The organism is Haloarcula mannanilytica, assembly GCF_005406125.1.
Taxonomy (GTDB): Archaea; Halobacteriota; Halobacteria; order Halobacteriales; family Haloarculaceae; genus Haloarcula; species Haloarcula mannanilytica.
In genome coordinates this window covers 1-57,671 of record NZ_BIXZ01000008.1, presented here as the reverse complement: position 1 = coordinate 57,671, position 57,671 = coordinate 1, and the positions used below count along the sequence as shown (strand labels likewise).

The following is a 57,671-nucleotide window of genomic DNA, read 5'->3' as shown; positions in this document are numbered from 1 at the left end:
GAGGCGTGCTGGAGTGGGTTCGAGGAGACGCGGTCGGCGTGGGTCCGGATGACCCGCTCGGCGACCTCTTCGAAGCGGTCGTCGGCGCTGAAATGCGACAGCGACAGGAGGAGGTCGACCGCGACGCCGGTACTGGATGGGGTCGACTGGTCTGTGAGTTCCTGCGGGCGGGCGACCAGCGACTCGCCGCCGGTCGGCGTGAAAAACAGCGTGCCCTCGTCGTCGTCCCAGAACGCCTCCGTGATTGCGTCCGCGAGGTCCATCGCGAACGCCAGGTGGTCCACGTCGCCGGTCGCCTCGAACAGCGTCAGCGCGCCGCGGCCGAGGAACGCGTAGTCCTCCAGATACCCGTCGATGGCCACGTCGCCGTCCTTGTACCGGCGGTTGAGGCGGTTCACGTCGGCGTCCCACAGGTGCTCCCGGACGAACGAGAGGGCGTCGGCAGCCACGTCGGCGTAGGCGTCGTCGAGGACGATAGCGCCCTCGGCCAGCGCCCGAATCATCAGGCCGTTCCACCCAGCGAGAATCTTCTCGTCGCGGGCCGGTCGCGGACGCTCTGTGCGGGCCTCGAACGTCTCGTTCAGGGCGCGTTGAAGCCGCTCGGTGATTTCGTCCTCGCTCTGGCCGTACTCCTCGGCCAGCACCGCCACCGGCTTCCGAACCGCGAGGACCGTTCCGCCCTCGAAGTTGCCCCGCTCCGTGACGCCGAAGTAGTCACAGAAGACCTCCGCGTCAGTCTCGTCGTCGACGGCGTCGTGGACCTGCTCGGGCGTCCAGACGTAGAACAGCCCCTCTTCGGTCTCGCCGTCGGGGTTGTCTCGCGGGCTTTCCCCGCTCGACTGTTCCGAGTCGCGTAGCGACTCGCTATCTGGCGCGCTCTCCGCGTCCAGCGTACTGAAGAAGCCGCCGTCAGGGTGTTGTAGCTCGCGCTGGACGAACTCGAAAGTCTCCCGGACGACCGACGCGTAGCGCTCCGAGCCGATGGCCTGGTAGCCGGCGAGGAAGGCGCGAGGGATCTCGGCGTTGTCGTACAGCATCTTCTCGAAGTGCGGGACGGCCCACTGCTGGTCCGTCGCGTAGCGGTGGAAGCCCCCGCCGACGTGGTCGTACAGTCCCCGGTCGGCCATCACGTCCAGGGTTTCCTCGACGACGTTCAGGTAGTCTTCCTGCCCACCATCAGAATAGGCTCGCAGGAGCGCGTGCAGCCGCCCGTTCTGGGGGAACTTCGGCCCGCCGGAGCCCCAGCCGCCGTCCTGTCGGTCGGCCCCGCGGTGGGCGATGGTCGCCGCGGTCTGGATGATATCCTCTGCGGGGTCCTCGGGGTCGGCCGGTGTTGCTTCGAGGTCGCTCTCGATGGCTTCGGTCCACTGCCGGGCGCGGTTCTCCATTTCTTCGCGCTGTTCGGGGTCCGACCACGAATCCGCAAGCCGCTCCAGCAGGTCGCCAAAGCCCGGCTGGCCGCGTTTTTCCTCGGGCGGGAAGTACGTCCCGACGTAGAACGGCTCCCCCTCCGGCGTGAGCCAGGCCGACAGCGGCCAGCCACCGCCGCCGGTTACCTGCTGGCAGATGCTCATGTACACCGAATCGAGGTCCGGGCGCTCCTCGCGGTCGACCTTTATCGGGATGAAGTTCTCGTTGAGCTGCTCGGCGATGGCCTCATCCTCGAAGCTCTCCTCTTCCATGACGTGACACCAGTGACAGGCCGCATAGCCGATTGAGAGGAAGATAGGGACATCACGCTCCTTTGCGGCCTCCAGGGCTGTCTCGTCCCATGGCTGCCAGTTGACGGGGTTGTCCGCGTGCTGGCGGAGATACGGGCTCTCCGCCTCGTCGAGTCGGTTGCGGGATGTCGGGTCCGTGGCGTCGCTCATACCCGTGGCTGGGAGCGCCGCGGTGAAAAGGAGTCCGACGGCGGCAGTACGGAACTACACCTCAGCCAGCCGAATTCCGCGGGCGATGACGTAGATGAGGACGACGCCCGCCCCGACAGCGAGAACAAATTCACCGATCAGGGTCAGTACTACACCGAGGGCTGAACTATCCGAGCCGAAGAACGCGAAGCCGTACGGAAGGAAAGCCCCACCGACGAACACGCCGATGAGCTTGGCCAGCGGAATGACCTCCGACATAATCTGATTCGGTTCCAGTTCTCCTGTTGCGGGGTCGACAAAGGGGCGGTCAGCGGGCATCCACCTGTGGGTCACGAGAGGCAGTGAAGTAGTTCCCGGTCCGTACAGGACCCACCTCCGACGGGCAGAAACCGGCGAAAAGACAATACTTAGGTGAGAGCCAATCCGGCCTTCGAGTATGACAGAGACAGTGCTGCTCGTGGGTGGCGGCGGCCGGGAACACGCGATTGCGCGTTCGCTCGCGGACTCGCCTGCGGACCTCTATGCCTGTGCGGGGAACCGGAACCCGGGCATCGTCGCCCTCGCCGACGGCTTCGAGGCACTCGACACGACCAACCCAAAGGCCGTGACGACGTACGCTCGGGAGGTCGACGCGACGCTTGCCGTCATCGGCCCGGAGGCGGCACTCGCCGCCGGGGTCGCCGACGCGCTTGACGACGCCGGTATCTACACCTTCGGACCACAGGAGCAGGAGGCCCGTATCGAGACGGACAAGGCGTTCCAGCGGCGGTTCATGCGGGAACACGACATCCCGGGCTGCCCGGACTTCGAGACGTTCGAGGACATGGACGCCGCCTGCGAGTACATCGACGAGTACGACGGCGACCTCGCGGTCAAGCCCGCCGGCCTCACCGGCGGCAAGGGCGTCCGTGTCATCGGCGACCAGTGTACCGCCGAGGAAGCCAAGGAGTACCTCCGGAGCTCCGACTACGACCGCGTCGTGCTCGAAGAGCGCCTGGTCGGCGAGGAGTTCACAGTGCAGGCGTTCGTCGCCAACGGCCAACTGCGCGTCACGCCGGCGGTACAGGACCACAAGCGCGCTTACGAGGGCGACGAAGGACCGAACACCGGCGGGATGGGGAGCTACTCCGATTCCAGCCTCCACCTGCCGTTCATGGACGAGGACGACTACATGGACGCCGTCGACGTACTCCGTGCGACGGTCGATGCGCTTGAGGGCTACAAGGGCGTCCTCTACGGCCAGTTCATGCTCACCGAGACCGGCCCGCGCGTGGTGGAGTTCAACGCTCGCTTTGGCGACCCCGAGGCGATGAACACGCTGCCGGTGCTGAACACCGATTTCCTCGACGTGTTGACCGCTGCCCGCGACGACGAACCCCTGCCACAGCTCTCCTTTCGCCCAATGGCGACCGTCTGCAAGTACGCCGTCCCGGACGGCTACCCGACCGACCCCGACGCCGGGGCGAAGGTGACCATCGACGACGACGTGCTCGCGGAAGTCGTTGCGGAGCACCGCGAGCAGTCCGACGACGCGGAGACGGCTCCGGAGGCGCTGCTGTTCTACGCCAGCGTCGACGACCGCGAGGACGGCATCTACACGACCACCTCTCGGTCCTACGCCGTCGTCGGCCTGGCCGAGACAATCGGGGGCGCGGAGGCCATTGCCGAGGAGGCGCTCCAGCGGGCCGGCACGGAAGGCCTTCGGGTCCGCCACGACATCGGGAAGGCCGACCTCGTCCAGCAGCGCATCGACCACATGAACGACATCCGCGGCGGCGCGGACTGAGCATCCGTGCTGTCGGCACCAGCAGGCAGAACGCACAGAGCTACAGGTGGTGAGTCTCGGTGGCGTTGACCACTGTCGACGTTCGGTCGTCGCTCAGCGTTCTTGGCGCAATCTTGCAGTGGCTGGCCGTCCCGCTGGTGATTCCCGCCGCAGTCGCCGTCATCTACGGTGAGTGGCTGCTTCCGTATCTAGGCACGATAGCGATTACGCTCGGTGTCGGCACGGCGCTCGCTCGCCTCCCGCGCGACCGCATCGGCGACCGTGAGGCGTTCCTGACGGTGTCGCTGGCCTGGCTCGCTATCGCCGTCATCGGCGCAATACCGCTGTACGTCGAGGGGACCGGCGTATTCGCCAGCCCGGTCAACGCCCTGTTCGAGGGGATGAGCGGCATCACGACCACCGGCGCAACAGTCATCAGGGACTTCGATGTGCACTCGCAGGCGCTGCTGATGTGGCGGCAGGTTCTCCAGTGGCTCGGCGGGCTGGGGGTGCTTCTGCTCGCGACGGCTGTGCTCTCGCGGCTCTCGGTCGCCGGCGCACAGCTCATGGAGACCGAGACGCGGACGGAGAACGTCACGAAGCTCACCCCCGGCATCGAGGAGACGGCGCGCATCCTCGGCTCGCTGTATCTGGGACTGACAGCCGCCGCAGCGGTCATTCTGTTCGCGCTGGGAGCGAGCGGCCTCGCGCCGGAAATGACGCTTTTCGACGCGATTGCTCACGCCTTCACCGCCATCGCGACGGCCGGCTTCTCCCCGCGGGCCGAGAGCATCGGCGCGTTCTCGCCGGCCGTCCAGTGGGCGGTGACGCTGTTCATGATTGTCGGGGCGACGAACTTCGTCCTGCTGTATGCCCTCGTTCGGGGTGACACCGACCGCCTCCGGGACAGCGAGGAGTTCCACTTCTACCTGGGGATTCTCGGCGTCGGCTCGCTGCTGGTCGGTGCCCTGCTCTTGCTCGACCAGGGGGTAGCCGGCGGTGTCGGGGAAACGATCCGACACGCCGTGTTCCAGACCGCTGCAATCGTCACGACCACCGGCTACGCCTCGACGGATTTCAACACCTGGTCGGCCGGCGCGAAGAACGTCCTCTTCGTGATGATGTTCATCGGCGGCATGGCCGGGAGCACGACCTGTTCGGTGAAGACGCTACGCTGGCTCATCGTCACCAAGTCGTTCTGGCGGGACCTGAACGTCTCGGCCCACCGTCAGAGCGTCCGGCCAGTCCGGCTCAGCGGCGAGGCCATCAAGGAGAACACTGTCCGGGACGTGTACGCCTACACGCTGGTCGCGCTGGTGTTCTTTATTTTCGGTACGCTCTTGCTCGTCATCGACGGGGAGCTTTCCGGGACGCCGATAACTGAATTCGAAGCGCTCAGCGCCGCCGCGTCGATGTTTTTCAATATCGGCCCGGCGTTCGGTCGGGCCGGCCCCTATGGGACCTACGAGGGATTCGCCCGGTCGAGCAAGGTGCTGATGGTCTTGCTGATGTGGATCGGCCGTATCGAAATCGTCCCAGTGATGGTGATGCTGACGCCGACGTTCTGGACGCGGTGACCGAAGGTGAGCCGACGGGTTTGATTACCGCGGCCCCGTACACGACGGACGTGAGTGGTCCACGACACGACCGTTTGACCCAGCATCCGACGCCCGGCCCGCACAACTCGCTGTTCCCGTGGCCGGACGGCAAACACCTCCTCCGGGTGATGGTCAACTACGTCGTCATCCTCATCTGTCGGGTCTCGCCGAGCCTCCGGCTGAAGAACTGGCTGCTGTCCCGCCTGGGCGTTACCGTCGGCGACGGCGTCGCCTGGGGCCTGGAGTCGACGCCGGACGTGTTCTGGCCGGAACTCATCACCGTCGAGGACCACGCCATCATCGGCTACGACGCGACGCTGCTGTGTCACGAGTTCTTGCAGGAAGAGTACCGAACCGGCGAGGTCGTCGTCGGCGAACGGGCGATGATTGGGGCGGGCGCGATTGTCCTCCCCGGCGTCGAAATCGGCGCGGGCGCACAGGTCGCGGCGAACTCGCTCGTGACCGAGGATGTCCCACCCGAAACGACCGTCGCCGGCGTCCCGGCCGAACCGCTCGGTTCCGACGAACCGGCGGTCGACCAAACGTAACGCGGTCCCGGCTCTCAGTCCCGCATGCGGACGATACCGGCATTGAACACACGCTTGTTCGGAATGATGTACTCCTCGCCGTCACTTTCGATGCGCGTCACGAGGATATCCACCTCCTGAACGATGCCGCTCTGGTCGCCGATGACGATCTCGTCGCCGATACTGTATGGCTCTGTCAGGAGCAGGTAGATACCCGCTGCACCGGCCTGCAGGATGTCTTTCAGTGCCAGCCCGCAGACGAACACCAGCCCGAAGGCATACGCCGCCAGGAGAATGAGCAGGGCGAGCGTCTCGACGCCGAGTTGGCCGAGCGCGATGAGCACGGCCAGATAGAAGATGCTGTACTTGACGAGTTCGGGTAGCACCGTCGCTTCGGGCATCTTGACGCTGCGCAGTCGCTCCGAGACGACGAGCTTGGCCTTATCGCCTGCGATGAGGCCGATAATGACCGCAAAGAGGGCAATAAACAGGTCCGGCAGGAACGACGTGAAGCGGGCCCAGTACAGCTCCGGGTCGGTCAGCTGGGCGATGTTGAGGACGGCAGTGACCGTCGTGATGTAGATGAACAGCGCCGCCAGGTTCGAGACGATACCGACGGTCGATGTGCCCAGTCCCCGTGCCGTCCGCTCGAATGGCGTCCCCTCTACCGCTTCCGGAACGCCGAGTTCGCGCATGAACCGCCGGGAGGAGCGCCAGACGAGGTAGCCGAGGATGATACCTGCACCGAGTACCACAAGCGAGAAGACGAACGTTCCCTGTGGTGAGAACACCTGCCTGATTATCGTCGCCCAGTCGAAGCCAAGCTGCATCCTCAGTACTCCTCGGGATCGATTTCGAGGACCAGTTCCCCGCCCTTGAACGCCCGTACGAGCCCGTCGCTCTCCGAGAGAACGATAGCTGTCGCCATGGTGTCACGGGTGACCGCGCCGGCCGCCATGTGGCGAGCGCCAAGCCCCTTCGGGATATCGACCCCCTCCGCGGAGGGTTCGAGGTACCGGTACGCGGAGACGATCTTGCCGGCGTCCGAGATGACAAAGGCACCGTCGAGCCGCGAGAACTCCTTGAGCATCACGTTGACGATGGGGTCGCCGACGTGGACGTGGGACTTCTCGAAGGGGTTGTACGACAGCGGTCGGGACTTGTTCATCACCTTGCCGGCATCGCCGACGACGAACAGCGCCCCGACGGGCTTGCCCTTCTGGCCTTTCTTCCCCAGTTCGATAGCGACCTCGAAGACATCGCGGACGACACTGGCGTCCGCCCTGGAGTTGACGAACATGTCGTACACGCCGGAGGGTGAGAAGTCGTTGGTCTGGACCCGCACGAGCGTGTTCTCAGCGCCGTCGAACATCTGGGTCACACAGAGCACCTCGTCGCCCTCGTCGACGATGCCCTGTTCCAGCGCGCCTTCGATACCGAAGCGAAGCCGCCCTTCGAGGTCGGTAAAATCGATCGGCAGTTCGACGAACGGGTCCGCATCGAGTGCGTTCTCCGGGCCGACGACGACGATCTCTTCGTCGACTTCGTCGAACTCCTCGAAGAAGGATGCGTTCGGGGAGAACAGGAACACGGAGTCGACATCTGCGACCAGGTCACCGAGCAGGTCGCGCAACTCGTTCATTATCAGAACGATGCTGCCAGGCGGAAAAAAGGTTGCGGGCGGTCAGCCACGCGTCCGACGGGCGTTTACGGTTCGGCTCACTTCGAAGGCAGTTCAAGCAGACGGTCGAAGGCGCCGCTCTCGGCGTGGCAGTGACAGTAGGTCCCGAGCGTGGTGTACTCCGTGAGGCCGTCGTGGTCGCCGTCGATACCGTCGCCGCGAACCACGTCGAAGGCGAACGACGCGTCGCTGCCGAGGTCCGCGGCGGAGTAGTGGAACTCGTGGCCGCGGAGGCTGTCACCGGCTGCCGCCGTCACGGTATCCCCGCGGGCGTCCAGTTCGACGTGGTCGAGCGCCTGATACCGGTCCTGCATCTCGATGTCCGCCGGAAGGACCCCGGCCATCTCGTAGGTGTCGCCGTCGGTCGAGGTCAGCGACTCCGACAGCGCCATCAGACCGCCACACTCGCCGTAGACGGGGACGCCGTCAGCGGCACGGTCAGCTATCCCGTCGAGCGTCCCGCCGGCTTCCAGCGCCTCACCGTGAAGTTCCGGATAGCCGCCGGGGAGATAGATCGCGTCGGCGTCGGGAACCGGGTCGCCGGCGACCGGCGAGAACGGTTCGAGGGTCGCTTCCGACCGGAGCCGTTCGAGCACGGAGGGGTAGGTGAAACAGAACGCGCTGTCCTCTGCGACAGCGACCCGGCGGTCGGTCGGCGAGCCGTCGCTGTCGGTTTCTTCGGGTGGGGCCTCGGGCGGTGTCCGTGCCACGTCGACCAGCCGCTCGACCGCGATGGTCTCCGCGGCCGTCGACAGCGCCGCCCGGTCGAGGCCTGCTTCCGAACCCATGTGCAACCCGAGATGTCGGTCCGGTATCTCCAGATCGGACAGCGGCGGAAGCCGTCCGAAGTAGGTGAGGTCATCGGGCAGCGCGTCTTCGATGCCGTCGGCGTGTCGACCGCCGTGGGCGCGCTGGGCGAGGATGCCGGCCACGTCGATGTCGACGCCGACCTGATCGGCGTACTGTTTGAAGCCAAGCGCCGTCGCGGCGACGCTCTCCATGCCGGCCTTCGCGTCCACGACCAGGACGACCGGGAGGTCCAGTCCCTCGGCGACGGCTGCCGTCGATGTCTTGCTCCCGTCGTACAGCCCCATCACACCCTCCACGACGCAGATGTCACCCTCGCCGCGCCAGTAGGTCCGTCGCATGCCGTCCTCGCCGGCCAGCCAGGGGTCGAGCGTCCGCGAGGGCGTCTCGACGAGCGCCTCGTGGTGGCTCGGGTCGATGAAATCAGGGCCGGCTTTGGCGGGCTGGGGCCGATAGCCGGCGTCTTCGAGCGCGGTGAGCGTGGCAAGTGTCGCAACGGTCTTGCCGACGCCGGAGCTCGTGCCCGCGAGGACGACCCCCTTCATCGGCCCGGCTCCTCCTCTGGTGTCGCCGTCCCCGTGGCCGGGTCACCGATCAGATCGTCGTAGATCGCCGCGAAGCGGTCCCGAATCTCCGCCATCGGGATGCCGGCGCGGTCAGCGAGCGCCAGCGCGCCGCCCATGCCCACGCCTTCCTTGGCCTCACCGGCGACGAACCGCTCCATGGCGACGTGGACGCTCCGGTCGAAGCCGGGGTCTGTCACCGTGAGATCGAGGTCGAGGCGGTCCGCCGACTCCCGCACGTCGGCGCTCTCGTCGTCGGCCACGTAGCTCGTCGTCGCCAGTCCGAGCGGTCCCGCGTAGCCGCCATGCCGGACCAGCGCAGCGACGGCGATACACTGGCTCCCGCCGGCCAGCGTCACGGCGGTGTCGCTCTCGACAGCCCCCGCCGTGAGTCCGGCGAGTGTTGCCAGGACGGGGTCGCCCATCCGCCGGACCGCTCGCTTGGGCTCGTCTGCGGCCTCGCCCGGCTCCAGCGAACTGGCCTGGAGCCCCTCAGCGACCAGTGTTTCCTTCTGTTCTGTCGGGTTCTCGGGAAGCGACGAGGAGACCATGCCGCTCTCGCCGAGTGCCCGAAGGACGCCGAGTGCCGTCGTCGTCCCGCCCGGAATGGACTCGCCTAGGTAGAGTTCGTCGGCCGGGAGCGTCTGGCCGAACTGTCGAGCGGCCGCAAAGGCTCCGTGAGCGGTCGGCACTGGGTCCTGCTCCGCGATGTCTTTGCCCGGCCGTGCGCCGACAGACACTGTTGGCGCGCCGGTCTTTTCCGCCAGTCCGCCGTCGATAACCGTAACGTCTAGTCCCAGCACCTCACGAACGGCCCGCGTCACCAACGCCGGTGTCGGACAGCCGCTCGGACTGACAGGAACGACATCGGTCCGGACCGGACTGCCGTAGGTCACCAGTTCCGCGTCCGCCGCGGGCGTTACCGACAGCAACTCGGAATCAGCTCCGGCGGCGCTGATCCCCGCCCGCCCGGCGGTTTCTGTGGTCCCTGCGACGAGTGCGAAGCGCGTTCCGCCACCGGATGCAGTCATTGTAGTTGTATTAGCACAACTCCACTTTAATACAGTGGTGGTGCGGGCGGCGCATGATTTATATCACGGGCTCCCGGTTCCCCGAACATGGACGATTTCGACGAACTCCTCTCGTCGCTGACGCCGCGCGAGGACAACGAGGCGATCGCTTCCTACCAGAACACGACGGCCGTGGCCTGTCCCTCCTGTGCGGAACCGTTCGACGATATGGTCGTCTGCAAGCAGGAGTTTACCTCCCTCAACCTCGACTTCGAGATGGACCTCTGTACGACGATCAACGACGGTAACGTCGTCCTGTTCACCCACAAATAGCTGTTCGCGGCCACTGACAGGACCTGCAATTCAGTTTTTCGAGGCCGTTTCGATCCCATTACAGCGGTCTGTCTGCGTGCGCTCCGGTGATATCAACTATGATAATCTCCCCGCTGGTTTTTTATACAACCGTAGCTGTTGATTCTGATAGGCACCGTACTGGTGCCGCACCACCCCACCCCCCACCCCCCACATTCCGTACCTTTCCACTTCCTGTTGAGCGTCGGTTCCCCCCTCCGACGCTCGTTTCTATTGTAACTCCACAGCGACCGCCACATTTTGTGCGTGAACTGCAGTCGCTACCGGCGAACCAATGGAAGGGGCGGGAGTCGAACCACGCGGAGCCCTTTGCGGGGTGACTACCGACCGAGATCTGGCATGCCAGTCGGTAGCGCTCTACCACTGAGCCACCCTTCCAAGCTATCTTCTGTACGGTCCTGACAACCAAGTAAGTGATGATTCCGGGTGTTTCCGTGGCTCAGCGCTCACCGACGCTTCGTTTGTGATTCAGATACCTGAGAACCACCTGCAGTCAGGTGGTCACTGCTGTCCCGACTGAGACGAATCATATCGGATTCACAACAACTTATTTGACGTTGCACGGCAACACCTGCACCCGTGAGCTACACGAAAGTCAACTACACCGACGTGGACCCAGTCGCCGACGCGATGCATTTCCTCCGGGATCCGCTGAACTGCGAGGGGTTGGGCGTCACCGTACTCGACTGTGATGCCGGCTGGACCGGCAAACCGCACGATCACGCCGAGGAGGGCCACGAAGAGGTGTACGTCCTCGTTGAGGGCGCGGCAACTATCGAAGTCGACGGTGAGGAGGTAACGTTGGATGCGGGCGATGCGATCAGACTCCCGCCCGAAGCAGAGCGAACGATTCACAACGGCGACACCGAAAGCACGTTCGTCCTCGTCGGCGCACCGTGAAACGCGCAGAAACAGCGACGGAAGCCGACAGTCGGGTCGTCAGTACGACCGGACTTTCGGCTCGTAGGTCTCCTCGTCGCCTTCGAGGATGACCGGTTTGTAGTACAGCTCCGGCTGGCCCTCGTTCCAGGCCAGCATCGTGTGCTTGATCCACTCGTCGTCCTTGCGCTCCTGGTGTTCGGCACGCCAGTGAGCGCCGCGGAACTCCTCGCGGGCGAGCGCGCCGAGCGTGATGGCCTCGGCCACGTCGAGGATGTTGCGGGTCTCGATGGTGTGAATGAGGTCCGTGTTGTAAGTCCGGGATGGGTCTTCGACGGCGACGTTCTCGTACTCCTTGCGGGCCGTCCGGAGGTCCCGAAGGGCCTTTTCTAGGCCCCCCTCCGTCCGGAACACGTTGACGTTCTCGGTCATCGTCTCCTGAACGTCCGCACGGACTTCGGCGTGGTTGATGCCGTCGGACTCGATGAGGGTCTCGATGCGCTGGCGCTCCTGTTCGACGGTGTTTTCGAGGACCGACTGCGGTTCGACTGCCGCCCCGTCGGCGGCAACGTCGTCGCTGCTGGCGTCGATTGCGCCGGGTTCGACCGGCGGTTCGACGTTGCCGGGCTCGCTCTTTGCGGAGGGGCCGGTCTGGATTTCGGCGGTCTTCATGTCCTTGCCGGCGGCGTGGTGGCCGGCGCGAGCGCCGAACACGAGCAGTTCCGGCAGGGCGTTCCCGCCGAGTCGGTTCGCGCCGTGCAGCGAGACACACGCGGTCTCGCCGGCGGCATAGAGGCCGTCGATACACGTCTCACCGTTCTCGTCGCACTCGATGCCGCCCATGGCGTAGTGCTGGCCGGGCTTGACCGGCATCGGCTCGTCGAGACCGTCGACGCCCTCGAAGTCCTCCGCAAGGTGGAGGATGTTCTCAAGGCGGTCGAGGATGCGCTCCTCGCCGAGGTGGCGCATATCGAGGTCGACGTACTCGTCCTCGACGCCGCGGCCCTCGTTGACTTCAGTTAGTTCGGCACGGGCGACCACGTCACGGGAAGCCAGTTCCCCCTCGTTGTTGGCGTAACCGTGTTCGAACATGAACCGCTCTTCGTCGTCGTTGTAGAGGATGCCACCCTCGCCCCGGACCCCCTCGGAAATGAGGACGCCCGTCGAGGGGAGCGTTGTCGGGTGGAACTGGATCATCTCCATGTCCTCCATCGGGACGCCGGCGCGGTAGGCCATCGCGCAGCCGTCGCCGGTGTTGGCGACAGCGTTCGTGGTGTGGTCGAAGGCCTGGCCGAGGCCGCCGGTCGCGAGAATCACGCCGTTGTTGGCGCGGAAGCCCTGAATCTCGCCGGACTTGATGTCGTAGGCGACACAGCCGTGACAGACGCGGTCCTCGGGGTCGTCGTGGTCGGTGACCGCCAGCTGGGTCACGTACCACTCGTCGTACACCTCGATACCGCGCTTGACCGCCTGCTCGTACATCGTGTGCAGCAGGTGGTGGCCGGTTTCGGCACCGGCGTAGGTCGTTCGCGGGTACGAGAGGCCGCCAAACGGGCGCTGAGAGACGCGGCCGTCGTCCTCGCGGGAGAAGGGCATTCCCCAGTGTTCGAGCTGGATGACCTCTTCCGGGGCGTCCTTGGCGAAGGTGTCGATAGCAGGGGCGTCCCCGAGGTAGTCGGACCCCTTCATCGTGTCGTAGGCGTGGAGGTCCCAGGAGTCTCCCTCCTGAAGTGCGGCGTTGATTCCCCCCTCCGCGGCACCTGTGTGGCTCCGAACCGGATGGAGCTTGGTCACGAGGGCGACATCCGCACCCTCTTCGTCCGCTGCAATCGCAGCTCTGAGGCCAGCGCCACCCGCGCCGACCACGATGACATCGTGTTCGTACATTGTGAAAGGGTCTCTTGGCGTAGTTTCGGCTTAGGATTAGCCAAACTTAAGCCTCCCTGTTGCGATACTACGTGTCACGTCAGTGGGGGCGGTTCCGTTCCGACTGCCGGCTCGGAGTGTCAGAGAGACAGAACTATTGACCCGTCCGATGGAGTTATATCATTTGGCGTGAATATATGTAAATCGACTGCTGATACCAGACGCTACACGTGGTATCTGTACACGACGCTGTCATGCTCCGACCCCGATGTCAGACCAGTATCTCACGTCGACAGACGATTTCGAGGCGATATTGGCCGATGCGCCGGCAGTACTGACAGTAACCGATCCCGACCTTGAGACACAGTTCGTCAGCCCGGCTATCGAACGCGTGTTGGGGTATGACGCGGATTCAATCGTGGGAACGAACTGGCTCGATTTCGTTCACCCGGAGGACAAAGACCGCGTCGTCTCCGCACTGACCCTCGGAACCGGGGATTCGGACACCGAAACGGAGCGGGCGGACGGCGGGACCGAGTATCGGTTTCGCAACGCCGAGGGGGACTGGGTGTGGCTCGAAACCATCGCTTCACCGACCGCTGAGATCGACCGTGACTACAGAGTGTTCACGTCCCGCGATGTCAGCGATCGGCCACGGTTCGAAGCCCGCTTTCACCAGTTCGTCACGCATACCTCCGACGTTCTGACCGTCTTCGACATGGAGGGCAACGTCGACTACATCAGTCCATCCGTCGAACGGGTGCTGGGCTACGACCAGGAAACGATGCAGGACGCCGATCTCTTCGAATACGTCCATCCCGACGACCTCTCGAACGCCCTCGATGAGTTCGGCCGGATGATCGAGGAACCGGGGTACGTCGCCGTCATCGAACACCGGTACCGCCACGCCGACGGCGACTGGATCTGGGCCGAATCCCGCGGCCAACAGGTCGAAAACGGTCCGCTGGAGGACCATGTCGTCGTGACGACCCGCGACATTTCCGAGCGGAAACAGCGCGAGCAGGAGCTACAGCGACAGAACCAGCGCCTCGAACGCTTCTCGGATGCTATCAGTCACGACCTCCGGAACCCGCTGGACGTGCTTGACGGCTCGCTCGAACTCGCACGCGAAACCGGCGCAGAGGAGCATTTCGAGCGGGCCGAGCGCAGCATCGACCGGATGTATACGCTCATCGACGACCTCCTTGTGCTCGCCAAACAGGGGGTCGACCCCGAAGAAGTCGAAACGGTCGACCTCGACAGCCTCTCACAGCAGGCGTGGTCGATGGTCGACACACAGGACGCGACACTGGACACCAAAGTCGACGAAACTGTCACGGCAGACGAGGGCGCGATGCTGGAACTACTTGAGAACCTCTTTCGGAACAGTGTGGAACATGGTTCCACGGGCAGTCGGACGGAGTCCGACGACAGCGTGGAACACGGCGGCGACGACGTGACCGTCACGGTCGGAACCGAACCGTGGGGCTTCTACGTCGAGGACGACGGCGCGGGGTTCGTCGACGGGACCGAGAACCTGTTCGAACCCGGCTACTCGACGGCCGAGGAGGGGACCGGCTTCGGACTGTGTATCGTCGAACAGATCGCCGACTCGCATGACTGGGATATCATCGCGACCGACAGCGAACACGGCGGTGCGCGGTTCGAGTTTGTCTGTCGCGATAACTGAGCGGTGGCCACCCACTCGCTTCGCGTCTGCGGTCACCGCCCCAAACCAATTTTACCCGGTCCGCTGTAGCTGTACGGAACATGAAACTCTGTATCTTCGGGGCTGGCGGTATCGGTGGCTATCTCGGCGCACGATTGGCCGATGCGGGCCACGAGGTCCATCTCATGGCTCGGGGCGAGCATCTGGCTGCGCTGCAGTCCGACGGCCTCCGTGTCGAGAGCATCCACGGGGACACGGACGGTGACCTCCCGGCAACCGACGACCCGGCCGAGGTGGGACCCTGCGACGCCGTACTCCTCTGTGTAAAGTCGACCGATACGCGGACGGCCGCCGCGGACATGGCCCCGCTGCTCGATGACGAGACTGCCGTCGTCTCCTTCCAGAACGGCGTCGATAACGAGGCGTGGCTGGCCGAGATATTAGACGAGTCCCATGTGGTCGGCGGCGTGGCCTACATCTTCTCGACTATCAAGGAACCCGGGGTTATCGAACACACCGGTGGGCCGGCCCGGTTCATCTACGGCGAACTCGACGGCGAGCGAACCGACCGCATTCAGGCGCTAGACGATGCCCTCTCGGCCTGTGAGGGCGTCGATGCGGTGCTTGCCGACAACATCCGCGTCGAACTCTGGCGGAAGTTCGCCTTCATCTGTGCGCAGGCGGGGATGACCGCGACAACCAGGCGGCCCGTCGGCGATATTCGGGAGACTGAACCGTCCTGGGAGATGTACCGGCGGCTCATCGAGGAAGTGTGTGCCGTTGCCCGAGCGGAGGGCGTCGACCTGCCCGACGATACCGTCTCGGAGTGGCTGGACTTCGCTCAGGACCTCGACCCGGGGATGTACTCCTCACTGCACTACGACCTGACCCACGACAAGCCGATGGAACTCGACGCACTCAACGGCTCAGTGGTCCGTCACGCCGATGACGTTGGCGTTGACGTTCCGATGAACGAAGCCGTGACCGCGATTCTGTCGCCGTCGGCGGCCAGACGGGAGTAACAGGCGCGCCTGACCACGACAGTGCAGAGTGGGGAACGGACGCATCACGTCGTCATCGTTGTCGGACTGTGCAACGTTACATTATATCGGCCGACTGGAACCGAATGTAGCCGAACCCGAGTGATAGAACGAGCCAGGCCCCAAGAATGGCGAACCCGGCCCACTTCGGAGGATAGAATGACGCCGATACTGGGTAGGACATTATTTCGTCGAACGTGGGGATTATCGCCCGTGCCGCGTAGCCGACAGCCGCAGTCGGGTTGAGAGCGTGGACGACAATCAGCCACGGAGGTGCACCGGAATCTGGGGGCGTGTAGCCGACAGTGATGACCTGCAGAATAGCCGTTACAACGTCCCATCCGAGCTGAAAGAGGATGTAAAGTCCCCCCGCACCAATAACCGCTGTGTACTGAGACTTCATTATCGACGAGAAGCCGATACCAATTGCGACATAGACCGCACCGTAGAAGACCGTCAAGATGGTGTAGAGCACGAATTTGACGGCCGCAAATGATTCGTAGGTGAACAGTGCGAAGACAGCGACGACAAAATAGCCGCTGAGGATAGCGATAGTCAAAACGGCACACCGGCCGATGAACTTCCCGAGAATAACATCACGGCGCGAGTTCGGCAGGCCGAGCAGGAGCTTGATGCTCCCGCTGTCACGCTCACCGGCGATAGCGGCATAGGAGATGCCTAACCCCAGCAGTGGGACAAAGAAACTCATCGGCTGGCCCATACTGTTGAGCAGCGCCAGCGTGCTGGTCGGGACATCGCTCGCCGAAGCCGTCAGCGGGACGTGCTGAATCGCCGCCCAGAATCCGGCAACGAGGACGAACAACAGGGTGGTAGCGAGGAACGTTCCTGAGCGGATTGCGTCGTTGAAATCTTTCCTGATGACCGCAGGGAGGGACATTTGTAGAATAGTTGTCCAAAGTAGCCAATAAATCTTGATAGCTCCTGAATGCACTGTGGGCCTATGTCCCTGTGGTGACTATCTCAGGTTACTCTGGGTCACTTATGTGAACAATTCTACAAAACCTGCATCATTTGCCGCCTATATATTCTCCCCAGACGCGTTGGTTTGGTGCGGTTGAATCAGCAGACGCCTCTACACAGGGTAATTTCGCAGGTGGCGACAGACGCGGCGTACCTGACGACTAGCGGCTTTCTGCAGAAGGGATGCTACCTGAATTCACCAGAACTTCAGGTTGTTCTTGACCGCTTCCCGCTTCAGCTCCTGGATGTGCTCGGTCAGCGGGATGTCCTTCGGACACACTTCAGTACAGGAGAACTGGGTCTGGCAGCGCCAGACACCGTGTTCCTGCTCGATGATGCGAAGCCGTTCCTGCTTTCGGTTCTCGCCCTCGCGTTCGTCCATCGCAAACCGGTAGGCCTTATTGATGGCGGCCGGGCCGAGGTACTCGTTGTCGCCGGCGGCGATGTTACACGAGGACATACACGCGCCACACCAGATACACCGCGTGGACATCTTGACCTTCTCGCGGTTCTCCCGGGTCTGGCGCTGCTCTTCGAGCTTGTCGTCCGGGGTCTCGTCGGCGTCGAAGTACGGCTCGACGGCCTCCATCTGGTCGTAGAAGTGCTCCATGTCCACGACGAGGTCCTTGACCACTTCCTGGTGGGGCAGTGGTTCAATGCGGACCGGGTCATCGAGTTCGGACATCTGGGTCTTACAGCCCAGGCGCTGCTTGCCGTTGACAAACAGCGCGTCAGAGCCACAGACAGCCTGCCGACAGGAGTGTCGGAAGGTAAGCGAGGAGTCGTAGTGGTCCCGCGCGTAGATGAGGGCGTCGAGGACGGTCATCCCCTTGTGGAACGGCACGCGGAAGTCATCGAAGCGTGGTTCCTGCTTCCCCTCGACCTCGGGGTCGTAGCGGAACACTTTCAGCGTGATCGTGTTCTCGTCGTCCAGCGACGCTTCTTCGGTCTCGCGCTGTGCCTCCTCGATGGCTTGCCGTTCGTCTCGCTGTGCGCGCCGACGCTCGCCCGGGGATTCGACCTCGGGTTCTGTCTCTTCGTCGGCTTCGGTCTCGGTCTCCTGTTGTTCGATTTGCGTACTCATAGTTTCAGACGAGGGTCGTCATAGCCAGCGACACGCGGGTCCCCTGCACGACGAGCAGGAGGCCGGCGATGCCGAGCAGGTATTTGACTGCGTTCTTCCGGGAGCCGGTAAGTCCCTGGTTGACCAGTGCGTTGTACACGCCGTTGACGCCGTGGAACGTCGCGGTGACGAGGAACAGCCACATCGTCGCGAAGTAGCTGACCTGGCTCATCCGGGCCTGCGTGCCCAGGAACGTGAGGTCAGCGGCGTGGTTCACGAAGTGCAACAGCATGAAGTGGAAGGCCAGGACGCCGATGAGGAACACCGCTGTCAGCCGCTGGAACAGCCAGCGACGCCCGCCACGGTCAAAGGAGGAGTAGTGCTGTGCCATCAGGCTAGTTTCCCTCCGAGGAACGTCGGCACGCTGGCGACGACGATTGCGCCGGTCAGCAGCAGCGACGCGTAGAAACTCTTGTCCTGCGATTCAAGCCCCACTCCGAGGTCAACCATCAGCAGTCGGATGCCGTTGAGGATGTGGAAGACAGCGACAGCCAGCAGCCCGACTTCGAGGAACCGGACGATCAGCAGCGATTCGAGGCCGCTGATAGTGCTGGTGTAGAGGTCGCTGCCTGCCTGCGCGCTCGCCGGGTCGACGCCGACCGAAGTGCTCAGCACGGCAATGTGGGTGAACAGGTAGCCCACGAGCACCCAGCCGGTGAACTTGTGGAATATCCAGGCCCACATCCCGGCCGAGAACTCCCGCCACCGTCCGAAATCCTCGACGGTGCCGCGATTGTAAGACTGACTCATACACAGGGGGGTTAGTCCGGGGACAGATAGTAGTTTCTAGAACGGACGGCTATCGCCGGAAACCAGCCCGAAGACGTTCGTCAATTGACTACTTCGTCGTTACCAATCGTCGTCGTTCGTCCGGCGGTTCCACTCGATGGCTCGCTGTGTCCTGTCGTCCAGCCGAACCAGATGACAGAGCGGGTTGCCGGGGTACACCAGCGGATTCTCGAGGATGCCGACCAGCAGGCCGGTAAACGGCGCACGCATCAGCGTGTTCTCGGTCTTGAACGGGTTCGTGATCGTACAGATCACGTCGTCCTCGTACACCAGGTCGCCGCGGTCGTAGTGCATATCCACCAGCCCACCGGAGTCCGCGCGGATCCAGGTCTTCTCCCCGTTGTCGTCGATAACCGTCCGCCAGCCCGGCCACCGGACGGTGTCGGACTCGCGCAGGCCGAACTCCGCGAGCACCGACCGCACGCTCTCCAGCGCGGAATCGATGAGCGGGCGCTGGAACCGGTGGGCCTCGCCCATCTCTATCGTGATTGTCGGGACACCAGCATCGCTCAGTTCCCGCCGGAGCGACCCCGACGGCCCCGACGAAGAGATGATGACGTTCGAGGCGAAGGCGTTGGCGACCCGCGAGACCTCCGGGTCGTCCATGTCCGCCCGGACATGCAGCATGTTCGTTCGCCCGCGCGTGGACGTGTGGAAATCCAGTCCCACGTCACAGGGGGCGAGGAAGTTCCGGAATATCTCGTGGGCCATCCGCTTTGCACTGGTCGAGTCGGGGTCGCCGGGGAACGAGCGGTTCAGGTCGCGGTCGTAGATGGGCAGATACCGTTCCTGAGCGAGAAACGCCGGGACGTTCAACACCGGGAGACAGACGAGCGTGCCCGCCAACCCCTCGTGGTTCCACTCGTGGGCGACCTCCCGGACGACCTCGATGCCGTTGAGTTCGTCGCCGTGGGCCGCCGCGGTGAGAAACACCGTCGGTCCGGGTCGCTCCCCGTTGACTATCGTGACCGGTATTCTGACCGCGTCGCCCAGATACGTCTCGCTGACCGTGTAGCGGACATTGCGGGTTTCACCCGGCGCGACGCGGCCGCCATCGAAGGTGAACGCCCTGGCCTCCTCCATGCCATCACAACGAGATGCGGCGGCTAAAACCTCTCCGGGACAGGTGAGTATCCTTACACCTTTACTATCGCCGACAGAACGCGTCACCATGAGCGACCAGGACATCACCGTCGGCGTTCTCAGTCTGCACTCCAGCAAGGAGTCGAAGGCCATCCTGAACGCCGTCGACGAGATGGGCTACGACACGGAGTGGCTTCGCACCGAGAATACCGCCGTTAGCGTCACGGACGGCGAGATGACGCTCAACCCCAGTGTCGACGTGGTTTCGAACCGACTGCTGCTTTCCAGTAACGAACACCCCGCGGAGGGGATCGGCCTGGGGATGACGATCAGCCGGCTCGCGCCGATGCTGAACGAGCCGATGGCGGCGACGACGGCCCTGCACAAGTTCGCCAGCGCCGCCGCGTTGGCTGACGCCGGCGTCCCGGTCCCCGACGCCCTGCTCGCGCTGTCGAACGACCGACTCAACGACGAGCGGGGCCGCTTTGGCGACCGTGCGGTGTACAAGACGGCCATCGGGACCCACGGCGGCGGGACGTGGATGGTCGATCTGGAAAACCAGGTCAACGCCCAGGTCGGCGGCCGCTACGCCTTCTTACAGGAGTACATGGAACATGACAAGAAGCGTCACCACGACCTCCGCGTGTACGTGGTCGGCGACCAGATCGTCGGTGCGATGAACCGTTACGCACCCGAGGGAGAGTGGCGGACGAACGTCGCGCTCGGCGGCGAGGTCGAGGACATGACCGGCGAACTCCCCGAGCGCGTCAGGGAGATCGCGCTTGATTCGGTCGAGGCCATCGGGCTGGACTACGCCGGCGTCGACATCGTCCAGAGCGAGGACGGCTACTACGTGCTCGAAGTGAACCCCACCGCCGGGTTCCGCGGGCTATTCAAGGCAAGCGGCGTCAGTCCCGCGCCCTACATCGCCAAGCTCGCTATCGAGCGGGCCGGCGGCAGCGTCGACGACGCGACGGTCGAACGCCTCTCGGACCGGCTCGACGACTCAAAACCGGCGTGTACGCCGAAGAAGCCACAGCCCAAAGCACAGGAGAGCGTCGTCGTCGGTTATATCGAGGAGGTCGTGGTCACCGGGACGCAGGGGACCAAATCGGTGCTCGCCAAATCTGACACCGGCGCAACCCGGACCAGCATCGACGCCAAACTCGCGGCCGAAATCGGGACCGGCCCGATACTCGACATCGTCAAGATCAAGTCCGGGAGCGTCAAGTCCGGCCGCTCGCGCCCGGTCGTCGACCTCGTCGTCGGCGTCGGCGGGACCCAACACACCGTCACGGCCAGCGTCGAAGACCGCTCGCACATGGACTACCCGCTCCTGCTCGGGCGCGATATTCTCAAGCACTACCAGGTCGACGTGAACCGACGCGCGGACGACGAGCTGGAAGCAGACACCGAAGAGGAAGAAGAGCAAAGCGAGGAGTAACGATAGCCGGAGGACCGCCCGCCGTCAGTCTTCGCTCACTTCCTCGACACTCTCGGCGATGTCCTCGCTGGCCCGCCACAGATACAGGCTCGCGTAACTGCGATACGGCGACCAGCGCTCGGCGTACTCGGCCATTTCCGCGCGGCTGTACCCCTCACCGACGACGGCCTCGAACCCCTTGCGGATGCCCAGATCGCCGACCGGGAACACGTCCTCGCGGCCGAAGGCGAACAAGAGTTGCATGTCTGCGGTCCAGTCGCCGACGCCCGTGATGGCGGTCAGTTCCGCGCGGATTTCCTCGACGGAAGCGTCTTCGAAGGTTTCCAGCGAGTAGTCGTGTTCCAGAAACGCGTCGGCGACTTCGTTGACGTAGCGGGTCTTCTGCCGTGAGAGCCCGGCGTCCCGGAGCACCTCGTCGTCGGCGTTCTTGATGCCCGCTGGCGTCACGGTGACGGCGTCGAACAGCCGTTCCCGCGTCGCGGCAGCCGATGCCATCGACACCTGCTGGCGGAGAATCGAGACGACGAGCCGTTCGAACAGGTCCGGCGTCGGGTCCAGCGTGAGTGCACCGTGGGCCTCGACGAGCGGGCCGATGTCGGGGTCTGCACGCAGCGTCTCGTGTGGCGAGTCACTCATCGCTCCGTGGTAGCGCCCCGAGCGAAAAGAACGTGTCTGTCGCCGTCGGGGTGATACTTAGCCGTCGGCGATGACGGGGTCGGGGCTGGGCGAGGCGACGCCGGCCGCACCGACGGGCTTTGCAGGGTTGCCGACGACGGTCGTCTCCGGGGCCACGTCGTCGACGACGACGGCCCCAGCGCCGACGGAGGCGTTCTCCCCGACGGTGATTGGCCCCATTATCGAGGCGTCAGCGCCGATGGTCGCGCCGTCCTCAACCGTCGGGTGGCGCTTCTCCCGGCGCATGGATGTGCCGCCCAGCGTCACCCCGTGGTACAGGAGCACGTCATCGCCGATTTCGGCTGTCTCGCCGATGACGATACCCATTCCGTGGTCGATGAACACGCGCTCGCCGATTTCGGCGGCGGGGTGGATTTCGACGCCGGTCAGGAACCGAGTGAGATGCGAGACGAGTCTGGCGAGCAGTTTCCGGTCGTGGCCCCAGAGCCAGTGGGCGATGCGATAGGCCCAGATCGCGTGCAGGCCGGGATAGGTGAGCACGACCTCCGTGGCGCTCGTCGCAGCCGGGTCCTTTGCGAGTGCTGTACGGATATCCGCTTTCAGTCGGTCGAACATGGTGTGTCTTGTGGGAGAGCGTGTCGTCTGTGAGCGAGCCAATCAGTCGTGGTCCGAATCATCGGACTGGAGTCAACGGCAACAACAACAGGAAACGGGAGCGCGGCCACTGGTCGCGGTCCGAGACGGGCGAGCAACGCGGCGTGGGGATCGGTCGCCCATGGTTGGCTCAAATACGTCGCTCAGCGGCTTAAAAGGCAGTGGTTCGACCGACTGTCGTGTCTGCTGGAACGAACGGTCCGGCGAGTGGCGGTGACCGCCGACTGCGAGGGGCGATCAGGTCATCCCCTTTCCGAGCAGTTCCCGGGCGATGATGTTCTTCTGTATCTCGGTGGTCCCTTCGTAGATCTGTGTGATCTTGGCGTCGCGGTAGAACCGCTCGACATCGAAGTCGTTGACGTAGCCCGCGCCGCCGTGGATCTGGACGGCCTCGTCGGCCGTCTCGACGGCGACTCTGGACGCTTTCTCCTTGGCCATCGACGCCAGCTGGGTGAGCTGGTCGTCGGCGTTGTCGACGCTCCAGGCGGACTTGTACGTGAGCTGGCGCGCCGCCTCGATTTCGGTGAACATCTCGGCGAGCTTGTGCTGGATGGCCTGGAACTCCGAGATGGATTGGCCGAACTGCTCGCGGTCCTGTGCGTATTCCAAGGCTCGCTCGGCAGCCCCGCGGGCGATGCCGACGCCCTGTGCGGCCACGCCGGTCCGGGTCTCGTCGAAGAACTGCATGATCTGGAGGAAGCCGGCCCCGCGCGTGCCCACGAGATTATCTTCAGGCACGCGCACGTCATCAAGGATGAGTTCCGCCGTGTCCGACGCGCGGATCCCCAGTTTCCCGGTGATCTTCTCGGCCTCGAACCCGTCGCGGTCGGACTCGACGAGGATCTGTGAGAAGCCGTTGTACCGCCCCTCTGCGTCGGGGTCGGTCTCACAGAGGACGACGAAGTAGTCGCCGACGGAGCCGTTCGTGATCCACATCTTGGTGCCGTTGATGACCCACTCGTCGCCGTCCTTGCGCGCCTGCGTCGACACCGAGGACACGTCCGAGCCGGTGTCGGGTTCGGAGATGGCCGTGCCCATGATGGCGTCGCCAGTCGCCACGGGCTCTAAGTACTCCTCCTTCTGGGCCTCGGAGCCAAAGCCGATGATGGCGTCTGCCCCGAACGCCGCCGACTGGATGCTCAGGCCGATACCGGGGTCGGCCGCGAACAGTTCCTCGGCGATGATGGCGTTTGTCAGCGTGTCATAGCCCGCGCCGCCGTACTCCAGCGGGATGTTTGCCCCTGTCAGCCCCATCTCCGCGGCCGACTCGACGATTTCCCGGGGAAACTTCTCTTCCGTGTCGTACTCGGTCGCGACGGGTTTGATCTCGTTTTCCGCGAACCGAGCCACCTCGTCTCTGATCTGGCGCTGCTCGTCGGTCAGTCCGAAGTCCATGTGCGGTGTGTTGACGTGGAATCCATTAATGGTTCGTAATCCGAAATAAACGGGAGAGTGGTTTGGTCCCGAGAGAAACGTTGAAGCGTCGGCCGACAGTGGAACGATATGTCATGGATTTCGAGGATATTGACACTATCGCCGTACTCGGTGCCGGGAATATGGGCCATGGAATCACCGAAGTGGCCGCGCTCGCAGGCTACGACGTGCGAATGCGGGACATCAAAGACGAGTTCGTTCAGGACGGCTACGACAACATCGAGTGGTCGCTGAACAAACTCGCCGAGAAAGACCAGCTCACCCAGGACGAAGCCGACGCGGCGCTGGATCGCGTGACGCCCCTTGTCGATGTCGAGGAAGCCGTCAGCGATGTCGACGTAGTCATCGAGGCGGTCCCCGAGAAGATGGAGATCAAGAAGGACGTGTACACGGAAGTCGAGGAGTACGCGCCCGAGGACGCCATCTTCGCCACGAACACCTCCAGCCTCTCCATTACGGAACTGTCGGAGGTGACCGAACGCCCCGAGCAGTTCTGTGGGATGCACTTCTTCAATCCGCCGGTGCGGATGCAACTTGTCGAAGTCATCTCCGGTGCCCACTCAAGCGAGGAGACCTTAGCGGCCATCGAGGCCCTCGCCGAGGATTTCGAGAAGACGCCGGTTCGCGTCCGCAAGGACTCGCCGGGATTCATCGTTAACCGAATTCTCGTCCCGCTGATGAACGAGGCCGCCTGGCTCGTCCACGACGACGAGGCGACCGTCGCCGAGGTCGACTCGACGACGAAGTTCGACATGGGCCTGCCGATGGGTTCCTTCGAGCTGTCGGACCAGGTCGGCAACGACGTGGGTCTGCACGTCCTTGAGTACATGCACGAGGTGCTGGGCGAGCCCTACGCCCCGTGTCCCCTGCTCGAAGAGAAGGTCGAAAACGAGGAACTCGGGAAGAAGACCGGCAAAGGGTTCTACGACTATGAGAACGGCGGTGTCGATATCCCGACCGACGCCGGCCGCGAGGACATCGAGCACCGCCTCGTCGCCGTGATGGCAAACGAGGTCGGGAAGCTGGTCGAGAACGACGTGGCCCCGGTCGCTGACATCGACCAGGCCGTGAAGCTCGGCGGCGGCTTCCCGGACGGCCCCGCGAAGATGGCCGACAAGACCGGGCTGGAGACGCTCGTCGACACGCTGGAAACAACCTATGAGGAAACAGGTGCGGAGCGATACGCCGTCTCCGACGGGCTCCGTGAGGCCGCAGAGGAGGGCGGCTTCTACGGTAGCGAGGACGAGGGCGACGCCGAGTTCGAAAACATCAACGTCGAATATCCCGGCGACATGGTCGGGCACATCGAACTCGACCGCCCACACCGGATGAACACCGTCAGCCCCGAACTGATGGACGACCTCGCCGACGCCGTCGACCTGCTCGAAGCCGACGACGAGGTACGCGCCATCCTGTTGACCGGGGCCGGCGACAAGGCGTTCTCGGCTGGAGCCGACGTGCAGTCGATGGCCTCGAACGCGACGCCGCTTTCCGCTATCGAACTCTCCCGCAAGGGCCAGCAGACCTTCGGCAAGCTCGAAGAATGTTCGATGCCGGTCGTCGCCGGTATCGACGGCTACGCGCTGGGCGGCGGGATGGAACTGGCGACCTGTGCCGACCTCCGCGTGGCCTCAGAACGCTCCGAACTGGGCCAGCCCGAGCACAACCTCGGTCTGCTGCCGGGCTGGGGCGGCACCCAGCGGCTCGCCCGCATCGTCGGCGAGGGCCGCGCCAAGGAGATCATCTTCACCGCCGAGCGCTACGACGCCGCCGAACTGGCCGAGTACGGCTTCATCAACGAGGTCGTTGACAACGATTCGCTCCACGAGCGGGCGCTCGAACTGGCGACTGACATGGCCGCCGGGCCGCCGGTCGCCCAGAAACTGACCAAGCGTGCGATGCTCGCCGGCCGTGATGACATCGACGCCGGCCTCGAAGTCGAATCGCAGGCCTTCGGCCACCTTATCGGAACCGACGACGTGATGGAGGGCATCAACGCCTTCATGGGCGACGAGGAACCTGAGTTCGAAGGCAAATAAAGCAGAACTGTCGCTCTGACCGAATCTACGATTTCTTTTTCGACGCCCCCGACGCTGAAGTGTCTCTACTCACGACAGCCCCACGTCAGTGGTACGCATCCTCAGGTAGCGGCTATTTCGATGGGATTAAATCCCAGCACCCGAAACGCCAGAGTACGCTCGGTTGGTGTAGTCCGGCCAATCATCTTGGCCTTTCGAGCCGAGGACCAGGGTTCAAATCCCTGACCGAGCACATTCCTGCGGCGAGCAAATACGCGAGCCACGGCTGTCTAACGAAGGGATTTGAGCCCTACCAGTCGCGCATAGCGAACGAAGTGAGCGAGCACGTCTGGTTCTGGTTCAAATCCCTGACCGAGCACATTGCTGTCGCGAACAAATCAGTGAGCGGCTGCTGTGCTGTGTGGATTTAAATACACGTCACAGCGGTCGAACCGGGTGAGACCGAGCGTCTTGGTCCGGTTCACGTACCGGGTGACACACTCACGACGCGCTTCGGTTGGCTGCCGGTACGTCAGTCGAGGCCTCGACGGTACCGCTCGCGTTCTCATGGAGTTCCACTGCACCGATATCTGGTGTGGACTGGACTGTCCCCCAGTCCAGCGAATCAATGCTATCTCCGGCATCCACTGCGTCCGTCCCGGATTCCGGCATCAGGAAGTCCGGGTCCGCCGGGTCGGTACTGCGGAAACTGACCCGGTCGTCCGACGTGGTAAAGATGTTGTACTCTTCGGGATAACTGATCCAGATTTTGCTTTCGACATCGTTTCCGACCGCGAGGTTGTTTATCAGGATCGCGCCATCGTTCTGGAAGTTGAAGCCCATCTCGTTGTTCCAGGCCGTGTTATGATACAGAATGATCGGTTCTCCGGCACCGTTGTAGTCGAACCCCGTCGCCTTCGAGTACTCTCCTTCTTCTTTTCTCTCGTTGCCCCACGCCATGTTCCCGACCACGAGATGGCCGCCGGCGCTGTGCGGGCCGAACTTGAACCCGTTTCCGTTCCCGGATTCAGCTAAGACGGTCCCGTTTATTTTCCCGTTCTCCCAGGCTCGGCTGTAGAAGATGTCGTTGTCGTTCGACCGGTAGCCGTCGAAGCCATCGTCGGAGTTCAGATACATGTCCGTACAGTACACCAGGTTCTCGTTGGCGTTTTTCCCCTGGGGGTCGGGGCCTTGTTTGATACCGATTCCGTCCGCGTGTTCGCCGACGTTCATCGGATCGTAGTTGTGGTGGAAGCTAGAATGCCTGATCTCGTTGTGGGAACTCTCGATCAGGGCAAGTCCGGTCAGCGTGTTGTTGTATGACTCCACGTTCTCGATTACCAGATGGTGCTCACCGTGTTGGGCCCGGATGCCGAACCCGGGACTCTCTCTCACCTCGACGTTTCGCATCGTCCAGTACTCCCCGTTGACCTCGACTGCAGCGCCGAAGTCGAACTCCGGGTCCTCCGTATCCGGTGCCGATAGCTGCGAGAAATCAAGTACCGGCCGCTCTCCGGGCTTGCCAGCCAGCGTGATTCTGTTCCCCTCCGACCCGTTTCCGTCTATCGAGAGCGTCGAATCCATCTCGTAGGTTCCGCCTTCGAGATAGATCAGGTCGCCCGGTTCCGCAGTATCTATCGCCTGCTGGATCCCCGAGGCACCGTCTTCAGGGGATACCGTGTAAGCGGGTTCCTGTTGCTGGGGGACCGTGTAGCTACAGAACTGTCGGTTTCCAGCGACATGAACCACTTCGCGGGTAGTCGATTTGTCAGCATCTGTTTCAGTACCTGCTACTGTATCCGGAGCGGTAGAGCCAGTGCCGGCGTCTGTACCGTTTACGGGTTCACCCCGAAGCAGGCCGATCCAGCCGAAGCTGACGCTAACCACCACTGAGACAATCACCAGGGCCAGCAAAACAGCCGAAACAGCACGAACAGGGTGTTCCCCCACCCCGTTCCCACGGAGACCTAAATCCATAGTACGTTTAATCTGACCATCATTAAAAAGTATACGGAGGCTTCGAGTCGTCCTCTGAATCGCGCTCCCCGACGGCGAAAACGCCGTAGAGAGATGCGGTATCCATGAACGACGGTTGTTTGTTGAACCTACTCCGAACGAGTCAACAGCGGTAGGTATTTTTCGGGGCCGGGCGAGGGGGCGACCATGCAAGCAGTCGTACTCGCGGCGGGGCAGGGGACACGCATGCGGCCATTGACAGACCACACGCCGAAGCCGATGCTTCCGGTCGCCGACCGGCCGCTGGTGGCACACACCGCTGACACGGCAATCCAGGCGGGGGCGGACGAACTCATTTTCGTCGTGGGCTACGAGGCCGAGGCGGTCCGGTCGTACTTCGGCGACGAGTACGGCGGCGTCCCGGTCCGCTTTGCCGTGCAGGAGGAGCAACTGGGGACCGCCGACGCCGTCGCCGCCGCGGAGGAATACCTCGACGGCCCCTTCGCGGTCCTCAACGGTGACAACCTCTACGACTCCGAGAGCCTCAGCGGTCTCTTCGACGCCGCGCCGTCGGTCGCCGCCTACCAGGTGGATGACCCGACGAGCTACGGCGTGCTGTCGACCGAGGGCGACACCATCACTGGCATCGTCGAGAAGCCGGACGACCCGCCGACAGATCTTGCCAACGCCGGGGCGTACGTCTTCCCCGCTGAGGCCCGGAACTGGCTGGATGTGCCGATGAGCGACCGCGGCGAGCGGGAAATCACCGACGTGCTCGCCACGGTCATCGAGGAGTCGACGGTCACTGCCGTCGAGGTCGACCGCTGGCTCGACGTGGGCCGGCCCTGGGAACTGCTGGAAGCCAACGAATGGAAGCTGGGCCAACTGGACCGGCGACTCGACGGCGAGGTGCGCGGCGATGCCGACCTGCGCGGCGAAGTCGTCGTCGAGGAAGGCGCAGTCATCGAACCCGGCGTCGTCATCGAGGGGCCGGCGCTGGTCCGCTCGGGCGCACACGTCGGGCCGAACGCCTACGTCCGCGGCGCGACCCTCCTGGGCGAGGACACCCACGTCGGCCACGGCGTCGAACTCAAGAACACGGTCCTGATGGCTGACTCGAACGTCCCCCACGTCTCCTACGTCGGCGATAGCGTCATCGGGCGCGAAGTCAACTTCGGCGCGGGGACGCAGGTGGCGAACCTGCGCCACGACGGCGACCCGGTCCGGATCACGGTGAAAGGCGATCGCGTCTCGACGGGTCGGCGGAAGTTCGGCGTCGTCGCGGGTGACGGCGCGAAAACGGCCATCAACACCAGCCTGAACGCCGGGGTCGTCCTCTCTTCCGGCGCAACGACCACGCCCGGCGAGTCCGTGACCCGGGATCGATAACAGGAACTCACCTGTAAGCCATTTGTGACGTAGTTGGAGTATCCAGCGGCTTGACCACTGTTCGTGTAGGATCGTGACGTACACCGCAAGTATGTGGGATTAAGTGCCGTGAAAGACACGCTCAAGTAAGATGGTCGACCCGACATCCGATCACCACGAAGATATCGACGAGGACGAGGCACCGGAGTGTGCCACATGCGGTGCCCCTATCGCCAACGAGGTGACACACCGCGTCATCACATGGATAGAGGACAACAGCGTCGAAACCGCCCACTTCTGTGACGAAGAGTGCCGAATGGAGTGGCAGTAACGCTCCTTCTGACTGTTCTTTGAGCGACCGTACGCTGCTTTCCGACTGTATGCCTGCGTGTTTTGCCCACCAATGACCGGTGACGTTACCGAGCCTGTAACGCATCTCTCTCGGCCCAGCGGCGTGTCGACGTGATAGACCACGTTTGGAGCGTGGCGACACTCCCCCTGTGGCACTGTCTCCTGGGTCGATATCGGCGTAGACGACGGCGTTCTCATTCTCCCGGCCGAACTAATTAGTCGCCACATCCGAACGGGGGTCGTTTAGCTGACTGTACGAGACCCTCTATCTCAACGTCTGTGTGGGTTTGATAGCCACTGTCCCTGTTCGGATACCGAGTCCGCCGTGGGAAACAACTCCGACAAACTATCCGAGTGTTAACATCCTACACGTATTTGGGTGCGCCCGGCGAACACCGAGCCATGACATGACTGCGGGCGATCATCCACGTGGCTGGCGCGAGGTCGAGACGGCCTACACCGACGAGGCTATCCGCGACGACACGCTGGGCGAGATGTTCGACGAGAGTGCAACGCGAAACGCCGATACGGCGGCGCAACTGTACAAGGGCGGCGTCTACGACCGGTCACTGACCGACGACGTGGTTCCCCCCGCCCCCGACGGTGACTACGCAGAACTCAGCTACGAGCGGATGCATCACGTGGTCAAACACCTGGCCGCGGGGTTTCGTGACCTCGGCGTCACCTCGGATACACACGTCGGCATTTTAGGGGACACGCGGATGGAGTGGGCGCTAAGTGATTTTGCCCTTCTCTCCGCTGGTGGGGTGGTGACGACCGTTTACACGGACTCCTCGCCGAAGCAGGTCCGCTATCTGCTCTCGGACCCGGGGGCGAGTGCCGTTGTCGTCGAGAACGACGAGATGCTGGAGCGCGTCCTCGCTGTCGAGGACGACCTGTCGCTGTCGTTTATCGTCGTCATGGACGACACCGACGTGGACCGCGAGGACGTGTACACGCTCGGGTCAGTGTACAAGCGCGGCGAGAAGGCGTTTGACGAGGCCACGTACCGGCGTTGGCTCGACGAGCGCGATCCCGACGATCTCGCGAGCATCATCTACACCTCCGGGACGACGGGCCAACCGAAGGGGGTCAAGCTCACCCACCGGAACTTTCGGGCGAACGTCAACCAGACCCGCAAGCGAATGGGACCACGCCCGGACAAAGACCCCGACCTGCCGACGATTTCTGCGGACACACGCTCGATTTCCTTTCTCCCGCTGGCACACGTGTTCGAGCGTCTCGCAGGCCATTTCCTGATGTACGCCTCGGGTGCCGCCGTCAGCTACGCCGAAAGTCCAGACACGCTGGCCGAGGACCTCCGGGCAGTCGAACCCACGACAGGCGCGAGCGTCCCGCGGGTGTACGAGCGGATATTCGATACGATGCGAACGCAGGCCAGTGGGTCCCCGATCAAGGAACGGATCTTCGACTGGTCGCTCAACGTAGCCCGCGAGTACGCCCGCAGCGACGACCCGGGAGCGGTACTTCGAGCCAAACACACGCTCGCGGACCGTCTCGTCTACAGCACTGTCAAAGACCGGCTCGGCGGCAACATCGAATTCATGGTCAGCGGCGGCGGCAGCCTCTCGAAAACACTCTGTGAGACGTTCCTCGGGATGGGACTGCCGATACTCGAAGGGTATGGACTTACGGAGACAGCGCCAGTTCTGACGGTGAACCCGCCGGAAGACATCCGCCCCGGAACGCTGGGACCGCCGGTCCCGGACGTAGCTGTTCACCTCGACACCGCAGTCGTTGACGCCAGCGACCTCGACGACGTGGCCGGTGAAGTCGGCGAACTACTTGTCGACGGCCCGAACGTCACCGATGGGTACTGGAACGATGACGCCGCGACGGCGCGGACCATCACCGAAATCGACGGGACGCAGTGGTTCCGAACCGGCGATATCGTCGAGCGGACCGATGATGGCTTCCTCATCTACCACGACCGGCTCAAGGAACTGCTCGTCCTCTCGACGGGGAAAAACGTCGCCCCACAGCCCATCGAAGATCAGTTTGCGACGAGCGACCGGATCGACCAGGTCATGGTCGTCGGCGACGACCAGAAGTTCGTCGGCGCGATACTCGTGCCGAACTTCGAGGAATTCCGTCGGTGGGCCGACAGCCGGGACCTCGATATCCCCGACGACCCCGAAGCGCTGGTCGATGACGAGCGCCTCCGGGAGTGGGTCCAGGCGGCTGTCGACGAGGTCAACGAGGACCTCGAACGCGTCGAGCGAATCAAGGCGTTCGCGCTCGTTTCCGAGGAATGGACCGCCGAAAACGACTTCCTCACGCCGTCGATGAAGAAGAAGCGACGCAACATCCGCAGCGCGTACCGCGACAAACTCGCCGAGATTTATGGCGAGGAGCAGGTCGACCTCTCTTGACTGCCGGTCGTCGACAATGTCGTCGTCTCACCCGTTGACGACCACGTCCACGGCTCGCTCGCGCGGGCCATCGCAGTCCACCAGTAGCACGGACTGCCACGTCCCCACATCGAGGTCGCCGTCGCGCACGGGAATCGTCTCGCTCGCCCCGACAACCATCGCCCGGACGTGGGCGTCCGCGTTGCCGTCCAGTTCGTCGTGGTCCCAGCCGGCGTCCGGAACGAGGTCTCCGAGCGCGTCGCCGAGGTCGCCAAGCAGGCGCGGCTCGGCCTCGTTGACGGTGATTCCCGCGGTGGTGTGACGGACGAACACGGTGCAGGTCCCCGCTGCGTCTTCGGGAATCGCGTCCCGGACTCGCTAGGTGATATCGACGACCGAAAGCCGGTCGTCAGTCGAGACGGTGAACCGATTCGTTGGCATAGCTGCGCCCACGAACGGACGCGACACAAACGCTCCGGTCAGGATCCAGTCGCCGGGCCATCGCTCGGGACGACACGGATTCCGTTCGGCTGGTAAGCAATGGCGTCGTCTCCATCCTCGATGGTCGCCCCGTCGAGGTACAGGGTCGCCTCCGTTATCCCGAGGTCGGCAGTGACCGCGCCGTTTTTCGTCTCTATCGACGAGTCGTTCGCCCGGATATCGCCGTTCGATTCGAGCGTTATGTCGTTGTTCTGCGAGGAAAGTGTTGAACTGGTTACGTCGAGATATCCGCCGCCGTTTCGGGTTGCTGAGAGCCTGACGTAGTTATTGCTCGACGACACATATGCGTCTTTAGCCGAAATCTCTCGGGCACGAAGTGAGATGTGGTTGTTCGCTGCGCTGATCTGCGCTCCGTCAATGCTGAGATACCCACTTGTGGTGACCTGAACGTTCCCGTTCTGGAGGTCTACGGTGGTCCCGGTCAGATTTACCGACTCCTGTGCGGACAGACTAAAGTCGTTGTTCTGTGCCGTAATAGTTCCGTCTGTCAGTGAGATACCTCCACTCTGTGCATCCAGTACTACCTGCCCGTTCTGTGAATCCAGCGCGGCTCCGTCGACAATGATGTCACCGTTGACTGCCGTTAGCGATACGTCGCCATTCTGTGATTCAACTGTGCCGTTGTATGAAATACTGGATGCACGGATTTGGATATCGTCGTTTTGTTCTTCGATTGACTCGACGCTCTCGGGAATTACGAGGTTCGCTGATGGGTCATTAAAATCGGCCAGTTCGTCCGCCGAGTACGTCGTCTCCCCCTCGTCGTACCGCCCGTTGCCGTTCGCGTCGTTGTACGCCTCCCCATCCGGCGGGGTCGCCGACCCGACTTCGATCTGGATGGTTCCGGACGCGGTGGCCTCATCGGACAGCAGGCCGTACGTGACGCCTGCTCCGGCCCCTGCAGTTACGACTACCCAGACGGTGACGAGCACAGCGAGTCCACCCGTTCGTATCCGATTGTCCATCTCACCTGGAGCGCCAGCCGGCGCTCCACACCTGTCAGCAGATACAAACCCTGGATAAATAAGGCCACCTATCGTTTCACGACGACAAACGCTCGGAGCGGTCCCCGTTCAGGCGAGCCACTCGTCGGGCTTGGTGTTGTAGTCGATGTCGGTCGCAGTGAGGTGTTCCACCTCCGACCAGTCCACGTCGGTGACGGTCACGCTCTCCCCGTCGTAGCGGATGCGCTTGCCGACTTCCTCGGGTTCGGGTTCGCGGTCGCGGCGCTTGGCAACCTCCACGTCGTGGTCGTCGAACTCCTTGACGATGGTCAGGAGGTTCACGGGCCGACCCCACAGCTCGAAGGTCCGCTTGAGCACCTCTTTGGCTTGCCCGATGTCGAGCATCACGCCGTTGTACTGGTGGGCTAACAGCAGTTCGTTGCGGTTCTTGTAGTTGCCGTCCTCGACGACGACGGTTGGCTTCCCGAAGTTGGTGAACTGCAACATCAGCTTCTTTTTTACGTCCTCGTGGTCCGTCGAGGTCACGCGGTAGTCGCCGGAGGCGTGGGTGTACTCGTAGGTGAAGTAGTCGTTGTCGTCGACGAACTCCTGGGTGAGGAACTCATCGAGGAAGGTCACGTCGTTGTGGCTCTCCCGGATCTCACGCATGCGTTCCCAGCCGCGGGTGTAGTCCACGTCCGCAAGCGCGGCTTCGATGCTGTCGTAGCGCGAGTCGTCGAACATGTAGCGGGCGGTCCGTTCCAGTTCCTCCTGGCCGATACGGGAGACGAACCCGCGGTACTGGGGCTTGACCAGCGAGTAGTGCCGTTGGGCCAGCCCTTCGTAGGTCAGAACCTTCCAGGGGTACTGTTCGATGTCGAACTCGCCGTCGCGGGCCGCTGCCAGTCCATCGCTGTCGACCCGCGGGTCCTCTGGGTCGAGATCGTCGAGGTGGTTCGGCACGTCAGTGAGCCACGTCGGCGGCTCCAGATGCGCTTGCACGGTCTCGTAGTCGATGCTGTCGTCGAAGTTCCGCCAAGTGATGCCCTTGACGCGAAGCAGACGCTCGATGACCTCCCGGCGGTTCTCCGTGTTCTCGACGTACTCCCAGATCTCCAGGCCGAGGCTGTAGGGGTTCAGCCCGCCCGACCCCAGTACCTTCGACATGTGGTCGGAGTAGAGGACGAACTCGTCGTCGCCTGCGAAGCGCTCGCCGGTCATCATCAGGGATTCCCAGTAGGAGGCCCACCCCTCGTTCATTATTTTTGTCATTTTTTGAGGGGCAAAATAGTAGGCCTCCCGGCGCAGGAGTTCGAGCAGTTCTTTCTGCCAGTCCTCCATCTCCGTGGCTCGCTCGGCGTCCTCGTCGTACTGCATGCCGTGTTTCCGGAGGAAGCCGAGCACGTCCTTCTCCGGTTCGGCGGGGAAGGAGACGTTCTCGTCGTCGTCGCGTTGGGCGTCGAGCCAGTCCTCGTCGAACACCTGGCGCTTGACCTCCTCGGAGAGGTCGAGGTCCTCTAGCTGGCCGGTCACGTCAGCCCCTTCGATGTCCTCGAACTCCTGTGGGACTGTCTCGACCGGGCTGTAGGGGACGTGCTGGTCGATGTTGTCCTCCAGACAGAGGACGTGGTCGATGAACCGCTCGACTTCGGCCCGCTCGATGTCGGGGTCCTGCATGTACTCCTGGATGGTGTCGCCGTGGCGGGCGAGCATCCCGGCGGCGTCGGGGCCGCGCCGGCGTTCGCTCCCGGACTCGTCGGTCGTCGTCCGGGAAGAGCTGTCGGTGAACATGCGGAACCACTCGTTGTTGGCGAAGAAATCCGCGTGGGCCTCGACGTGGGTGATGACCGCTTTCTGGTCAGCCAGGGTGTTGGACTCTTGCAGGAACGCGTGGGCGGGGTCGTCGTTGTTGACGATTTCGAAGGCCTTGCCGCCGAGGAACTGCCCCTGTTTCTGCTGGCGGTCGTACTGCATCCCCCAGCGCCAGTGTGGGTACCGCTGCTGGAACCCGCCGTAGGCGATGAGTTCGTTCATCTCGTCATAGTCGACGATCCAGTAGTTCACCGGGTAGGGTTTCAGCCCGAGTTTCCGGGCGAGGTTGCCAGCCTCCTCGACGGGCTCTTCGAGGTCGTCGGCAATGCGTTGTTTCGCGAATCTATCGTTGTTCATTGGTCCTCCGTGCTGAGTATGTCGTAGATGGCGTCCACCACGTCCTCCGGCGAGGAGACGTACGCGACCGCGACGTTGTCGGCATCGCGGAAGGAGCGTTCGACCTCCTCGGCGTGGGTGGCGTTGATGGCGTTGCCGCTCGGCTGGGTCTCCACGTAGGCGTGGAGGTTTGCCGGAATCTGTTCCATCAGCGGGATGACCTTCTCCTCGGTGTCGTTCGAGGAGTTCTCGCTGTCGCCCGCCGCGAACACGTAGCGGTTCCACTCGCTCCAGGGGTACTCCTCTTCTAGGATTTCCGCCGCGAGTTCGTACGCGCTGGAGATGCGGGTGCCTCCGCCCGAGCGGATGCCGAAGAACTCCTCGCGGTCGACCTCCCAGGCGTCGGCGTCGTGGGCGATGTAGACGAACTCGGCGTTGTCGTACTTGCCAGTGAGATACCAGTCGAGCGGCGTGAACGTCCGCTCGACGAGTTCCCGCTTTTTCTGGCGCATCGATCCCGACACGTCCCGGATGTTCACGACGACGACGTTTTTCTCGCGCTCCTCGACGATTTCGGGGTAGCGGTACCGTTCGTCCTCGCGGCGGAAGGGTATCTGGTCGACGCCCTCCCGGCGGATGCGCTGTGAGGTCTCGACTCGCTCGACGTTGTCCTCCATCTCCTCGATGGAGTCCCAGACGGCTTTCTCGCCGTCGGGGAGTTCCTCGTAGGCGTCGTCGATCCACGCCTTCGAGACCGGCATGTTCCCCTCGCGGGTCCACTCGTAGACAGTGGCCGGCCCCCAGCCGTCGACTTTGAGCGCTTCGCGGACGTACTCTTCGTCGAAGTCCATCGCGAGCTTTCGCTTCAGCCCCTTCTTGAACAGCCGCTCGAAGTCGAGCGTCGAGGAGGGGCCGGTCCGCGTGATGTCCGTGAAGTCGCCCTCCTTCTCCTCGATGACTTTCTTCCCTTTGGGTTCGAGATCGAGCCCGAGCTGTTCGTCCAACTCCTCGGCGAACTCCTCGGGGTCCATCTCGTAGTACTCGTGTTCGCCGCCCTCCTCGCCGGGCTCGCCGTCCTCGTCGCCATCACCGTCGCCGGGCTGGGGCTGTGGCTGGCCGACCGGGTCGCCTTCCTCAGCTCCCTCGCCCTGGCCGACGCCGCCCTGGTCGCGCTGGTCGTACTCGAACTCCGGCAGGTCGACGATTTTGATGGGGATACGGACGGAGTCGCCCCGGGACTGCCCGAGGTCGCCGTACTGAATGAACTCGGCGAGGTCCTGACGGCGCTCCTCGCCCACGTCGCGGTACCGTTCGAGGTCGTCTTTCAGTCCCATCTGTAACTCACCTGGCTCATGACGTGTCGGCTCGTCAGCTCGGCCGACGCCGGCGTATAGTCGAACAGCTCGACCATGTTATCCAGCGTCTTCTCCTTGAGGCGGGCCGTCTCGGTCCCGGACGGCGGGTTGTCCCACTGCCCGGGCTCGAAGTCCTCGTAGGTCCGCTGGATGTCGTCCCAGTCGTAGCTGCCAAGCACTGTGTTGATGACCGGGATTTCCTTGGGGTTCACGTCGCCGACGCGGAACTCCTCGTCCCGGCGCTGCCACGCGTGGCGGTTCAGCGCCGTGATGATCTTGTCGGTGCGGAACTGCTCGACGGCGTGGTCGGGCTCGTTGCCGTCGTAGTTCTTCTCGTCGAACCGGCCCAGGTGCTCGATTTCGAACACCTTCATCTTCAGCGGGTCCGGATCGACGAGTTCACCCCGCTCGTTTTCGATCTGGTCGTCCGACTCCCAGGCGTAGACGTGCTCGATGTACTCCTCGACGGTCGCCTCGTCGACGCGTTTGTCCCGCATCATCGCGTCGAGCACGTCCTGCTCCTGCTGGCCGAAGATATAGTTCTTGACAGTCACGACGCGCTCCTCGTACTCGGTAGCCTCGCCGGTCGAGAACACGGGGGCGTCTTCCAGCCCCTCCGCGACGGCGTTGAGCACGTCCCGGGGCATCAGCACGTGTTCGACCGGGAGGTCGGGATGATGGCGGTCCTGTGGCTCGTGCAGGAGGTCGGCGATGATGTCCCGGACATAGGTGACCGGGATGCCGTGGTCGCCGTCCTCGGCGGTGGTCTCCAAGTCGTAGTCGTCGATGTCGACACGCTCGTCGCCCTCCATCAGGTAGCCCCGGTCGAACAGCAGGGCCTTGTCGACGAGGTCCAGTCCGGTCGGAATCTCGGCGCTGTCGAGGCGCGAAACGACGGCGTACAGCGCGGCCGACTCGACGGTGTGGGGAGCCAGTTCCTTGTCGGTCGCCGACTCGACCTCGTCCCGGACCGAGATGGTCAGCGGTTCCTGAATCCACGTCTCCAGTTCCTCCCAGGACTCGGGGTCCCAGACCTCCGTCTCGTTGGTCAGCTCCCGCCGCAGGAGCTGGGCCTCCAGCGAGAGGTTGGTCAGGTACGTGAACTCGTGTTTGTCCAGGCGGCGTTTCAGCGCCTTCAGTGGGTCCTGGCCCTCGCGGTCGGCGTGTTTGTTGAGCTGGGCTTCCAGGTCCGGATTGGAGATGATGATGAGCTGCGTGTCCACGTCCATCCCGATGCCCTTGTCCAGTTTGACGTGGGACTCGTCGGGGACGTTCAGCAGTTTCTGGAGCAGGTCGGCGTGCTGTGCGGCGTCCTCAACGACGGTCAGCAGGCCGTTGCCCTGCGAGAGGACGCCGTCGTAGCTGAACGCCTGCGGGTTCTTCCGGCCCCGTGAATCGAGCTCCCGCAGCATGCCGTGCATCCACGAGCCGACCAGCCGCTCCTTGGGCGTCCCCTCGTCCTCGGAGTGGAGGATTCCGATGCCGTGTCCCACGTCCACGACGAAGTTCTTCACCCGGAGGTGGGCGGGCTGTGTCACGGCGGAGAACAGGTCCGTCTCGCCCTGCCGCCGGTACTGCTCTTCGAGGAAGTCGTAGGCCTCCCGCGAGAACGGGTCCAGTTGACCGTCGACGCGAATCGGGATGTGGTCGTCCAGCCGCTCATTGACCTCGGCGAGCAGGTCCGTCCGCACGTCGTCGGGGAACACCGTCAGCGGGTGGGCCTGGACGGGGCTTTCGTACCAGTCATCTTCGTCCTCAACCGCCGCGTTCCCGTAGGTCAAGCTGGTGGCGCTGCCGCCGGCCCCGGCGACGTTCCACTCGACGGTGTAGCGCCGCCCCGCGGGGGTCTTCGAGTACTCCCGGAGGCCGTTGATGAGACACCGTTTCAGTTCGGACTTGCCCGTTGCCGTCGGTCCCTCTAACCAGATGATCTTCTCGTCTTTCCCGCGGCCCGCCGCAATCGAGCGGAGGTCGTCGACGAAGGCATTGAGCACCTCGGTGTTGCCCAGGATGGCGTGCTCGCCGTCGTTGTGCGGGTCATCAAAGAAGCGGTAGCGCTCCTTCTCCTCGCCCTCCTCGATGACGGTTCGGGTGCCTGCGGCCTCGATGGCATCAAGCAGATACTTCGAGGCATGCGCCGCGACCTGGGGCGTTTCGAGGACGGTGTCGACGTATTCCGCGAGGCTCATCGGGGCCTCGTAGGCGGCGTCGAGTGACTCGTCCGCGCGGTCGATGTACTCCTCGCCGGTCATTACTCTTCCATCTCGCTTTTGGCGACCTCCGCACCGGCGAACTCAAGCACTTCCTTGGCGCCCTCTTCGGAGTATCCCTGTTCGATGAGGGCGTCGATCCACTGGTTGCGCTCCTCGTCGTCCATCTCCGAACTGGAGACCAGCGCGGAGAAGTTGATGTTGTGTTTCTTGTCTTCCCAGAGTTTGCGCTCCAGCGCACGGCGCAGGCGGTCGTTGTCCTGTGGGTTGAACGTGTCACCCTCGCGGGCACGCCGGGACACCCAGTTGGACACTTCCTGCCGGAAGTCGTCCTTGCGGTCCTCGGGGAGGTTCAGTTTCTCCTCGACCGAGCGCAGGAACTGCTCGTCCGGTTCCTGCTCGCGGCCGGTGAGTTCGTCCTCGACGGTCGCATCGTCGATGTAGGCCATGACGTGGTCCATGTACTTCTCGCCCTGGCGCTGGATCTCGTCCATGTCGTAGGCCAGCGCGTGGCGCACGTCCTCGATGGCCCGCTCCTTGTACTCCTCGCGGACGAGTTCGAGGAAGCGGTAGTACTTGCTGAACGATTCCTCGTCGATGGAGCCGTGGTTTTCGAGGTTGCCTTCGAGGTGGTTGAACGTCGTCAGCGGCGAGAGGAAGTCCCGGCTGCGGTGCATCGAGTCCATGATGGCCTCGGCGATTTCGTCGCCGATGAACCGCGGGGAGACGCCGTCCATCCCCTCGCCGATGTCGGCCATCTTCTCGGCCTCCTCGCGGAGCTTCTTCACGTCGACATCCTCGGCCTCGTCGATTTCGCCGTTGTAGGCCTTGGCCTTCTGCACGAGGTCGATGGACTCGTTGTCCGGCTCCTCGATGCGGGTGAGCACGCCGAACAGGCCCGCCATCTCCAGCGTGTGTGGCTCGACCTGAATGTCGGGCAGGTCGGCGTTGCGCAGCATCTTCTGGTAGATCTGGGCTTCGGCCTCGTACTGGAGGACGTACGGGAAGTCGATGCGCTTGGTCCGGTCGTTGAACGCCTCCATCTTCTCGTCGCCCTTCTTGTCCCGGTACTCGGGCATGTTCGTCCGGCCGACGATGACCTGGTCGATGTCGATACGGGGGTTGTTCTTGGGCTTGATCGTCTGCTCCTGGCTGGCGTGCAGGAAGTCATAGAGGAACTCCCGCTGGAGCTTCAGCAGCTCTTCGCCCGAGAAGATGCCGCGGTTGGCGTTACAGAACGCCCCGGAGTAATCGAACGCTCGCGGGTCGCTCTCGCCGTAGATGGCGATTTTCGAGTAGTTGACATCGCCGGTCAGTTCCGTCTCGTCCTGATTTTTCTTGTCTTTGGGCTCGAACGTCTCGATGCCGCGGCGTTGGTTCTCGTCGGCGACGAAGCGGATGATCTCGACGTGGTTCTCCAGGACGGACTGGAGGTCGTCGTCGTATTCCGCCAGCAGCCGGTCCATGTAGAACTCCGAGGCCGGATCGAGTGACTGCTCGTTCCGGATAGTGTAGGGCGCATCGAGGGCTTCGTTGATGTCCTCGATGACCTTGTCTCGTTGCTCCTGTGGGAGGAGCACGAGCGGGTCCTGGTTCATCGGCGACCGGACCACGTCGTCGGCGGGGTCCTGGTCGTGGATGACGTCACAGAGGTTCGTCCACCGGAACGTGTACATCCGCCCGTCGTCCCGGCTCGTGTAATCCTCGTAGTAGCGCCGGACCTGCCGGTCGAAGTCGGACTTCCCCGACCCGACCGGACCAAGGAGGAGTTTGATACGTTTCTCGGGTCCGAGCCCGCGAGCGCCGGATTTGACTTTGTTGACGAACTCGTGGATCGCCTCGTGGATGACCCGCCCGTAGAAGGTGTTCTCACCATCGTTGAGTGGGTCTTCACTTGCCAGTTCATATTCGACAACGCCGGCCTCCTCGTCGTAGGTCGTGCCGTAGTAGTCGAACATGTCCGCGACGCGCTGGTGGGCGTTGCGGGCAATCGTTGGTTCGTCGTACAACTGTTGGAGATACCAGTCGAACGTGTTCGTCTTCCGGAGGTCCGCTGGTATCGTGTCACGGTACTCCTTGCTCAGCGCTTCGAGTGTCTCTTTGTTCTTGCTCATGCTCTCTCAGTAGTTCGTCGTGGCTGCACGCGCTCGCCTGCCGTCACAGGACGGCTCTGCCGCTGTGTGTGGCCAATTCGCCGTCGGCACTGTCCGCTGCACGCTTGCTCGCCTGCGGCCGCCGAATACTCCCGCACTGCGGGATGACGGGTGTGCCCTTCCATGACTGATCTGCACGGCGGAACACGCTTGTTCCGACGCGGTGTGGTAACGGGAGACAGTACGGAACTGTTTCCGATACTATTTATTGTACGAGTTCTGGTCATATAAGAACTTTGTCCCTGTGTGGGTTTTCCGCCGTTAAATTCCGACACCGTGATAGACTGAACACGGGGACGGCGGGCCACAGGTGTGTTACCGTATCTCATTAGTTCCACTCTAGTTTATATACTGTGTCGCTTGCCAACTGTTCGCTTAGGTGGGTCGGCCAGTGTTTAGCGCTGGACTGTTGTGAATCTGTTGCTGATTTGATTGGTGGCTGAGAACTCTCCACATGATACGGTTCGACGACCCGCCTGTGCCATCGTCGGACTGGTTTCCCATCTCGATCTGGACGACTTCAGGACGGACCAGCGGATTCTTGCCGGTCCACACGAACGCAGAGGCATGGACCTGTCGGACCTGCCCGAAGACTGGACGGTGTGGAACGAGACCGACGACAAGCTCATCCTCGCGTATCGCCCGGATGTTTTTGACTCCGAGCAGTTTCCAGCGCCGTGTCTCCCAACCATCTATCTCACACGCGGGAAACGGACCCGACGCCCCGGCGCTGACCGGACCGGGGAGAGCTGGTACGTCACCTTCTACCTGGAGCCCGAAGTCGAACGCGACGCCGATTCCTACGAGCGCCGCGACGCTGCCGTCGAGGGCGCTGTCGAACTGGCGACCCGGTTTGCCGACGGTGACCTGGACTACCGGTCGCTGTATCACGTGCCCCGCGAAGCGTATCTGGACAAACTGGACGACCTCACCGGCCAGTCCTGACTCTTTACCGTGTTCACCGCTTATTGTCTAGCATGACTACTGTCACGCTCGTCGGGACGCGCCTCGCCGAAGTCGGCGAGGAGTTCGTCTACCGCGGCGAAGCCAGCGGCTGTGAGGGGTGTCCGTACCGCGACCAATGTCTCAATCTGACGACCGGTAATCGGTATCGGATTACCAACGTGAGACAAAGCGGGCAAACGCTAGACTGTGCGATGCATCAAGACGGCGTGCGGGCCGTTGAAGTCGAACCCGCGCCGATTCGGGCGAACGTTCCCTCGAAGGGTGCCTACGCTGGCAGCAAAGCCTCACTGATGGGCCCCTGTCCACACACTGAGTGTCCGAGCCATCCCTACTGTGAACCTGCCGGGGCTGAGTTCGATGAAGAGTATCGAATTGACGAGATTATCGGCGACCCGCCGCACGATTACTGTATGCTAGACCGGGATTTGACGCTAGTGAAGTTAGAGGGCGAACAGCAGTAGGACGAGCGATGGTCCTCCCAATCGAGCACTTCATCATCGCCCTCCTCCCCATCGCGGCGTATGCGGTCATCCGAGACCAACGACTGCCGTCGCTCCAGTTACTCGCAGTCGCGTTCTTCGGGAGCCAGTTCCCGGACCTCGTCGACAAGCCCCTGGCCTACGAACTGTTCCTCATTCCGTCCGGGCGAGTGTTCATGCATTCGCTCCCGTTCGCCATCCCACTCGCGATTGCTATCATCGCGTACGGAATCAAGACAGAGCGGGCGAGGCTGGGCGGGTCGTTTGCGTTCGCCTATCTCTCTCACCTAGTCGCCGACAATCAACAGCTTCTCCCGCCAGACCCACACGTGTCTCCAGACCTGCTCTGGCCGCTCCAGCCGCCCGTCGCCCGTTCGATAGTCCCACACTGGGCTGGCGAGGGGTCGGTGAATCTCCACCTCTGGACCGCGTTTTCAGCTGTCGTTCTCGCATTGGCGGCGTACGTGCTGGTGGTGGATCTGAAAACCCAACTTGAATTCTGAAGTCGATTACAGCAGCGTCTCCATCTCGCCTGGTCCGAACAGTGACCAGTCCGCATCGACGTCCTTAGTCAGCACAGAACGCTTTGAGGAGTTCTGTTTTCCCCACGCGACGCTGGCCATACACGACGAAGAAGTCGTGGCTTGGTGACTCAAGCGCCGTTCTGAGGCCACCGAGTTCCTCCGTGCGATCGTAGAAGGTCATACTCTCGATAATAATTATTACGATAATGACCTATACTTTCTTTTCAGCCAGCTACCTGCATTTCAAATTAATCGTCATCACTCCGATACGCATCACCACCGCGTTTGCGAATCCGGAGGACGTAGAGAAGCTTGTCAGTCCGGTTGACCCGGATTCCGAGTCGAAACGGGCCAACACGGAGTTTCTCGTGTGGTGCACCTTGGAGCGGTTCCAGATGATCGGGTGGGTCGCGCCATTTGTCGGTCGCAATCTCGTCTAGTTTGCTAGCAATGCGATCGCGTGCATAGTCATCCAATCCATCGAAATCCCGCCGTGCTGTGTCGGTGAGTTCCTAGTCCTACTCACTCATCGCTGTCGCGTGCTGTCTCGTCAAGCCCGTATGCAGCCTTCACATCACCGCTACTGTGTGTGCGACCTTCACGAATCTCAGCTTCACTCGTGAGCATCGCTTTCAGGTCTGCACGATTGAATTCGGGATGCTTGAGCGCATCACGCAGTACGGCTCGGATAAATTCACTCCGACTGTTGAATCCGTGGTCTTCCCACGTCGTATCGACATCTTCCAAGAACGTTTCTGTCATCCGGATATTGACCGTCGTTTTCTCAGGTGAGGACTCTGCTTCAGCGATATATTGTGTTGAAATTGTGTATACAAAAAATTACGTCAGCCGGTACGTTCTCTATACTGAACGATCTGTGTTTCCCCTGTATCGGTCACCTCGAAGCATACGAGAGGAATTCTATGACACACTGTTACGGGAAGTCACGCCGTTGCTGGGCACGACCTGACTGCTATTGTGGCCTCCGACTCCGTCCATGTCACGACGTAAATGATGCTACAGTCCGTACTGTTCTTGGACGGCGTCACCGAGGCCGCGCTCCTCTAATATATCGAGCGGCGCGAGCATATCCAACTGGACGACGCCGGGAAGCCGACCGATCTGGACGCCGCCGGTGAAGGTACACCGCGCACGGACCTCGCCTTCGCTCATATCTAGGAGCGTTTTCGCCCGGTCGAACGCGTTCTGCGTGGCGTCGTTGACTGTCGCACCCGACCCGACCACCTGAATCGGTGCCATGTTCTCCTGCACGTCCACGCTGTGCTCTGCACCGAGGTCGCGGCCGGCCTCGAGCTCGTCGTCGCTGTAGGGCTGGCTGATGAACGGCAAGTCCTCCTCGTTGGGTAGCAGGATTGGGCCGTCGAGTTCGAGCCCGTCGATGACTTCGACATCCATCGTGACGGTCCCGCTCACGTCGGTCGTGTGCAACGAGAGCTCCCCGTCACCCTGGTTCGCGTGAAGATCACCGACATAGACGCCGCCACCGTCGATGGCAACCGGACAAATCAGTGTCGCACCCTCACGGACTTCCGGAATGTCCATGTATCCGTCAGTCCGCTGTTCCAGGTCGGCCTCGGTTTCGACGCCGTAGTCGTGGTCGGCACCGATGAGGCTCTGGCCGAAGTCCCCCGCGTTGTGCGAATCCGGCATCGTGACCGGCGGCGTCGTCCCGATGTTCCCGATGAACGGCCGCAGTCGGCCGAGCGTCCCGGGCATCCCATCGGGTTCGTATAGCAAGATCGGATGCTGGCGTGCGTTCTCGGGAATGTCCATTACCTCATCGGCGTTTGTCGCCAGCTCGTGTGCGCCGTCCTTATCGAGTGTTAACCCGACAGCATTCTCGTGGTCGAAGGCGACGGTGTACCCGTACTCGAAGCCAAACGAGGAGGCGTTCGCACCGCACTCGGCACACCGGATGGCGTCCTCACCAGTCCCCTCGACGACCGAATCCGGCCACGTCGTCCCACATTCGGGACACCGATGGTCGACGAAGGGGTCATCCTCGAAGGCCCCATCGCGTTCGGCCATCGACCCCGTGCTCGTCGCCATACTCGTTACTTCGATGTCGCGAATGTGGATCGCGACGGCGTCGCCGACGCTTGCACCCTCGACCCGGATGGGTCGTGTGACTTCGTGCCCGCCGCGGAACGACGGTGTGATCATCGGGCCCCAACAGCCCGGTGGCGTGTACGTTGTGACCCGGCCACCGTCAGCGACCGTGCCAGCCCACTCCTGGTCGGGGCCTACCAATCCGAGCGTGTACTGATCGACGTGTAGCTCCTCCTGTACGCTTTGTTGTGACATACCATCGCATAGTAAGATTTAGCTCAATATAACGGTGGTGGCGAGCTAATTGGGTGGAGACAGTTCTCGGTTTATCGCTGTTGTTCGAACCAGTATGCCGGGGACACAGACACCCCATCCGTCATGAGCGCCCCCTGGTGGATACACTACTGCCCTGAGCGAATATTGTACAGTGTCTCGGAGATACTCGAAAAGATCCCGATCTGTCTATGAGTGGTCATCCGGTACGACGACTCACACGGGCGGAATGGCACAGGCGATCTCTTTGTGATGAGCAAATCGCTGATTGGCTGGCGACACATCAAGATATCCGAACGACGGCGTAAACAGGAGTTCGTCGCTCAGATGCAGTGTCTGGAGGATGATCACTACCCGGAAATGGACTGCATCCGGTGGTGATGGACGATCTGGACACGTATCAGCAGACGCCCTCTACTAACATCTCCCCCTACAAGACGCACCTCGCTTACTCAGCAAGCATGAATTTCATTTCACACCAGTACGGCAGTTGGCCGGACATGGCCGAAATCGATTTCAGCGCCCTATGGACGGATTACCCTGACCAAAATATTCCTGACGCACCGACACTCTGCGCAGGGGTTGCTGCGTGGGAACACACCCGAAACATGGACGAATCCGAGATTGATTGGCAGTTCACGGCCGATTACGCTCGCATCAAACTTCGTCAACTATATTCAATAAAAAACGATTGAAGAGGCAATAGGCTACTGTAAATACCCCAAATCTTCGAGCATTTTTTTAGTTTCGTTATCCATCTCTGTTGAGTCCTTCAGTGACGCTTGCTCAAAGGAACTCAACCATTTCTTGAGATCCGTTTCGAGTCCCTCTACGACTTCTTGTTCTTCCGATGACCAATCTTCAATTTTAGTTTCCCTATCTTTAAGATTGTAGAATTCTAATTTCCCGTTAGAATCGCGAACTATTTTATATTCATCTGTTTGAACTGAGCGTAGCTTTTTATCGTACTGTTGTAGATCTTCTAAAGGAATATCTGTTTCTTTACTCAATCGCTCTATTGTTGGTTGCGGGCATCGATATTCTGCAAAGATACGCTCTCGTGGGGGGTCTGTCGAACTGGGGTGGAAAGAGAGTCCTTGTGAGTGGGATGGTATATCGACCCCTGCAATATCTAAGATGGTCGGAAAGAGATCCACTGTTTGAACTAACCTATCTGACTTACCGACCCCGTCAAAAGCACCTCCGCTGAAAAATAGTGGAACATGAAGTAAGGTATCATGAAGAGAGTATTGATGATCCATCAGGTCGTGTTCCCCTATATTTTCGCCGTGATCACCAACAATAATAAAAATTGTATCTTGCCATTCCTTTTTTTCGTATAGAACCTGTCTTAGGTCACCTATTTGGGCATCAAGATATGCTATTTCTGCACGGTAAAGTGATCGGAGTAGTTCAAAATCCCTATCAGACATTTCCAATGCTCCTGAAACATAATCCCATGGTTTTTGCGGGACTTTCATCGCTTCTTTATATGTTGCATCAGATGGTAGGAAAGGTTCTGCAAATTCTTTGGGTGGTTGGTAATCCAGATGAGGTTCTAGATAGTTGATAAAGAGAAAAAATGGCTTATTACTATCTCGATCTTCAATCCATGAGCGGACAATTGAGTTAGTGCGTTTAGCTCCATAATCTTTTCGACGATAAATAAATTGTCCATAAACTGTATTCATCAAATTTGCTATAATCTCCCCATTCAACAGCCCTTTTACGCTTCTCTTGACGAGATCTACCCCGTGAGTAGTGAGCTTTATTTCACCAAAGTCTGTTTCTGCCTGTATATATTGCCAAGCTTTAAAGAAATCATTAAATCCATTAGCAAGTCCGAACTCGTTGGTTACCCATGCGTTGTTAGTTACTCCTGCTGTTTGATAACCCTCTGCCGAGAGTAACTCCGCTAGCGTAGGAAAGGAATCATCTAAGAATTTGTGCCCAGCATGTGTACCATGTTTTGAGGTATAGGTACCAGTAAAAAGGGATGCATGTGAGGGTAATGTCCAGGGAGCGTTTGTGAACGCATTTGTAAACTCTGTTCCCTCTTCAACTAACCGCTCTATTGACGAATTCGACACCTTGTTATAAACATACTTGGTATCTGGGGCACGAGCCGTATCCATTACCACAAGAACGATATTTTTATTCATTGTAATTTTGAATGTTCCTTTGTTTAGCACAGTAGAGCAAACAACCACCGATATCCATATGAACACTGTCACTTCCGAAAGTATATAGCTTTCTCCTACGGCTTTGCAAAAGGGACTCACCTATGGAACAATTAAATGATTCCTCTGCAGATGCTACCGAAAAAGTTTGTATCTTAGCACTGAATAAGAGGAGCTGGCATCACTCGAAAGCGGGTGGATCAGAGCTCAATTTGGAAGAAAGTCTAAAACGACTTGCAGAACGAGGTCACAGAGTCCATCTTCTCACTGGGTCGGATGAGGGAAACAAAAAAAGAGAGGTTGATGGAGGAGTGTATATTCATCGTGTTGGCTTTGATAACTGGTTGTCTGCGCCTTGGGATGTCGTTACTTCATATATATTTGTTACCTTTTATTTTTATTTTAAGATGTTTAAAATATCGCCCGACATTGTTTATACCGTAAATACTCCCCTTCCCTGGCCAGTAGTAACTCGGTGTCCACGAATAGCTATCTTCCACCATATTGCAATTGATTCATTCTTCGACACCCATCCCTTTCCACAAAATCTTTTAGGATATATTTCTCAGTGGGCAGGAGTTCTGAGAGAGAGAAATACACCAACGGTAAGCGTGAGTCCCAGCACTACAAAAGAATTAGTTTCGCGTGGACACCCCCCAGATACTGTTTATGAAATAAGAAACGGAATTGATTTAGAGAAATATTTTCCTGGAAATGAATCGAATAATCCTCAGATGGTATACATTGGAGGATTAGAACGGTATAAAGGTGTTGACCGGATACCGGAGATACATCAAGAACTGCAAGCACTATCTGAACAGGATATTCATTTGCATGTGGCTGGACGAGATGGACCGATGAAAGAACTGATAGAGACCTACTGTGAAAACACTAATAAAGCTCACTTTCATGGCTTCGTATCAGAAGAGAAGAAAATACAGCTACTACAGTCGGGATGGGCATTTATTGCACCCAGCCGAGTTGAAGGGTGGGGGATTGCAGTTCTCGAGGCAAACGCTTGTGGAACTCCGGCCATTGGATGTGATGTGAGTGGTCTACGTGATTCAATTAAACACCAACAGACTGGATTTCTAGTAGATGAATTCACTGCAGCTTCTTTTGCTTCTAATGTTCATGAACTAATATCAAACAGGGATCTGAGGAATTCTTTTGGTGATTCCGGAAGAGCTTGGGCAGAACAGCATTCTTGGGAACGAAATGTTGATGATTTAGAGAGGTTATTTCTCATGAAATCATAGGACAATTAAATTTCCATGAGGAAAGATGACATCTGAGTAGTAGTGTTTAGTTAGTAACATTGAGACATCGAATTAAAAGGCACTGTCTAGTTGAGCGAGTTTGAGAAGTGAGGAGGCCGTAGCGAGAAGTGTCCATGCAACTCGCAGACCTCCTCAGAGAGACCTTAGATGAGGACAGCCAAGACGTTTGGGAGAATGAGCGCACCCCGACACCCGTCCGGCGATTTGGGGTGCGTCTCCATACGGCGGGGCTGTCGATCAGGGAGACGGTCGCTATTTTAGAGTTGTTGGGTGTCGATCGGTCTCACGGTGCAGTCTGGAACTGGGTTCATACGTTGTCTGAAGCACAGAGCGACCCGCCGACGGCGTCGCCGTCGCGGGTCGCAGTCGACGAGAAACAAATCGAGGTTGACGGCGAAAAGAAATGGTTGTACGCCGCTGTCGACACCGACTCAAAACTGTTGCTCGAAATTGATGTGTTCAGCCGCCGCGGGACTGACCCCGCGGCGGCGTTCTTGCATCGGCTCACTCAGAAACACGATGTCGCCGATTCAGTGTTTCTCGTCGATGCTGGTGGCTATCTGACTGCCCTCTCTCGCTACGATTTGAGCGGTCGGCTTGACTATCGAATCCGGAACCACATCGAAAAGTGGTTCCAAACTGTGACCATGCGAATCGACCGCTTTCACTCTTTCTGGAGGGGCAGTCAATCCAGCGCGAAACAGTGGTTACGACGCTTCAGACACCACTACAACCACGAACGACCGAACCAAGCTCTTGACGGAAAAACGCCAGCTGAGGAAATCAAGAACTATACAGTGCCAATTAAAACCTTCCATCAATTTTCGGATGTTTCTGGATCGACGTGACTGGAGTCGTTCGAAAACGAGGAGGTGCGGCGCTTCAGTTCTCGGTAAATCCGTTCAATAGGAATCTGATTTCCGGTTCGCGTCGCAAAGTCCTCTAAACTTCAGTAGCAACTGACTCCTCTGAGGAAGGGACCCCTCTGGTATCCACCTACGAGGTGTCCATTGCACGCCACATTCGACGTCCGGTTCACGATAAGCATCGACGACGACAAAACGATACCGCTCGCCACACTCGCGGAGTTCGTCACCGAGCAGGGCATCGAATCGGTTCTGCTCGAATCGATGGTTGAGAGCCTCGACGCGGCTCGCGTCGAGGCGCTCTGTGGCCAGAAACACGCCCACGGCAACGGTGATCGACGATTCAAACGAGCCGGCACCGATACACGCACCGCCGTCACGACCGCCGGTGAACACGAGTTCGATCTCCACTATGTCGAAGATACAGCTGCTGACCATGACGAATCCAGCTACTTCCGGCCCGTCGAAATCGTCATCGGCTTCGACGGGCAAAACCGCTACCAACAGGATATCGCCGCCAAAAGCGTCGATCTCGCTACCTCACTCAGTTACCGTGGGACTACTGACCACGACGACGGCATCTTCCAGAGGATGCCGTCGCCAACCACGATTAACCGCCGCGCCAAAAAATACGGCAGCAAGCTCAAGCGGTTCCTTCCAGACTGTGTTGCCGGGAAAGACGCTGATGTGTCATTCCTTACGGAACACAGTGCCACAGCCAAGACGACGACCGCTCGTACCACTCTGTCCAGGCCACACCCGGCGAAGATACTACCGAAGAGTCCCGGTCCCTGCTGAATCTCTCAGTCAACGCAGACTGGGACGAGACAGTCGCCGAACTTGATGACATCAACGCAGTCCCTGACGACGCGACGGTCGTCAGTGACGCTGACAAGGGCATCGTGACGGCCTTTACCGACGAAAAGCGTATTCACCAACTCGATCTCGTCCACGTCGGTCGAAAGCTGGCTACAACCTGTGGCTGATGGTGTCTTCCCGCTGGATCAGCACAACGAATCGTCTCGGAAGTGATTGACGAGGTGTTCCATCTGAAGAACTCTCTCGCCAAGCACTGTCTTGACGAGGAGTTCGCGGCGATCCGCCAGCGGATCGCGCGAACGACCGAACGTATGGAGAAGACAGCCTGGCAGTTGGATCAATACGGATCAAAGAAGGCAGCGCGGTATCTTCGTCGTGGCTGCCGTCGATTGTGACCTTCGCGGGGTAGGCTGTCGAGGGGTTCGAGGTGCCGTGGAACTCGAACCTCGTCAAACGGCTCATGGGCGAAGTCAGCAAGCGGTGTAAGAACCAGTGGATGCGATGGACAGCGGAAGGGTTAAAAACGATATTCCAACATCGGCTGGTGAAGTACGCTAATCCAGCCTACTACGAATCGTTTCTCGACAACCTGCTTCACCGTTCGACCAAAATAGCAATCAACTGTGAACTCTCAATTGAGAGTACCGGAGGCAAAGCCTAGACGGCTTTTCGACGCAACCAAATATTTCAGCAGGATCCACATCAGATTCGTTTAGATTTTATTATTACTAGCTATTTATTGTCCTCTTATATAACTTTTCCAGTTGATCAACTTTGGACTCAATTGAAAAGTGGTGTTCTGCTGACTTGCGTGCATTCTTACTCATACGATTCAATAATGGTTTGTCATTTGCCAATTTTATCATCGCATCTGCCAATTCCTCAGGATCATTGGGAGGTATTAGAATCGTATTTGACTCTTTAACACCGATTGGTTCGTCAACAAGATCTGAGGCGATGACAGGTGTTCCCGAAGCATACGATTCCATCATTGTAAGCGTAGGAAAGGCCTCTCCGGTTTTGGAGGGGAATATAAACGCATCTGCTGATGCATAGCAATGACTTAGCTTCTGATCGGTTAATCTTCCAAAGATTTCTAAATTACCAGTTTTCTCTGCCATCCGTCCCACATCATCGGACATTGGACCGCTACCCGCAATAATTATCTTCACTCCAACCCCTCGTTGTTCAAGAATATTTGCTGCTTCTAATAAGACATCTACCCCTTTCTTTTTTGACATCCTAGACAGCATAAAAAATACTGGAGTATCTATGTCGAAATTAAAGACGCTACTTTTATCCTCTTTTTTTGGATGATAGTAATTGAGATCGACTCCATTCATTAAAACTGTTGTTTCTACACTTTTTCTGAGATATTGAACGTAATCTTCAATATTTCCACTCACACACAGTACTTGTTCGGCTTGGTGTAGATTCCACCGACCGATTGTTTGGTCATTTACGAACTCAATTAGCTTGAAAGGAAGGAAATAGTCAACAAAAGGTGTATGCTGATGGAGCAACACTGGTATAGAATCAGGCACTGATTGGAGAACTGCTGTTGTAGTTAGATAGTTCAGTCCATGTAGATGCACAAGATCAGGTTCTATTTTGTTAATTATATTTGGAATGCGTTTTTGAACATGAGAAGGGCTAGGTATCGGATAGGGTGCTCCAATCTTTTCAAGGGGATTCCATGATTTGAATCGCTGTACGTCGTAACCCTCACGCTGAGAGAAGTACGAATCGGCACCAATGTCGCTACTTATCACGGTTATATCATGCCCCCGGCTGGTTAGCCGACTAGCATGTGATGCCACAACAGATTCTATCCCGCCAACATGAGGATAAAAATAGTGTGATCCAATGAGTACATTCATGTATTATTCTAACCCTCGTGCTGGAAGTAAACCAATATATTCATTTCTCAAAATATACCGATGTTGCCAACCATCTTTTTAGGTTCGGTTTGCACGGTATGCAATTGAACCACTTTTTCTCATAACTTGTATAAAACTTTAGTAGAACAAATAAGGGCTGATTCACAGGTAGTGTTTAGTTTGGAGCATTGTGCCAGCAAGCGAAGCTTTGGAGCCAATTTTCGGCTGTTTCCGGTTCGACGTGACTGAAGCAGTTTGAAAACGACGAGGTGCGGCGCTTCAGTTCTCGAAAGATCCGCTCGATAGCGTTCCGATTTCCGTGGCGACGTATTTGAAATCGCAGGCCAGCTCGTTGGAGTGCTGTTTGGAGGTGTTTTGCGCCATCGACGAGAAAAACGGCGGTTTCGACATTGTGTTTTTGCCGCAGTTCGCGGAGAAAGATTTCGCTGAGGGCGGTCGTAGTTGTCGTAAATAACCGGAGATGGAGTAGTTGATTCGTAGCTGGATCAGCGGCAGCGTACAGCCAAAATTGCTAGTCGTTGATCCGAATCACTGTCTCGTCAACTGCTACCTGATTCGGAGCTTTCCCGGATTCTGGCTGTAAATCAGCTTTTTGTACCCAATCATGGATTATTTTTCGACTGCGTTGGACACCCAAACCGGCGAGCAATTCGACGGTTTTCGACAGCGATAGCCCCGCAACGTGGGCTTGAATACCGAGCTTCATCGCATGCTCGGGTGTCCGCTCGCGCTCCACAAAATCCAAATCAATCCAGTCTCTATGACCGTTGAGGCGGGCGATTTCTGCCATGAACCAGCAAGAAATTCTCCCGCCTCACTTTCACACTACTAAACACGACCGATTCACATCCAACAAAGTATATAATTCCTTCATCTACCAATTGTAACTGTGCCAAGGATTGCTATCGTCCACCCCAATCTAATGAACCGTGGAGGAGCAGAGGCAGTTTGTATGTCGGTAATGGAAGCTCTTGAAAATGATAACAAGATTGATCTAATTACCTTGAATAAACCGGATATGGAATTTTTGAATGAATTTTTTGATGCATGCGTATATTCAATAACAATTCGGCAACCAAATTTTGCATATCGGAATTTATCAGATTTGTCTACCTGGTTTGGAGAAATATTTGAATATGGAAAATTTGGATTGTTAGATAGCGCACTACTAAACCAATATATGAGCAACTGTAGTGTAGACTACGATCTAGTAATATCCACAAAGAATATCATTCAGTTACCATCAACTCCGTGTATAAACTATGTGCATTTTCCAGAATTCTTCAAAAGCGAGGTTGACTCTGAGAATACAAAAAATAGGAACGCCTCATGGTTCCAGCAAATATGTCGATTGATTGGTAATATATCTCGGGAGTGTGAAAATTGCTGCTACCTAACTAATTCCGAATATACCTCTCGCTGTCTACAAAGAGCAGTAGATTGTAAGCCGACGGTAGTTAACCCGCCGATCAACACCCCTCAGATAATTTCTGAACATGATAGAGAGAATGGATTTGTGACTATAGGTAGGTTAGAACCCGAAAAGAGGACTATTGAAATGATACAAATAATTAGGGAAGTTCGCAACCGTGGCCATGATGTCCATCTGCATATCGTCGGTCAGAAATATAACCGGAAGTACTCCCGTAGAGTACAAGATCTACAAAAGGATTTCAGCTTTATTCATCTCGAGGGAGAATTGTCGAGAGATTCTCTTATTAGTCTCCTCTCGGACCACCGTTACGGTATTCATGGCCGCAGGTACGAACACTATGGAATGTCTGTTGCTGAGATGGTACGCTTAGGCCTTGTTCCGTTTGTCCCTGGCAATGGAGGGCAGTCAGAAATTGTTGGTAACTTGCTAGAACTGACTTATAACGAACCAAAGGAGGCAGTTGAGAAGATTGATAATATAATTTCATCTGATAGCTATGGGGACATTCGCTACAAACTCCGAGAATCTTCAAGCATAAATGACAAGTCAGAATTTAAAACTAAAATTCAAGAAACCATTGCCAAGGAAGTTGGTGAATTTTAGACAGTACTGGTTCAAGGATATTTCCTAATTAACTTGAAGAATATTTTTCCCCACCTGAGATCAATCCCCTTTTGTTCGACCGCATCACCCAATTCCTTTTCAGCATCTGTGATTGTCATGAACCGCAATACTATTACAAAATATACTAAAGAAGATATTAATATGAACGAGAGAAATCCGAGATTAGACATTGGAGAGAAATAGGAACCAATTGCTTTTCCAGAAATAATAAAGACTGTTGCCATGATAGCCATTTCACCAAACTGTACGGTGAATGGATGCAATCCAGTACGTGTATATAGCTGGTATGAATAAAGAACATTCAGGATCGAGTACGCAACAGCAGTTGCAACCGCTGCACCGAGCAACGGATATTGAGGAATAAGGAGGACATTCAGTCCGAAGTTAATTATTGCAACTATTATATTATCATACATTATCATTTTTGTGTTTCCTAGTGAAGTCATCGTTGCACCGTTCAACCCTGCTATCGAATGTGTAAAGAATCCGACTGTTACTACACTTAGCGCTGCTGCACCTTCGATATAGTCTGAACCAAATGTGAGTTTTATTGTTGATTCAGGAAAAAATGCTATTGTGAAGAATAACGGTACAGTAACAACAAATATCCACTTAGTGACTGATTGAAATAGCTTTTTCATTTCTTGTATGTTACTTTCAGAGTGTAGTTCGGACAAAATTGGCATCGCGAGAAATCTGAAAGAAATAAGGACTGTGGTTAGCAAAATAGCAATTGGATAAATGCTGTTGTATACTCCAACTGTTTCTACTGTAGAATAGAAACCAATGAGAAATGTATCTAATTGTTTAAAAACCAATTCCATTAATCCCATCGTCATTAGTGGAAGTGAAAAAACTAAGAGTTCCCTATACTTTGGCCTGTACTTCACACTTTTCATCAGTACTGTATGACGTGTCAAATAATATATTGAGATGACCGCAACAACGAGATACGATCCAAAATATGCCCAAGAAACCCCACTTGATTGATAACCTACCTTGATTAGAATATATATTAAAGAAAACTGTGACACCGGAAGCAAGAAATTCTGGAGAAGCACTCGTGGCAGTGTTTGCTGTTTGCCTCGACTAATTCCAATTGTCAACTGAAATAATACTGCCAAGGGAATGGTAGCGCCGAAGATCCGAATCACAGGATTGATAGATGGGTTATGAAATATATTTGTAGCAATAAATTTGCTCAGTAGTACTATTGACAATCCTAGAAGCACACCTGCGGGTATTGCTAGATGAAGTGATGAAATAATCGTTGCACGTCTTTCAGATTCTTCTGTATTTCTGGGTAGATCGCGAGCCACACCACTCCTTAGTCCTAGAATTGCAACCGTAGATAACGATGTAAGTAGAGTTGTACCCAGAGATATTGCACCGTAATCAAATGGCCCCAATAACCTTGCTACAAGTATCCTAGAAAAAAACCCAAAACCTAATTCAAGCACCAAACCTGTGAATATTATAATACTTCCAGTAAATAACTTCCCTAATGATGAACCTACATCCGAATTATTTTTCGTTTCAGTATCTTCCATATTATGCGTAACCAAGGTCTTTTAGCTGGTCTTCGACCTCATCTGGAATTACTGTTCCGCTAACATCGCGTTTGTTCAGGTTATTTACGAGGGTCGCTAACTCCGCCTCTACATCTTGAGTGGCTTCTGCCTCGCTGTTAATGATGCCGTCTAATGACTCGTAGTGATATTCTGTTCCGGTGAATATCCCATATCTTTCATCATCATAGGTATCTATTTTTTGAGCATATCCATTATCTTTGAGAATATCCTCGCTCCATGGTGTCAGACCAGTATATTCTGTTAGGAACTTTCTCTCATCCGACTCGTCAAACAATGACTGACCCCTTCTACTACCATCCATTCCTATCTCAGCCAGTTCCAACACAGTTTGATAAATGTCTATCAAAGTTACTGGATCTTTACGTGTCTGATCTTTTACCTCAGAACCGGATACTACGAGTGGAACATGTACTAAGCTTGGAAACACGCCATATTCATGTCCCCACATCTCATGCTCCCCTAACATTTCACCGTGGTCGGATAATGTTAACACATAATCAAACTTGTCTATTAGTATTTCAAATAATGATTTATAAATGTCTGAAAGATACTGGCTACAGTCGTCATAAGCCTGTATCAAATTTTTACGGTCTGAGTGGCCATATATGAGATCACCAACTGCCTTAGTTTGGTCGATATTCTCAGTTGTCTTATAGTCTTTGGGTACTTCATATGGCTCGTGAGCTTCCATTAAATTGAAGAAGAAGAACTCTTTCTGAGAAAGAGTCGTGCCTTCCAGTTCAGAAATCGCTTCCAGAGTTCCCCCGTACTTTACCCCTGATTTCGTTCCACCTTGTTCCAAAGCAACTCGGATGCCGTCTACTATTGATTTGACAGTGTTCACATCTCCTTCAAAACACCTAGAGATCGCCTTCGTGTATTTATATATCCCACTCTCTCTACTTTCATTGCTGAACTTACGCCAGTTTACTCTATTTTCATCTGTCAGATGTGCCATTCGACTCGGTGATATAAACTCATCAAATCCTCTATCAAAATTGAAATGTCCTGTGATGTTGGTGTTGGCAGAAAAAGCCCGGGTTGAATAACCCGCACTGGAGAGAATTTCTGGTAAACATTCCTCAGGATAATCGAAGACATTGTGCTTTGCATGCGTGCCTACTTCGCTAGGATAAAGACCAGTAAACAATGAGGCGTGTGCGGGTACAGTCCAGTTTGCTGTCGTATATGCATTGTCGAATCTTATTCCCGGTAACCACTTGAAATATTTATCAAAGTAATCTTTTCGTAGTGTATCCAAAACAACTAACGCAATTTTGGTCATCTCATTCCTGATGTCGTTGCTACTGCACTTCATTGTTCGGTAATCTGCAACGATTCACTCCAGAGTTCTTAGCTTCAGTTATGAGGGTGTCATAGAACTCTTCTCACACCGTGATCACGGTACTTCCTGGATTGTCTTCGCGTTCGTAGTTGGTGATTGCGACGACGAGGCGAAGACACAGAGCAAGGAACACCTGCGCTCGTGCGTGG

48 protein-coding genes, 2 tRNA genes and 6 pseudogenes (1 of these 56 running past the window's edge) are annotated in these 57,671 nt (G+C 59.0%); 22 read left to right on the top strand and 34 right to left on the bottom strand.

Going from position 1 to position 57,671, the window contains the following annotated elements; translation table 11 throughout:
• Positions 1-1,871, bottom strand: the 5' portion of a protein-coding gene (locus Harman_RS16925; protein ID WP_137684960.1) for a thioredoxin domain-containing protein. The gene continues 331 nt to the left of window position 1, outside the view; 1,871 of the gene's 2,202 nt are visible here — the first part of the coding sequence; it begins with the start codon at positions 1,869-1,871; the stop codon falls past the left edge of the window.
• A gap of 54 nt (positions 1,872-1,925) precedes the next feature.
• A complete protein-coding gene (locus Harman_RS16920) occupies positions 1,926-2,189 on the bottom strand; it encodes a hypothetical protein (protein ID WP_137684959.1) in 264 nt (87 codons plus the stop codon).
• Positions 2,190-2,307: 118 nt separating this feature from the next.
• On the opposite strand from Harman_RS16920, the gene purD reads away from it, so the two are divergent.
• The 3 genes from purD to Harman_RS16905 are packed head-to-tail and all read left to right on the top strand — an operon-like array spanning position 2,308 to position 5,782.
• On the top strand, positions 2,308-3,657 hold the full coding sequence (purD, locus tag Harman_RS16915; RefSeq protein ID WP_137684958.1) for a phosphoribosylamine--glycine ligase: 1,350 nt from the start codon (positions 2,308-2,310) through the stop codon (positions 3,655-3,657).
• Positions 3,658-3,716: 59 nt separating this feature from the next.
• The gene (locus Harman_RS16910; protein WP_137684957.1) at positions 3,717-5,213 is read left to right on the top strand and encodes a TrkH family potassium uptake protein; all 1,497 of its coding nucleotides are present in this window, start codon (positions 3,717-3,719) and stop codon (positions 5,211-5,213) included.
• Between the two features lie 20 nt (positions 5,214-5,233).
• A complete protein-coding gene (locus tag Harman_RS16905; protein WP_200830970.1) occupies positions 5,234-5,782 on the top strand; it encodes an acyltransferase in 549 nt (182 codons plus the stop codon).
• Between the two features lie 14 nt (positions 5,783-5,796).
• Here the strand turns inward: Harman_RS16905 and Harman_RS16900 are convergent, their stop codons facing one another.
• The 4 genes from Harman_RS16900 to Harman_RS16885 all read right to left on the bottom strand — a co-directional run bounded on the left by Harman_RS16900 (position 5,797) and on the right by Harman_RS16885 (position 9,843).
• Positions 5,797-6,591, bottom strand: coding sequence for a mechanosensitive ion channel domain-containing protein (locus Harman_RS16900; RefSeq protein ID WP_137684956.1), 795 nt, complete (start codon positions 6,589-6,591; stop codon positions 5,797-5,799).
• A 2-nt stretch (positions 6,592-6,593) separates the two neighbouring features.
• Positions 6,594-7,403, bottom strand: a complete 810-nt coding sequence (gene dacZ, locus Harman_RS16895) for a diadenylate cyclase DacZ (protein WP_137684955.1) — start codon at positions 7,401-7,403, stop codon at positions 6,594-6,596.
• A gap of 77 nt (positions 7,404-7,480) precedes the next feature.
• The gene (locus Harman_RS16890) at positions 7,481-8,794 is read right to left on the bottom strand and encodes a cobyrinic acid a,c-diamide synthase (protein ID WP_137684954.1); all 1,314 of its coding nucleotides are present in this window, start codon (positions 8,792-8,794) and stop codon (positions 7,481-7,483) included.
• Complete coding sequence (locus tag Harman_RS16885) at positions 8,791-9,843, bottom strand: nicotinate-nucleotide--dimethylbenzimidazole phosphoribosyltransferase (protein ID WP_137684953.1); 1,053 nt, start codon at positions 9,841-9,843, stop codon at positions 8,791-8,793. The genes Harman_RS16890 and Harman_RS16885 overlap by 4 nt, the downstream gene beginning before the upstream one ends.
• Before the next feature lie 87 nt (positions 9,844-9,930).
• On the opposite strand from Harman_RS16885, the gene Harman_RS16880 reads away from it, so the two are divergent.
• On the top strand, positions 9,931-10,155 hold the full coding sequence (locus Harman_RS16880; protein WP_137684952.1) for a DUF7385 family protein: 225 nt from the start codon (positions 9,931-9,933) through the stop codon (positions 10,153-10,155).
• 314 nt (positions 10,156-10,469) lie between these two features.
• Here the strand turns inward: Harman_RS16880 and Harman_RS21275 are convergent.
• Positions 10,470-10,572, bottom strand: a tRNA-OTHER gene (locus tag Harman_RS21275).
• Positions 10,573-10,773: 201 nt separating this feature from the next.
• On the opposite strand from Harman_RS21275, the gene Harman_RS16875 reads away from it, so the two are divergent.
• Positions 10,774-11,094 (top strand): cupin domain-containing protein, encoded by a 321-nt coding sequence (locus tag Harman_RS16875; RefSeq protein WP_200830959.1) that lies wholly within the window; start codon positions 10,774-10,776, stop codon positions 11,092-11,094.
• Between the two features lie 39 nt (positions 11,095-11,133).
• On the opposite strand, the gene Harman_RS16870 is transcribed toward Harman_RS16875, so the two are convergent.
• The gene (locus Harman_RS16870; RefSeq protein WP_137684951.1) at positions 11,134-12,960 is read right to left on the bottom strand and encodes an FAD-binding protein; all 1,827 of its coding nucleotides are present in this window, start codon (positions 12,958-12,960) and stop codon (positions 11,134-11,136) included.
• 247 nt (positions 12,961-13,207) lie between these two features.
• On the opposite strand from Harman_RS16870, the gene Harman_RS16865 reads away from it, so the two are divergent.
• Complete coding sequence (locus Harman_RS16865; RefSeq protein ID WP_137684950.1) at positions 13,208-14,629, top strand: PAS domain S-box protein; 1,422 nt, start codon at positions 13,208-13,210, stop codon at positions 14,627-14,629.
• Between the two features lie 80 nt (positions 14,630-14,709).
• Positions 14,710-15,630 (top strand): 2-dehydropantoate 2-reductase, encoded by a 921-nt coding sequence (locus Harman_RS16860; protein ID WP_137684949.1) that lies wholly within the window; start codon positions 14,710-14,712, stop codon positions 15,628-15,630.
• Positions 15,631-15,706: 76 nt separating this feature from the next.
• On the opposite strand, the gene Harman_RS16855 is transcribed toward Harman_RS16860, so the two are convergent.
• The 5 genes from Harman_RS16855 to Harman_RS16835 all read right to left on the bottom strand — a co-directional run bounded on the left by Harman_RS16855 (position 15,707) and on the right by Harman_RS16835 (position 19,624).
• Positions 15,707-16,546 carry an ABC transporter permease gene (locus tag Harman_RS16855; RefSeq protein ID WP_137684948.1) on the bottom strand — a complete coding sequence of 280 codons (840 nt, stop codon included), beginning with the start codon at positions 16,544-16,546 and terminating at the stop codon, positions 15,707-15,709.
• Between the two features lie 279 nt (positions 16,547-16,825).
• A complete protein-coding gene (locus Harman_RS16850) occupies positions 16,826-17,713 on the bottom strand; it encodes a succinate dehydrogenase/fumarate reductase iron-sulfur subunit (RefSeq protein WP_137684947.1) in 888 nt (295 codons plus the stop codon).
• Between the two features lie 4 nt (positions 17,714-17,717).
• On the bottom strand, positions 17,718-18,083 hold the full coding sequence (locus Harman_RS16845; RefSeq protein WP_137684946.1) for a succinate dehydrogenase hydrophobic membrane anchor subunit: 366 nt from the start codon (positions 18,081-18,083) through the stop codon (positions 17,718-17,720).
• The gene (gene sdhC, locus Harman_RS16840) at positions 18,083-18,502 is read right to left on the bottom strand and encodes a succinate dehydrogenase, cytochrome b556 subunit (protein WP_137684945.1); all 420 of its coding nucleotides are present in this window, start codon (positions 18,500-18,502) and stop codon (positions 18,083-18,085) included. Before sdhC ends, Harman_RS16845 begins: the two co-directional genes overlap by 1 nt.
• Positions 18,503-18,601: 99 nt before the next feature.
• Entirely contained in the window at positions 18,602-19,624 is a 1,023-nt protein-coding gene (locus Harman_RS16835; RefSeq protein WP_137684944.1) for a succinylglutamate desuccinylase/aspartoacylase family protein, read from the bottom strand.
• A gap of 88 nt (positions 19,625-19,712) precedes the next feature.
• Here Harman_RS16835 and Harman_RS16830 point away from each other — a divergent pair, with 88 nt between their 5' ends.
• On the top strand, positions 19,713-21,068 hold the full coding sequence (locus Harman_RS16830) for a RimK family alpha-L-glutamate ligase (protein ID WP_137684943.1): 1,356 nt from the start codon (positions 19,713-19,715) through the stop codon (positions 21,066-21,068).
• A gap of 24 nt (positions 21,069-21,092) precedes the next feature.
• Here Harman_RS16830 and Harman_RS16825 read toward each other — a convergent pair whose 3' ends face one another.
• The 3 genes from Harman_RS16825 to Harman_RS16815 form a co-directional block, all read right to left on the bottom strand.
• On the bottom strand, positions 21,093-21,704 hold the full coding sequence (locus Harman_RS16825) for a DNA-3-methyladenine glycosylase family protein (protein WP_137684942.1): 612 nt from the start codon (positions 21,702-21,704) through the stop codon (positions 21,093-21,095).
• Positions 21,705-21,761: 57 nt separating this feature from the next.
• The gene (gene cysE, locus Harman_RS16820; RefSeq protein WP_137684941.1) at positions 21,762-22,319 is read right to left on the bottom strand and encodes a serine O-acetyltransferase; all 558 of its coding nucleotides are present in this window, start codon (positions 22,317-22,319) and stop codon (positions 21,762-21,764) included.
• A gap of 276 nt (positions 22,320-22,595) precedes the next feature.
• Positions 22,596-23,753 (bottom strand): acyl-CoA dehydrogenase family protein, encoded by a 1,158-nt coding sequence (locus Harman_RS16815; RefSeq protein WP_137684940.1) that lies wholly within the window; start codon positions 23,751-23,753, stop codon positions 22,596-22,598.
• Between the two features lie 113 nt (positions 23,754-23,866).
• Here Harman_RS16815 and Harman_RS16810 point away from each other — a divergent pair, with 113 nt between their 5' ends.
• Entirely contained in the window at positions 23,867-25,831 is a 1,965-nt protein-coding gene (locus Harman_RS16810; RefSeq protein ID WP_137684939.1) for a 3-hydroxyacyl-CoA dehydrogenase/enoyl-CoA hydratase family protein, read from the top strand.
• A gap of 157 nt (positions 25,832-25,988) precedes the next feature.
• Positions 25,989-26,063, top strand: a tRNA-Glu gene (locus tag Harman_RS16805).
• Positions 26,064-26,311: 248 nt separating this feature from the next.
• Here Harman_RS16805 and Harman_RS16800 read toward each other — a convergent pair.
• Positions 26,312-27,697: a right-handed parallel beta-helix repeat-containing protein gene (locus tag Harman_RS16800; protein WP_160140707.1), complete on the bottom strand. Its 1,386-nt coding sequence runs from the start codon at positions 27,695-27,697 to the stop codon at positions 26,312-26,314.
• Between the two features lie 276 nt (positions 27,698-27,973).
• Here Harman_RS16800 and glmU point away from each other — a divergent pair, with 276 nt between their 5' ends.
• The 3 genes from glmU (at position 27,974) to Harman_RS16785 (ending at position 31,878) form a co-directional block, all read left to right on the top strand.
• Positions 27,974-29,155 (top strand): bifunctional sugar-1-phosphate nucleotidylyltransferase/acetyltransferase, encoded by a 1,182-nt coding sequence (gene glmU / locus Harman_RS16795; protein ID WP_137684937.1) that lies wholly within the window; start codon positions 27,974-27,976, stop codon positions 29,153-29,155.
• Positions 29,156-29,285: 130 nt separating this feature from the next.
• Positions 29,286-29,465: a DUF7576 family protein gene (locus Harman_RS16790; RefSeq protein ID WP_137684936.1), complete on the top strand. Its 180-nt coding sequence runs from the start codon at positions 29,286-29,288 to the stop codon at positions 29,463-29,465.
• Between the two features lie 427 nt (positions 29,466-29,892).
• The gene (locus tag Harman_RS16785) at positions 29,893-31,878 is read left to right on the top strand and encodes an AMP-dependent synthetase/ligase (protein WP_137684935.1); all 1,986 of its coding nucleotides are present in this window, start codon (positions 29,893-29,895) and stop codon (positions 31,876-31,878) included.
• A 27-nt stretch (positions 31,879-31,905) separates the two neighbouring features.
• On the opposite strand, the pseudogene Harman_RS16780 reads toward Harman_RS16785, so the two are convergent.
• The 6 genes and pseudogenes from Harman_RS16780 to Harman_RS16755 all read right to left on the bottom strand — a co-directional run bounded on the left by Harman_RS16780 (position 31,906) and on the right by Harman_RS16755 (position 41,129).
• Positions 31,906-32,298 (bottom strand): annotated as a pseudogene (locus Harman_RS16780) (secondary thiamine-phosphate synthase enzyme YjbQ).
• 38 nt (positions 32,299-32,336) lie between these two features.
• Positions 32,337-33,323, bottom strand: a complete 987-nt coding sequence (locus tag Harman_RS16775; protein WP_137684934.1) for a hypothetical protein — start codon at positions 33,321-33,323, stop codon at positions 32,337-32,339.
• Between the two features lie 108 nt (positions 33,324-33,431).
• Entirely contained in the window at positions 33,432-35,471 is a 2,040-nt protein-coding gene (locus Harman_RS16770; RefSeq protein ID WP_137684933.1) for a SpoVR family protein, read from the bottom strand.
• Positions 35,468-36,784 carry a YeaH/YhbH family protein gene (locus Harman_RS16765; RefSeq protein WP_137684932.1) on the bottom strand — a complete coding sequence of 439 codons (1,317 nt, stop codon included), beginning with the start codon at positions 36,782-36,784 and terminating at the stop codon, positions 35,468-35,470. The genes Harman_RS16770 and Harman_RS16765 overlap by 4 nt, the downstream gene beginning before the upstream one ends.
• Positions 36,775-39,057: a PrkA family serine protein kinase gene (locus tag Harman_RS16760; protein ID WP_137684931.1), complete on the bottom strand. Its 2,283-nt coding sequence runs from the start codon at positions 39,055-39,057 to the stop codon at positions 36,775-36,777. Before Harman_RS16760 ends, Harman_RS16765 begins: the two co-directional genes overlap by 10 nt.
• Entirely contained in the window at positions 39,057-41,129 is a 2,073-nt protein-coding gene (locus Harman_RS16755; RefSeq protein WP_137684930.1) for a PrkA family serine protein kinase, read from the bottom strand. The genes Harman_RS16760 and Harman_RS16755 overlap by 1 nt, the downstream gene beginning before the upstream one ends.
• 606 nt (positions 41,130-41,735) lie before the next feature.
• Between Harman_RS16755 and Harman_RS16750 the strand changes: the two genes are divergently transcribed.
• From Harman_RS16750 to Harman_RS16740, 3 genes are read left to right on the top strand one after another with little or no spacing between them, the layout of a single operon-like run.
• Entirely contained in the window at positions 41,736-42,113 is a 378-nt protein-coding gene (locus tag Harman_RS16750; RefSeq protein WP_137685060.1) for a DUF5820 family protein, read from the top strand.
• Positions 42,114-42,145: 32 nt separating this feature from the next.
• Positions 42,146-42,595 (top strand): UPF0179 family protein, encoded by a 450-nt coding sequence (locus tag Harman_RS16745; protein WP_137684929.1) that lies wholly within the window; start codon positions 42,146-42,148, stop codon positions 42,593-42,595.
• Positions 42,596-42,603: 8 nt separating this feature from the next.
• The gene (locus tag Harman_RS16740; RefSeq protein ID WP_137684928.1) at positions 42,604-43,116 is read left to right on the top strand and encodes a metal-dependent hydrolase; all 513 of its coding nucleotides are present in this window, start codon (positions 42,604-42,606) and stop codon (positions 43,114-43,116) included.
• 67 nt (positions 43,117-43,183) lie between these two features.
• On the opposite strand, the pseudogene Harman_RS16735 reads toward Harman_RS16740, so the two are convergent.
• From Harman_RS16735 to Harman_RS16720, 4 genes and pseudogenes are all read right to left on the bottom strand, one after another.
• A pseudogene (locus Harman_RS16735) lies at positions 43,184-43,318 on the bottom strand (ATP-binding protein); the annotation flags it as partial.
• A 67-nt stretch (positions 43,319-43,385) separates the two neighbouring features.
• On the bottom strand, positions 43,386-43,613 hold the full coding sequence (locus tag Harman_RS16730; protein WP_137684926.1) for a type II toxin-antitoxin system RelE family toxin: 228 nt from the start codon (positions 43,611-43,613) through the stop codon (positions 43,386-43,388).
• A 46-nt stretch (positions 43,614-43,659) separates the two neighbouring features.
• Complete coding sequence (locus Harman_RS16725; RefSeq protein WP_200830957.1) at positions 43,660-43,899, bottom strand: ribbon-helix-helix domain-containing protein; 240 nt, start codon at positions 43,897-43,899, stop codon at positions 43,660-43,662.
• 255 nt (positions 43,900-44,154) lie between these two features.
• Complete coding sequence (locus Harman_RS16720) at positions 44,155-45,462, bottom strand: acetamidase/formamidase family protein (protein ID WP_137684924.1); 1,308 nt, start codon at positions 45,460-45,462, stop codon at positions 44,155-44,157.
• A gap of 270 nt (positions 45,463-45,732) precedes the next feature.
• On the opposite strand from Harman_RS16720, the gene Harman_RS22005 reads away from it, so the two are divergent.
• Together Harman_RS22005 and Harman_RS16715 are read left to right on the top strand one after the other, a co-directional pair.
• On the top strand, positions 45,733-45,861 hold the full coding sequence (locus Harman_RS22005; RefSeq protein WP_268812808.1) for a hypothetical protein: 129 nt from the start codon (positions 45,733-45,735) through the stop codon (positions 45,859-45,861).
• Entirely contained in the window at positions 45,861-46,175 is a 315-nt protein-coding gene (locus tag Harman_RS16715; RefSeq protein ID WP_137684923.1) for a hypothetical protein, read from the top strand. The genes Harman_RS22005 and Harman_RS16715 overlap by 1 nt, the downstream gene beginning before the upstream one ends.
• A gap of 12 nt (positions 46,176-46,187) precedes the next feature.
• Here the strand turns inward: Harman_RS16715 and Harman_RS16710 are convergent, their stop codons facing one another.
• Positions 46,188-47,672, bottom strand: coding sequence for a sulfatase (locus Harman_RS16710; protein WP_235007247.1), 1,485 nt, complete (start codon positions 47,670-47,672; stop codon positions 46,188-46,190).
• Between the two features lie 92 nt (positions 47,673-47,764).
• On the opposite strand from Harman_RS16710, the gene Harman_RS16705 reads away from it, so the two are divergent.
• Both Harman_RS16705 and Harman_RS16700 read left to right on the top strand, forming a co-directional pair.
• Complete coding sequence (locus tag Harman_RS16705; RefSeq protein WP_137684922.1) at positions 47,765-48,919, top strand: glycosyltransferase family 4 protein; 1,155 nt, start codon at positions 47,765-47,767, stop codon at positions 48,917-48,919.
• Between the two features lie 134 nt (positions 48,920-49,053).
• Positions 49,054-49,788 (top strand): IS6 family transposase, encoded by a 735-nt coding sequence (locus Harman_RS16700; protein ID WP_137684921.1) that lies wholly within the window; start codon positions 49,054-49,056, stop codon positions 49,786-49,788.
• Here the strand turns inward: Harman_RS16700 and Harman_RS16695 are convergent.
• A pseudogene (locus Harman_RS16695) lies at positions 49,758-49,868 on the bottom strand (IS6 family transposase); the annotation flags it as partial. The gene Harman_RS16700 and the pseudogene Harman_RS16695 sit on opposite strands and share 31 nt — an antisense overlap.
• An 82-nt stretch (positions 49,869-49,950) precedes the next feature.
• Between Harman_RS16695 and Harman_RS16690 the strand changes: the two are divergent.
• A pseudogene (locus tag Harman_RS16690) lies at positions 49,951-51,286 on the top strand (ISH6 family transposase).
• A 67-nt stretch (positions 51,287-51,353) separates the two neighbouring features.
• On the opposite strand, the gene Harman_RS16685 reads toward Harman_RS16690, so the two are convergent.
• Both Harman_RS16685 and Harman_RS16680 read right to left on the bottom strand, forming a co-directional pair.
• Positions 51,354-52,505: a glycosyltransferase family 4 protein gene (locus Harman_RS16685; RefSeq protein WP_137684920.1), complete on the bottom strand. Its 1,152-nt coding sequence runs from the start codon at positions 52,503-52,505 to the stop codon at positions 51,354-51,356.
• Between the two features lie 175 nt (positions 52,506-52,680).
• A pseudogene (locus Harman_RS16680) lies at positions 52,681-53,316 on the bottom strand (IS6 family transposase).
• A 99-nt stretch (positions 53,317-53,415) separates the two neighbouring features.
• Here Harman_RS16680 and Harman_RS16675 point away from each other — a divergent pair.
• Entirely contained in the window at positions 53,416-54,564 is a 1,149-nt protein-coding gene (locus tag Harman_RS16675; RefSeq protein ID WP_137684919.1) for a glycosyltransferase family 4 protein, read from the top strand.
• Positions 54,565-54,575: 11 nt separating this feature from the next.
• Here the strand turns inward: Harman_RS16675 and Harman_RS16670 are convergent, their stop codons facing one another.
• From Harman_RS16670 to Harman_RS16660, 3 genes and pseudogenes are all read right to left on the bottom strand, one after another.
• On the bottom strand, positions 54,576-56,135 hold the full coding sequence (locus Harman_RS16670; protein WP_137684918.1) for a flippase: 1,560 nt from the start codon (positions 56,133-56,135) through the stop codon (positions 54,576-54,578).
• A gap of 1 nt (position 56,136) precedes the next feature.
• Positions 56,137-57,462 (bottom strand): sulfatase-like hydrolase/transferase, encoded by a 1,326-nt coding sequence (locus Harman_RS16665; protein WP_160140706.1) that lies wholly within the window; start codon positions 57,460-57,462, stop codon positions 56,137-56,139.
• A gap of 103 nt (positions 57,463-57,565) precedes the next feature.
• Positions 57,566-57,671, bottom strand: a pseudogene (locus Harman_RS16660) (IS5/IS1182 family transposase); the annotation flags it as partial.

Coding starts and splice junctions, on each gene's coding strand:
- Harman_RS16665 (WP_160140706.1), bottom strand. CDS start 57,462: ATGACCAAAATTGCGTTAGTTGTTTTGGATACACTACGAAAAGATTAC.
- cysE (WP_137684941.1), bottom strand. CDS start 22,319: ATGTTCGACCGACTGAAAGCGGATATCCGTACAGCACTCGCAAAGGAC.
- Harman_RS16755 (WP_137684930.1), bottom strand. CDS start 41,129: ATGAGCAAGAACAAAGAGACACTCGAAGCGCTGAGCAAGGAGTACCGT.
- Harman_RS16720 (WP_137684924.1), bottom strand. CDS start 45,462: ATGTCACAACAAAGCGTACAGGAGGAGCTACACGTCGATCAGTACACG.
- Harman_RS16745 (WP_137684929.1), top strand. CDS start 42,146: ATGACTACTGTCACGCTCGTCGGGACGCGCCTCGCCGAAGTCGGCGAG.
- Harman_RS16890 (WP_137684954.1), bottom strand. CDS start 8,794: ATGAAGGGGGTCGTCCTCGCGGGCACGAGCTCCGGCGTCGGCAAGACC.
- Harman_RS16825 (WP_137684942.1), bottom strand. CDS start 21,704: ATGAGTGACTCGCCACACGAGACGCTGCGTGCAGACCCCGACATCGGC.
- sdhC (WP_137684945.1), bottom strand. CDS start 18,502: ATGAGTCAGTCTTACAATCGCGGCACCGTCGAGGATTTCGGACGGTGG.
- Harman_RS16880 (WP_137684952.1), top strand. CDS start 9,931: ATGGACGATTTCGACGAACTCCTCTCGTCGCTGACGCCGCGCGAGGAC.
- Harman_RS16810 (WP_137684939.1), top strand. CDS start 23,867: ATGGATTTCGAGGATATTGACACTATCGCCGTACTCGGTGCCGGGAAT.
- Harman_RS16740 (WP_137684928.1), top strand. CDS start 42,604: ATGGTCCTCCCAATCGAGCACTTCATCATCGCCCTCCTCCCCATCGCG.
- glmU (WP_137684937.1), top strand. CDS start 27,974: ATGCAAGCAGTCGTACTCGCGGCGGGGCAGGGGACACGCATGCGGCCA.
- Harman_RS16860 (WP_137684949.1), top strand. CDS start 14,710: ATGAAACTCTGTATCTTCGGGGCTGGCGGTATCGGTGGCTATCTCGGC.
- Harman_RS16885 (WP_137684953.1), bottom strand. CDS start 9,843: ATGACTGCATCCGGTGGCGGAACGCGCTTCGCACTCGTCGCAGGGACC.
- Harman_RS16670 (WP_137684918.1), bottom strand. CDS start 56,135: ATGGAAGATACTGAAACGAAAAATAATTCGGATGTAGGTTCATCATTA.
- Harman_RS16700 (WP_137684921.1), top strand. CDS start 49,054: ATGCAACTCGCAGACCTCCTCAGAGAGACCTTAGATGAGGACAGCCAA.
- Harman_RS16685 (WP_137684920.1), bottom strand. CDS start 52,505: ATGAATGTACTCATTGGATCACACTATTTTTATCCTCATGTTGGCGGG.
- Harman_RS16845 (WP_137684946.1), bottom strand. CDS start 18,083: ATGGCACAGCACTACTCCTCCTTTGACCGTGGCGGGCGTCGCTGGCTG.
- Harman_RS16920 (WP_137684959.1), bottom strand. CDS start 2,189: ATGCCCGCTGACCGCCCCTTTGTCGACCCCGCAACAGGAGAACTGGAA.
- Harman_RS16765 (WP_137684932.1), bottom strand. CDS start 36,784: ATGGGACTGAAAGACGACCTCGAACGGTACCGCGACGTGGGCGAGGAG.
- Harman_RS16900 (WP_137684956.1), bottom strand. CDS start 6,591: ATGCAGCTTGGCTTCGACTGGGCGACGATAATCAGGCAGGTGTTCTCA.
- Harman_RS16775 (WP_137684934.1), bottom strand. CDS start 33,323: ATGGACAATCGGATACGAACGGGTGGACTCGCTGTGCTCGTCACCGTC.
- Harman_RS16865 (WP_137684950.1), top strand. CDS start 13,208: ATGTCAGACCAGTATCTCACGTCGACAGACGATTTCGAGGCGATATTG.
- Harman_RS16855 (WP_137684948.1), bottom strand. CDS start 16,546: ATGTCCCTCCCTGCGGTCATCAGGAAAGATTTCAACGACGCAATCCGC.
- Harman_RS16870 (WP_137684951.1), bottom strand. CDS start 12,960: ATGTACGAACACGATGTCATCGTGGTCGGCGCGGGTGGCGCTGGCCTC.
- Harman_RS16785 (WP_137684935.1), top strand. CDS start 29,893: ATGACTGCGGGCGATCATCCACGTGGCTGGCGCGAGGTCGAGACGGCC.
- Harman_RS16705 (WP_137684922.1), top strand. CDS start 47,765: ATGGAACAATTAAATGATTCCTCTGCAGATGCTACCGAAAAAGTTTGT.
- Harman_RS16790 (WP_137684936.1), top strand. CDS start 29,286: ATGGTCGACCCGACATCCGATCACCACGAAGATATCGACGAGGACGAG.
- Harman_RS16770 (WP_137684933.1), bottom strand. CDS start 35,471: ATGAACAACGATAGATTCGCGAAACAACGCATTGCCGACGACCTCGAA.
- Harman_RS16815 (WP_137684940.1), bottom strand. CDS start 23,753: ATGGACTTCGGACTGACCGACGAGCAGCGCCAGATCAGAGACGAGGTG.
- Harman_RS22005 (WP_268812808.1), top strand. CDS start 45,733: ATGAGCAAATCGCTGATTGGCTGGCGACACATCAAGATATCCGAACGA.
- purD (WP_137684958.1), top strand. CDS start 2,308: ATGACAGAGACAGTGCTGCTCGTGGGTGGCGGCGGCCGGGAACACGCG.
- Harman_RS16760 (WP_137684931.1), bottom strand. CDS start 39,057: ATGACCGGCGAGGAGTACATCGACCGCGCGGACGAGTCACTCGACGCC.
- Harman_RS16850 (WP_137684947.1), bottom strand. CDS start 17,713: ATGAGTACGCAAATCGAACAACAGGAGACCGAGACCGAAGCCGACGAA.
- Harman_RS16750 (WP_137685060.1), top strand. CDS start 41,736: ATGGACCTGTCGGACCTGCCCGAAGACTGGACGGTGTGGAACGAGACC.
- Harman_RS16835 (WP_137684944.1), bottom strand. CDS start 19,624: ATGGAGGAGGCCAGGGCGTTCACCTTCGATGGCGGCCGCGTCGCGCCG.
- Harman_RS16725 (WP_200830957.1), bottom strand. CDS start 43,899: ATGACAGAAACGTTCTTGGAAGATGTCGATACGACGTGGGAAGACCAC.
- dacZ (WP_137684955.1), bottom strand. CDS start 7,403: ATGAACGAGTTGCGCGACCTGCTCGGTGACCTGGTCGCAGATGTCGAC.
- Harman_RS16830 (WP_137684943.1), top strand. CDS start 19,713: ATGAGCGACCAGGACATCACCGTCGGCGTTCTCAGTCTGCACTCCAGC.
- Harman_RS16715 (WP_137684923.1), top strand. CDS start 45,861: ATGGACGATCTGGACACGTATCAGCAGACGCCCTCTACTAACATCTCC.